This is a genomic window from Collinsella aerofaciens, from assembly GCF_015557435.1.
GTDB lineage: Bacteria > Actinomycetota > Coriobacteriia > Coriobacteriales > Coriobacteriaceae > Collinsella > Collinsella aerofaciens_Z.
The window spans coordinates 53,946-95,973 of the sequence record NZ_JADNOH010000037.1; the positions used below are offsets into that span (position 1 = coordinate 53,946).

The window sequence follows — 42,028 nt, forward strand, 5'->3', positions numbered from 1 at the left end:
CATCGTCGGCGATTTTCTGAACGGTCTTGCCGCCAACCTCGGTGCTTGCGGAAAGCGAGAACTCGCCGCTTGTCAAATCCCAGCGGTTTTTGCCCTTCTCGTCGGTCAGAAGACCGGCACGCACGCGCTCGGCTCTCATGGTTCCCGTGTTGATCGCGTCGGCGCTCACCATAGCGCCTGTCAGGAAGGTTCGCCAGTCCCATTGACCGTCAGAAGTGAGGTTCGCGGCAAGTCGCATGCCCATACCGTTAATGTTGACAGCCCACATGCCCGAAGTCGCTTTGACCGGCAAACCTGTTTCAGCGTCGATGGGTACATTGCTCCACATCGTGCCAAGCTCGAATGTCTCGACCTTATAGGTTCCAACGGCGTTGAACTGAGCGTTTAGCGCGGCCTGAAGCTGCTGAAGCCACGAAACCGACGTGCCCGCCGCAGCGTCATAGATTGCGTTTTGCTGGCTGTTGCTCTTTAACGCGTTGCTCACGCTCTGCCACATGTCGGCCATGTTGTCAGTAAGAGTGCCGAACGTAACGGTCGCGTCTCCGGTGAGCAAGTCGCGCTCAATCTGAGACACGCGGCCATGAAGGCGCACGCCCTCGGCAGAAAAGCCCTTGTCGATGATCGCAACGTCATCGCCAACGCCCACGCCCTCCCACGAGCGCCCGAAGGCGTATAGGTCGATAACCGAAGCGGTGTAGGTTACTTTCGGCTCCTTCACTTGCTCCAAGTAGTCTTTCGTTTCCTGCAAGAGCTGCGCCGCATCCTCGCACTGCTCGTTGACGTATGACGCGACGGCGGGAAGAATGCCGCCCTCGCCGTCAGGGTGCCCCCAGACGGCTGTTGCTTCGGCATCCTCCACGTAGTCTTTGCCGCCGTTGATATCGCCGAAGGTGAGACGGCGACCGTAGCCACCGCTCTCAGTCTCAACGCCCTTGCCGTAGCCGTAGACGCGCGTCTTCGGGTTGTCGCTCGCAACCGAGCGCTTGACGGAAACGAGGTCTTTAGTCCACGTGAACCGCTTTGCACTGCTCTGGTTTCCGCGCTTCGCGCGCACGCCCACGCGGCGGCTAACTATGCCCGCGCCGTCGTGGACGATGAGCGTTTCAAGCTCGCCGCCCCACGTCTCGATGATTCCGGCCAATCCCTCGCGCACGCTCTCATGGTAGAAGGTGCGCGAAGCGCTGCCGCCCTGATCGCACGTGCCGACCTCCCAGCGCGTGTCTGCGATAATGGACGTGAGGGCTACCGACACGCTGCCAGAAGGCCGCTTATCGTCCAGCCAGTCATCCCACGTCTCGTTAACCGAGTTGATGCAGACGGCTTGCGTCTCTGGCGCGCCGTCATCGTCGTGTACGCGGTCGATGGTGTCAACGATGTGCTCGTGGCACACGCCCTGAAGGTCAATCCAGACTACGCGGTCGCCCTTCACGAGGTCTTCGGCGCACGTGATGTTCAGTTCGTCGGTTCCGTCCAGCGCGTCGGTGTGCGTCGCAGCGCTCACCGTGAGCCGCCCCAGATTGTCGCCCCAGCGGTTGAAGCGGGTGAAGCCGATACGTCTTATTAAAGCCATCGTTCCACCCACTCAAGAATCGCGGTGCCGTTGGTGATGTTCAGGTGGCATCGTCCGTTGATCTCGAAGTAATCCGAATCAATCGTCACCGGCGCTGTCTGGTTGTTGACCGTCGCGTGCTCGGTCGCCATGTCAAGCCGTATGGTGCTCGAAGACGTGAGCGCCGTATTGATAGCCACGAACTCGCCGGTATCGACGTTCGTAATCCGCCACGTGCTGCCAGCAGATGGCTTCGCCGTGACCTTCAGGTAAGCGGGTCGGTTGCCGCCAGCGTTTACGTAGATGTTGCCAGCCGAAACCTCCATGCGGCGCTTCTGTCCGTAATAGTCCGGGTCGCCGATGTGAAAAGTCACGGTTGTTGTCGGGCATTCGTCCGTGATCTCGTCTAAGTCGGTGCTGCCGCTCACGATTGCGAGCAAGTAGCGCGTCGGGTCATCGGGTAGGTAGAGCGGCGCGGGTTCGTCAGTCCAGAGAGCCGCCGCGAGCTTGTGCCGCATCTCCGCGACCTCGCGGCGGTCTTCAGTCCTAAGCCAAATCTCAACGGGCAGGTCGTAGCCGCCACGGTAGGCGCTCTTGAAGACCTCGCCATGCCGCCCCGGCACGCTCTCGAACGTCGCGTTGACGGTCGCCATGATGGGGCGGCGCACCTTGCAGTAAACCAGCTTCGATAGGTCGGTGCCGTTGAAGATGATTCGGTCGTGCTGGTTCCTAGTCCGTCTAAGTTGCAACTGGCACCCCCCTTTGCTTCAGCTTGCTTGCGATGCCAGCGCCGATCTGCTGGCCTGTCTCGTATGCGTCCACGCCGTCAGCGACCGTGGCGTAAACCGTCACGGCGACGTTAACGGGCTGGCTCGGCGCGTCGGCGAACCGAGAGAACGCGCGGTTTACCGACGTTTCGATGAAGCCTTGCAACTGCTTCTCAGGCGCGATGAACTCGCCGCCAGCTTCGCCAACGCCGACGATTGACGGCTCATCGAAGTAGCCGCCGCGCGCATACCAACTAATGCTCACGCTCGGTAGCGAAATCGGGCCAAACTCGTTCCAACTGACGTTGAAGTGCGGAAGCTTCGGCTTCGGAATGCTGATCTTGATTCCGCCAAAGGCGTTCATGATCTTCTGCGGAATGCTAGAAATCGCGTTCCACGCGCTTTCAATCGGGTTCTCGATGAAGCCCCTGATGCTGTCGAAAACGCCCCGCACCTTCGAGCCAAGGCCGGGGAATCCCAGCTTGTCGCCGATTCGGTCTGCGATGCTAACCGCCGTGCTCTCGGCAGCGTCAAGCTTCGAGCCGATGTTGTCTTTAATCGCGTTGAAGGCGTTTGCCGCTTGGCTCTTCGCCGTCTCCCAGTCGCCGTTCATCGCGGCTTGCAGAGCGCCAGCCGCAGAGCTGCCAACCGTCTTCGCGGTGTTCATGTCGTTCTGCACCGTGGAAGCGATTTGCCCGAAGGCCGAATCGGTGTTGCCGGTTAGGTTGTTCCACCAGTTAGACACGGTATCGACCGCGCCTTGTGCGAGGTTCCCGACGTTGGTTTTAAGGTCGTTCCAAGCGTTCGAAGCGCCGGTTTTGATGTTCTCCCAAGTGTCGGAAGCGCCTTGCTTCAGCTGCTCCCACTTCTCGCCAACGCCGGTGCAGAAATCAGAAACGCCGGTGCTGACCTGCTCCCAGATTCCGCCCCAGAACTCAGGCACGCCAGCGAAGAAATCCTGCACGGCTTGCCACTTCTCCGAAATCCAGCCGGTGAAGTCAGACCACATCTGCTTACCCGTCTCGGTCTGCGTGAAGAACCACGTAAGGCCAGCGACGGCGGCTGACACGGCGGCTACGCCAAGGCCGATAGGATGCGCGGCGATAAGACCGGTAAAGCCCGTCCAACCGCTAGAGAGCGTGCCGGTGAGCATGGTTCCCAGACCGCCCGCCTTGGTGACGATGTTAGAGAAGCCGGTTCCTATCTTGCTCAGAAAGCCCGTGTCGCCCATGAGCTTCTTAGCGCCGCCCCAAAGCTCGCCAGCGGTCTTGAAGGCGCTTCCCACGCCCTCTGCGGCTTCCATCGTCTTACCAATGGCGGTTGTCACGCCGCCGAAGGCGACCGCGCCGAGCGCGAGGTTATTAACAAGCGTCTGCTGCTCTGGCGTTAGGTTCTTGTACCAGCCCGTTACGGATTCGAGCGCGGGCGCGAGAGTGTTAAGAAGGCTCGTCCCGATCTCGGTTACGGCGGTCTTGACTGGCATTGCCGCTTCGCCGAGTTCCTGCATGCTCTGGTTCATCTCGTTCTGCGCGTCGCGCGAAGCGAGAAGGTCTTTGTTCGTCTCTTGGTACTGCCGTCCCGCGTCCGCGTAAAGCCCGGTAAGCGTCTCGGTGATGAGCTGCGACCGCTCCTGCTCGCTTCCGCACGCGGCAAGAGCAGCGTTAAAAGCGTCTTCTTTTGTCTGACCCTCGGCGACCGCCTGATTGAAAGCGGCCTGAGCCGAAGAGTGACCGGACAGCGCGGCGCTCCACTGCTCGGCTGATGCCGTAGACCAGTTGAGAGCGTCGGCAAGACCGCCAGTGACGGTGCCCGTGTGCGCCGTCTCCTGCGCTGCTTCCGCCAAGTTCTGAAGCGGCAGAGCGTCGCCGAATGTCGCGTAAGCGCCAGCGGCAATGTCCGTCCACTGCTGCAATTCCTGCTCGTTGGTTGTCAGGCGCGCTAGGTTCTGGCTCGCTTCCGTGGCAGATGAAGAATCGCCAAGGATGCGGTAGAAGCTCGCATAGGTCGAAGATGCTTGCTCGGCGGTGCCGCCAGCGCTCACCCATGCCGTTTCGAGCTGCCCGCTCTGCTGTATCGCTTCCTCTTGGCTCGATGCAAGGCCGGTAAGCGCGCCAGCCGCACCGATGATGCCGCCAGACAATGCCGTTCCCGCGCTTGAAATCTTAGACCCGGCGTTTGAAAGCTTGTCGGCGTTGTCCTCGATGGTCTGACCAACCTTGTAAAGCGCCGTGCGCGATGCGTCCGCTTCGCGCGCCGTGTCCGCAAGCTCGCTGCCGTAGCTGTCAAGCTGGCGCTCGCACTGCATGATCGCGCGCTTCAGGCTGTCGTACTGCCGCTCCTCCTGAGCCGTGAGCTGCGCGCCGCTCTGCTTCTTGCTCTCCAACTGCGCGAGCGCTTGCTTGTAAGCATCAAGCTTCTGCTTCGTCTCGCCGTAGGCAGAGTTGAGCGCCTTTACCTTCTGCTCTAGCAGCTCGGTGTTTCCGGGGTCGAACTTCAGCGCCTTGTTGATATCGCGCAAATCGCTTTGGGTGTCGCGCGATGCCTGCTGAACCTTCTTCAGGGCGCTTTGAAGCTCGGTCGTGTCGCCGCCGAACTTGATAACAAGCCCCTTGTAAGTGACCGCCACGTAATCACCCCTCTTCGGTTGTCAAAGTCCCATGAGTGCTTGAAGCAACGCGCCCTCGCGGGTGCGCTGCCGTCAAGAACTCACTTCATGTCATGACCAGAACGCGGCTTCGGCCTTGCGCGCCTTCTCGTCCTCGTCGTAGTGCGCCGCAGCGTCTGCGTAGAACGCGTTGATTTCCAAAAGGTCTTGCACCTGCCGGTAGCTCATCATCTGAAGGTCTGAGAGCGTCAGGCCGCATTGCTGGCAGTTGTAGATGTATCGCGCGTCGCACGCGTCTTGCAGGTTACTTGGAAGCGGCGGCGCTGGCCTTTTCGGCTTCCTCGGCTTCCACTGCATCTTGCGCGGCGCTTGGAAAAAAGTTGTCCATCACAATACGCATCACGTCGGTAGCCCAACCGTCCTTGCGCTCCAAGTCGTAGCCATCGGCGGGGAAGGACGAAACCCACTCATCGAACTTCTCATCGAACTGAGGGTTTGCCGTCTTGATGCACGCGTAGAAGATTTCGAGAAGCGGCACGAGCGGTGGGAATCCGAACTTGTCCAAGTTCTCCAAGATCGCGCCGGTATCCTCGTTAATGTCCTTCGGTCTCATGGTGCCGTTGGGCTTCACGACATTGAAGCAGCGGGAAAAGGCAATCGGAGTGAATGCGTTGAAGGTCGCTTCGAACTCCTTTTCGCCAACCTTGATAAGCATTCGAAACCTCCTAGACCGTCGGTTCGGTCTTGTGCTCAAGCTCGATATTGACCGCATCAAAGAAGGTGTCGTAGTCGGCAAGCCCGGTGAAGCTGTCATAGCCGCTCGTGCGAATGTCGGTGCTCGGGATAGTGACCGGTCGCCACGTGAACGGATAATCAAGCTGCGTGATCTCGGGCGTGTCCTGAACGGTGTTAAGCTCCTGTGTCGGCTTCGAGAGCTGGCACATGAGAAGGCAGCGGCGGCGACCGAGCACGTGCCCCGGCTGCTCGCACATAAAGGCGAACTTCTTGGGCGTGCGGTCGGCGCTCAGGATGGTTCGCCCGTCCTGCGCGATTTCGTAGCCCACGAGGTCTGCGATGAGCTGCCGCAGCTCGGCGGTGCTCTCGGTGTCGTAGAAGCTCATGGTTCCAGAGCCGCCGTTGTCCTGCTGCTTGTCAAGCCACGGCTCGTTGTCGGCGTAGCTCGTTGCCGTCTCAACGGTCGGCTCCATGCTGATAGCTACGGTTCCCGCGACATGCACGGGGTCTTCGTAGGTAAGTGCGTCTTCGTCGGTGCAGATCGCGAAATGCGAGTTCTTCACGCCGAAGAATCCGTTTCGTGCCATTTGGTCTCTCCTAACTCTCTGCGACGTTCACGGTGAACGCCGCTTCGGTAAGCTCTTCTGAATCAATCTCTGTGATGCCAAGCGTGTAAGGGCACTCGGCGGCTTCGAGTGCGGCGCGTATGCGCTTCTCGGTCGCGTAGTCCCGGTGCCGCGTGTAGAGCGCGATATCGTAGGGCATCCACGAAAGATAGGTGCCGTTGTCCGCGTAGGCCGCTTCGTTGTAGCCCGCAACAAGGCAGATGAAGGGCGGTGCCGGTTCCTCGCCGTCAGCGAAGCGCTGGTTAGCCCACGGGATGCCGAGCGAATCGAGAACGCCGCAGAGCGCCTTTAGCTCAATCATCGTCCGTCGCCCCCCATCTCCGCGAACTCTCGCGCCACTTGGTCTGCAACCTTCCTGATAACGCCGTCGCCGGGAACGGTGCCGTAATCCTCGCCGGTCTGGTTCGTGATCTGGTGGCCGTTCTCCAACAGGTGCGTTAGCTGGTATCGCCGGTTGTGCACGGTGCATTCGGTGCCCGTCTCATCGGTCTTAACGTCGGCCTTCCAGCCCTTCTTGTAAGCGCCGGTGCGCACCTTGCTTTCTTGCTTCAACAGCTTCACGGCGCGCCTTCCGGCTTCGCCCGCGTTCTCAGCGAGCGCGGAAACGTTATCGTCCACGCACTCTTTCATGCAGCTTCGTATGAACCGCTCGATGCTCTGCTCAGCCACGGTCGCCCACCACCTCAGCGAGCGTCAGGCGCACGAAGTCGGGGCTTGACCTGTCAACGCGCGCGACCGTGAGCCGCGCGCCGTCGAACTCGACTAGCCGCTCTCCGTTGTAGGCGCTCTTTCGAATCTGCAACACTGCTTCGGGGTGAATGCCAGCGGCAGCGGCGGCGTAGTAGGCGGCATCGCCCATAGAGAAGACGTTGCAGAACACCTTTCGCTTTGTTTCCTCCGTCTGCTGCACGCCGTATTCGTCCTTCTTGACGGTCTTAGCGATGAGCTGGCACGTGCCAGCCCACATGCTCATGACGCGCCCCCGAACTCCGAGCTGCCGCGCATCATGGTTAGCAGATCGTCGAAGCTCTGAGTAAGGCGGTCGGCATCGGGGTTGTCCATGCCGAAGTTCGCCTTGCAGTAGACCTTCACCGCGAGCCGAACCGTGCTGTTCGAATCGTCGGCGGCTACGGAATCGGCAACGCCGCCCGCGCGCATCGCGGCGCGGGCGGCTTCGATGAGGTCTTCGATCTCAGCGTCAAAGTCGGTGCATTCGGCGGGAATCCTCAGCGCTTCGCGGCACGCGTCAAGCAGCGTCGGCTTCTCTGCCATGCGGCACCTCCTAAGCCTTAACGGCGGTGCCGATGGTGAGCTGGCCGAAAGACTTAGGCACGACAAGCCCGCCGTCGAAGAGCAGGTATCCGTCAAAGCAGCGCTTCTGCGTACCCGGCTCGACGTAGGGCGTAATGTCCACGCCGTCGAAGATGTTTCCACGGAACAGGTCGGGATAGCCCGCCTTGATGATACCGTCCGCCATCGAATCGTCGCGCTTTACGAGCTTGCCGAAGATATGCCCCTCAACGGCGGGGTCTTCGGTCTTCTCGTCCACGAAGTAAGAGCGCCCGTTGGCATCCTCGACCATAGCAATGTGGTTCCAAATGGTGTTGCCGTTGGCGTAAATAATGCAGCCCTTCGGCGCAGGGTTGCCGTAGGTGTAGAGCATTCCCAGAAGCTTGGTGATATCAGCCTTCTTCAGGGTGCCAGCGGTGGCGCAGTTAATCTTGTTGCCGGAATCCATGCCGAGCGTGCCGTCAACCGTCTTGGCGTGGACACGCGCGTTGGCGGCGACGGCAAGGCGCGCGCCAGTCTCGTTAACGATGTACTGCTCAAAGCCGCTGATAGACTGAACCGCCATCTTGCGGCTCATCTTGACGGTCTTCTTGATCTCCTCGCCCGTAAGGGTGATGATGTCGAACTCGTTCTGCTCCTCATCGGTGGGCGCTGCGCCCTCATCGGTCTTCGCCGCGTCGCCAGCCTTGATGCTCTTATGGCGGATAAGCTCGAACTGATGCGGGAAGTTGTCCTTGTGGATGTCGCCGTAGAGAACAGCCGTGTTGTCAATCAGCGTGAAAATCTGCGTCTGAAGCTCGACGGGGATAACCGCATCGGTGTTGCTGGTCAGATGCGTGAACGCCGTGCGCTGCTCGATAAGGTGGTTGTACGCGTCGCGCTCAACCTGCGTAAGCTCGGTGCCACCGATGAGCTGCACGCCGGAACGGCTGGCAATGTCCTTCACCCACGCGCGGCGGGCGGCGGCGTTGTAGTCGGTGGTGTCGCGCACCTGCGGAAGAGCACCGCGAGCGCTCGCGGAAGTCCCCAGCGGCACGGAATCGACACGTCGGGCGGTGCCGTTCTCGATAGCGGCGCGCGCGGCTGCAACGGTCGCGGTGTGGCTGTCGCGGCGCTGAGCGGCGGCGGCGTTGCGCTTCTCGATCTCGGCGGTAAGCGCGCTCATGCGCTCTGCGTCCTGCTCGGTCGGCTCGGTGTCGGTGCCGTCATCGGCCTTGTACTTATCGACAAGACCCTGAAGCTCGTTAAGCAGGTCATCCATAGTCATTTCGTCCATTGTTCTAAACCTTTCTGCTCTTGGCGATTGCCAGTGTCGCCCTCGCAACGGCAAGGGCACTCTTACGGCGCGCAAGCTCCTTGCGCGACTGCTCAATCGCTCCGTTGAGCAGGTTTCTTGCTGATATCTCAGTGTTCGGGTCAGCCGGAAGACTGACGGCGGACACGTCGAAAACCTTTTTGACGCGCGTAATGGTCGTGGTATGCGTCTCGCGGTCGTATTCGTCTGCCGCTACCGTGAAAGCCCATGACATGCGCGTGATAAGACCGGCCTTTATCTCTTCGAAGAGATCGCGCGCGCCCTGAGAGCGCGACAGGTCGGCGGCGATGAAAAGCCCGTGCTCGTCCGGCTCCACAATGAGCGTCCCGTTGCTCATGCGGGCGTACACTCTGCCCGCATGGTCGAACTGAAGGATAACGTCGCTCATGTCCGCTTCGCGGAAGGCATCGGGGCTGATAACCTCGATGTATTTTGTGCCGTCGAAATCCTCGAACAGAACGTATGGGTCGTTGAAAGTAGAAGCGTAGCCCTCAACGTAGTATTCCGTGTCAAAGCGCTTCTTGGTTGCGCCGTCAGCCGCCCGCACGTTGAGCGGAACGGCAAGGGAACGGTATTGCCGCTCACTCGGTTTCGCTGGCATCGTCTACCTCCTTCTTGTCGCCGTAGCCGCTGCTCGCGTCGATTGCGGCTATATTCGCGTTCGTCTCTGCGGCTTGCGCCGCCTGTTCCGCCGTATGCTCGCTGATAAGTTCTAGGTCGATGTACTCGCCGCGTATCACGTGGCGCTCTCCGCCCTCGTAGTGCGGGGATTGGAAAACATCGGCTACCTGATTGCCGTTCCAGATACCACGGTCGAAAAGCGCGACGGAAACGTTAAGCTTCGTCGTGTTGCTGGCGAACTCTAGGCGGTTCGCGCTGAACATGATTGAGTTTCCGTGCGCTATCTCGTTCGCCGTGTACGTCATGGAGGTGATAACGAAGCCGAGCTGAACAGCGAACGGCTCGATGCGTCCTTCGTAGTAGCTGTTGAAGGTGTCTTCGTCCGCGCAGTTCGTGACGATATCCTCATTGGAGCCGAAGAAGCGGTAAGCGCTCTTCTCGATTCGCTCCATCTGCGCCGCATCGACCGTGTAGCTTGTCGGCGTGATCTGCTCAACGTCAGAAAACAGCTTGTCATAGACCGCGATTCCGCCCGCGTTGTCAGCGGAAAGCTGAGCGTTGAACGCCTTTCGCGCCCGCTCTTGGTCGCCTTCGTTTCGGTTCTGGCTCAGCTTGCCGATGAAGCGAATTGCTGCGCCCTGATTGATAGCCGACTGCTCGGCTTCGTTCTGAGCGTGCATAAGCTCTAGCGTCGGCTGAAGAACGTTCGTGCCGTCGCCGAACAAATCGCTTTGGTACTGGTGGCGCGTCATCACGCCGACGCGCGACCACTCGACAAGCACGCTGTCGCCTGTCGGGAACGTGAGCTTCAGCCAAAGCTCGCCGTCAACGTCGTATGCTTCGCACTGGCTCGGCAGCACGGGATAGTACCCGGTGATCGTAATACCGTCGCCAGCGTCGATAGGCACGATAAGCGCCGTGTCGTTGACCTGAAGAATCGTCCAAATGCGCTTGATGAACTGCGGCGTGGTCATCCACGGGTTAGGCTGCTGCCTGAGAGCACGCGCGGCGACAGGCTGAGCAGAGCCGGAAACCTCCGGTTTCAGCTTGCTTGCGTGGTCTGCGCCGCTCTCGATGATGCTTCGCGTAAGCTCTGCTTCGTAAAGCCCGCCCTGCCACGTCGTGAACGACGGGGCATAGGCCGTGAACGTGGAGAAATAGCCGTTTACCGCTTGCATCTGCGGACGGTGGAACACCGCATCGAAGAGCGAGCGCAGAAACGGTTGTGATCTGCTCAACTCTAACCTCCTATCATCGCGCGGTAATCGTCCGCAATGTTCTTCATCGCAATGAACGCGTCGCACTCAGCCGCCCACGCGTCTATGCGGTTGCGCGGGTCTTGGTTCTTCTTGTCCGGCTGAATGTTTCCGTTCACGTCGGTTCGAATGGCGACGTTCGAGCGGCACCATTCGGCAATCGGGTTGGCGTTGTCCACGATGCGCCCTTCCTTATAGAGCGCTCGAAGCTCCTTCATCGGCATTGACAGCGTTTGCGCGCCCTGAATGACCTTTTGCAGGTTGTCGGCACCGAAATAGTCTTCGTATGCTTCCACGGTCGGCACGTCGCGCATGTGCCACGGGTCGTAGCCGCAAGAGACGGCATAGATGCCGTACTTGTCCTGAACCTCGGCCACCCAATCCAGAACGTCGCGCTTGTCCATGATGGGCGTTTCGCACGTCCGCATAAGCCCGCGCGCAATCCACGCGTCATAGGGCACGCCGTCGCGCCCCCCGCGCCGCCCCTCCTTCTCCGCTTGCTCCAACGCGCGAAGCGGAATCCACGCCATGTGCAGCGCGTAGAAGTTCGGATCGTTAGGCCGCTGCATGAGAAGGCAAGCGGCGGTAAGGTCGGTCGTATCCGCAGCGTCAACGCCGAGCACGGCATACGTAAACGTTCCGTCGCCGGGGTCGAAAGTGGCTTCGTTGTGAATCTCAGACCACGTAAGCCAAGCCTGAGACTGGTTTTCAATGAGGTTGAAGTCCTTAACTAGCAGAGTGGGAAGGTATGTCGCATCGTCCTTCGCCTTAGAAACGTTCTGGCGAAGCGCCGACAGCGATTTGATGGTGCCAAGGCCGGGGTTAGCCTTGACCCAAGCGCCTTCGTCCTGCCATTCTTCGCGCTCGTCAAGTTCGAAGATGAACGCTATGAAGCGCTCTGCCTTCTCGCCTGTCGCCTTGCCGTCAAGCCATTTGGTCGCGTACTCGTATTGAGCATCGAAGATGCCGTTTCGCACGAAACCGTTAGTCGTGATCTCCAAAACGAGCGGTTGGCGGCGGGCGGACGTTCCCTGCATCGTAAGGTCGTAAAGGTCGCGGTTCTTCATCGCGGCCAGCTCGTCAACGATAGCGCCGGAAATGTCCAGACCGTCAAGGTGGTTCGTGTTGGCGCTCAGCGCCTTGATGGTGCCCATGTTCAGGTCGCAGTAAAGGTCTGACACGCGCTTTCTGATGTGTTTAGCAAGCGCAGGGCTTGTGAGCACCATACGCCACGCGTTGTTGAAGCCCTTTGCCGCCTGATCGTGTGCGGTGGCGACGTTGTAGACCTCCGGCGCGCCCTCATCGTCGTTCACGAGCAAGTCAAGCTCTATCGCAGACGCAAGCGCGGTCTTTCCGTTCTTGCGCCCCATAATCCAGAGCACTTCGCGGTATTGCCGCACGCCCTCGGCATCAACAAAGCCGAAGACAACCGACAGAATGGCGCGTTGGAAAAGCTCTAGCTTGAAATCGTGCCCCAAGCGCCCGGACGGTAGGCGGCAGAAGCTTTCGATGAACCGAACGTGCTTCTGCGCGAACTCTTCGCGGTAGTGGTACGGATAGAGCGGGTCGGTGTTGTCCATGTCGCGCAGGACATGAGCGGCAACCTGCTTCATCTTCTCGCACGCTATGATCTCGCCGCTCAGTATGCCGCCGAAGTATTCGCGTATCGCGCGCTCGCACGAGCCGCCCTTAGACTTCGCCCTAGCCGTACCGCGTTTCATTGATGAAGTCAATGAGCGCGTCGGCAGCGGCGGTGCCGTTCGGCATCATGTCGGTTAGCTGCTTCACGCCGCGTGAGAACGTGGTGAACAGCTTGTTGTAAGCGCTGAAGCCGGGATGCTCGCGCAGCCCGGTTTGCCCTCCGCCGTTGTCGTACTCGGTGAAAATGTCTTCGTAGAGCAGATCGGCGCGGGCATCGTCAAGCTTGACCTTCAGAAAAGCGAGGTTCGCCAGAAGCGGCATGACGGTTTTTCGCTTCTCATCGGGGATAGCGCCCTTGGTGATCTCGCGCAGCTTTCGAAGCTCGCTCTCTACGCGCTTCTCCTTGGCAACTCGCCGCTTCGGCGGGCTATTCCCCGCGACTGCGGGCGAAACTTTCGAAGTATTGCCTACTTTTGCCGTCATCGCAAGACCACCCCCTTTCGAAAATCCGTCACGCGCAAGAAATTATCTCCCGGCGTTGGTGCCCTAGGCACCGCCTGTGTTTTGCAGACCGGGGGGATTGTCTCGCGGGTTTACCTGCGGTTTTGCGTCCGCTTTCTCGCGGTCGCTCTGTGTTGTGTTGCGTTTTTGAATCAATCGCCAAGCGATATCAAATTGCCGTCGCTGTCGAAGGCCAGCCCTTGTCGTGTCGAACCTTGCCTTATCCAACCATGCACCTTCTTATGGCACCTGTCGCAAAGGCTAACGAGGTTGCTTGGGTCAGTCGCAATGCTTGGGTCGCTGATGTTCGCTGGCGTTAGCTCGATGATGTGATGCACCATGACAGCGGGCGTGATCTCTCCTTGCTGCAAGCAGTGCTGGCATAGGTGAGCGTCGCGCGTCAATGCCGCGTCTCTGGCGTGTTCCCAGTCAGCGGAAGCGTAGAAGGCGCGCGAGAAGTCCTTAGCCATGCGCACCCCCAAACAAAAAGGCCACGAGCGCTGTCGCCCGTGGCCTTACCTAATCCACCGTACCGAACTTTAGCAGAAGGCGGAAAGTGAACGCAAGTGCCAATCTTAGGCGTTCTTCAATTTCGCCCATCCTACGCGGTCGATGTAGGCGAAGCCAGCCTTGCAGAGTTCGCGGCACCATTGCTGCGAGCATTGCATAATGTCTGCTATCTCCGCCCATTCCTGCGCCTGAAGATAGCCCATGCAGATTGCGTCGGCGTATCTGGTGCCTTTGAGCTTGGCAAGACCTCCGCGCCCGTCTTGCCCGTAAAGCAGTTCGCACGCTTCGTCAATCATGCCTTGCGCGTCATTGATTCGCTGCTGCAACCTGTCTTCGAAGTCGATACGCTGCAATATCGAGAGCGACCCATCGGAAACCTCACCGCCCCCGCGCCCCTCCGTGTAGCTCTGCGCTTTGGCACCTTCTTTGGCCTTCATGCGTTCGAGCATATCCCGCGCCTTATCGGTCTTCACCACCTCGGCGCGGATACCCTCGAAATACTCCTTTGCTTTCAAGATCGCGTCACCTACTCAACGCCCGTACTGCCGAAGCCGCCCGCGCCGCGCTCGGTGTCGCTAAGCTCATCAACCGGCACAAGCTCGCAAGGAACATACGGCATAACGACAAGCTGGCAGACGCGCGTTCCAGCTTCGAGCGTCACCGTCTCATAGCTCTGGTTGATGAGAGCCGCGCAGACCTCGCCGCGATAGCCGCTGTCGATAACGCCAACGCTATTCGAAAGCGTGATGCCCTGCTTTGCCGCAAGGCCGCTGCGCGGGAACACCAGCCCCACGCAGCCGCTAGGAATCTCGACGGCAAGACCGCAGCCGACAACGCACTTCTGCATCGGTTCGAGCGTGACAGTCTCGGTGATTCGAAGGTCAAGCCCAGCGTCGCCATCATGGGCATATGTCGGCATGTCGATACCCTCGGCGACCTTCTTAGCCCGCATCTTGCGACCGATCATGTTAGTTCTCCTTCCGCGCGTGGCGCTTAACGAGCGTGCAGTTACAAGCGGCAACCCAGAAACCGCCCTTTTTCTTTCCGGGCGTGCGCAACACAACTTTCTGCTTGTGGCTCATCGCCACGACCTGAAGCAGCGTGCCGCGATAGGAAACGAGGTCATCGAGAGCGATAAGCGAACCTGCGGAATCGACGGGCTGAGTGTCGAACAGCTCCACCCATAGCGGCTTGCTCTTATCGGTAGCCGCCGCACTCGGCTTCGCCTTCCTCTTCAAGAAATCGAACATCGGTAAACCTCCTAAAACGGTATGTCATCGTCGTAAATGTCGGGCGCTGCCGGTTGCGCTGGTGCAACGGGCGACGGGTCGCCGGTAGCCATCGCAAGACCGGGCGCGGCTGCGTTCGCTGATGCCGTCGATTGCGCATCGCGCTTGTACTGCATCAGCTCCACATCATCAACGCGAACTTCCCAACGCTTGATGCTCTGGCCGTCCTTCTGGTAGCTTCGCGTGTGGATGCGTCCGAGAAGCGAAATCTTGGTGCCCTTGCGAAGCCACGGCGCGAGCGCTTCGGCGCGCTTGCCGAACATGACGCAATCAGGCCAGTTGGTGTATTCGCCCCATGTGCCATCGCCGTTCGGCGTGCGCTCGTTGACAGCAAGCGAGAACGAAACGACAGGGTTTCCGCTTTTCGTATAGCGCAGCTCGGCATCTGCGCCAAGATTGCCCGAAAGCGTGATCTTGTTTAGGCTCATACCTCAACACCACCCATCTTGCGCATTTGCTGAACGATATGAAGGCTGAGCGCCATAACGCCCTTGATGCAGTCTTCTTTGCTGCGCATCTGCTCACCTTGCAGAGTGTCGCAACAGCAGCAAGAGACATACGAAACGCGGACGTACCAGTATTCGCTAGGCTGATAGCCAGCTTCAGGAATGACGTAAACAAGCGTCCCCTGATAGTCTCCATCGTTGATTTCGTGGATGTTCTCGAAGTCCGGCTTAGGGTCGCAATAGTCGCCCGTCGCTTCAAGCGCAATTGCCTTGACGGTCGCCTTGACGATATCGGAGTAATCGCAGCCAAGGCATATCGGTTCAAGCCAGCTTTGGATGAGATCGCGGTTCTTCATCCACGCATCAACAAACTTCTGAATCATCGAGAACCACCACCGAACAGCTCGACAAGCGCGGCGCGTTGGTTTGCGCCAAGACCGCGAAGGCGGCGCGATTCGGAAATGTGCAGCTTGCGCATGGTCTGTTGCGTTCGGGCGAAGCCGTAGCCCGGTGCGGCCTTGATGAGCGTAAAGACCTTCATTCTCGCCACCGTGTCATCGTTGCCAGCCATGTTGAGCACGTCGGGCACGCTGTAAGAGCCATCGGCAACGCCCTTCAAGATCGCGGCGCGGCGCTGGCGTGCGGCCTTCGCCTTTTCGAGGTTTTCTCGGCGCTGCTCAGTTGTCAGATTCGGAATCATCTTCGTAACCTTCCTTCTCGTATGTGATGTATTCGGTGCCGTGCGTCAGTTTGACGGGCGGCGTGTAGTCCTTCAGGGCATCGTCAACGCTGCCGTTCATCAGCTTGCGTTTGAGCCGCGCCCAGTCATCGTCGTTAAGCTCAATGGTTTTCATCGCACCTCATTTCTTCGTGATGCGGTAGGTGCCAGTGAGCTTCAAGCCCTTCAACGTCCGCAAGATGTGCTCTGCGTGCTCCTTGCCGAAGATGGTTAGCGTTTGCGTCGGAATCGTGATCTCGTAGACCGTTTGCGCTTCCCGCTTCTCGCGTTCCCACATCTGCTTTAGGGCGGCTTCGGTCTTCGCCAACGTCGCTTGCATTTCCTTGCTCAGCTTCGGCGTGTCGGGCTTGAAATCGAACGTTTGCGGCTCCACTGGCACCCTCCTTTCTCACGATTGCCTGATAATTACTTCTTATCTGGCACGGGCGGTTTTAACCCGTACCGAAAGCGGCGGTTTATCTCGCGTTTCGTCCTCGGTCGCCGCGATGCCCGAAAACGGCGTTTTGGTTCACCTTTGGCACACCTCATGACGCTTGGATGCTTCGGTTGCGGCGCAAATAAGAGTTGACCAAGGGAAGACAACAAAGCTGCCATTTGGAAGCCCAACAATCGGTGCGCCAGTTGCTGCGTGATGGGAAACCTCAAATCGACCTTCTACGCCATCCATAGTCGCGGTGCCGCATGCTTCACGGAATACAAGCGTTTGAGCCGAAGAATCAATGACATTCGCATTAACCGATACGTTTACAACACTTTCAGAAGCGTTCATGTGTAACCCCTTCCTCTTATCCATTCGAAGCTCTGCGCTTCGCTTCGCTGAAGAGCTGAGCCGCCGCCGCGTCGCGTCCGGGCATCAGGTGGCCGTAGATTCGAAGCGTCGTTGCTTCGTCCGCGTGCCCCATGCGCTCAGATAGCGTCTTCAGGTCGCAGCCGTTGGCGATGAGCCACGAAGCGTGCGTGTGACGCAAGCTGTGAAACGTGATCTCTCGCGGCAGTCCGCATGCGTCGCGTATGCGGCTGAAAGCCCGTGAAATCGTCGTTGGGCGCATATAAGAGCCGTCTAGCGTAACCAGTGGGCAATCTGCGCCCAAACGCCCCAGAACGGCGCTCTGAAGCTTCGTGAAGGCATCAATAACCGCGATATCGTCTTGTGTAAGCGCGATGTTGCGGCACTTGCGGCCTTTGGTGACGTTTCGCCGATAGGGCTTCTTGCCCTTGCCCTCAATGACGTTGCCGCCGACGTGGACGTAAGACAGGGCGCGCTTAACGTCGATGCGCTGCACCGCGCAGACCTCGCCAACGCGCATACCGGTTACGAGCGACAGCCACGAAGCGAAGGCGTAGACGGCGGCGCGGTAATCGGCCTTCGTCTTGATCTCCTTGCTAAGAGCGCCCTCTAGCTTCTCGTTGAAGCCCTCAAAGTCCCATTCGGTGAGCGCCGAAGCTTCGTGCCGTTCCGGCGATGGTTTGGCGACGTACACCAGCGGGTTAGCGTCGCAAATGCCAGCGTCTACGAAGTGGTTATAAGCGCCGCGCAAGAAGTTGTGGACGTTGATAACGCTATTGCGGCAAAGACCTTGCCCGCCTTCGTCCTTGACCATGAGCAAGCGTTGCTCAAAGCGGTTGAAGTCCATAACGCCAAGATCGCGTGCGTTTGCGGTCTTCAGGTAACGTGCGACGTAGCGGCAGAACAGCCGATAGCTCTTAATGCTGTTCGGGCTTGCGCCGTTGCGCTCGCGCAGTTGCACGTAGTCTTCGAGCAAATCGGTCAAGCGGGCGCTTCTAACCGTTCCGTCAGCCGTCACGTAAGCAGCCCACGTCTCAGCGAGGGCTTGCGCTTCCTCTTCGGTAGCCGCGTTTGGAAACCGCTTATAGGGGCGAATCGCCTTGCCGTCGATGCTGCGCCCAAGGTACAAACGACACTCGAAAACGCCATCTGCACCGCGCTTGACCTTAACGCCCATCATGACCACTCGCAGTTTCCACGAATCCGCGAAGGGCAGTCATCGTCGGGGCAATCCGCGCAATCCAACGGCTCTTTCCTGATGTTGAACTCAACGATTCGGTACTTCAGAGAAAAGCGGATGAGCAGCAGCAGGGCATGAGCAAGCGAGTTGGTAAATTGTCCGCACCAGAACGGGCAAAACCCGCTCATCGCGCCGCGAACCTCGTACTTGCCGCCCATGCTACTTGCCAACCTTCATGAACGCGCGCATAACGCAGATAAGCGAAAACACGACGAACACCGCAAGGGCGATAAGCCCGAAGCCAGCGCCGAAGAACACGCCAACCGCGATGCTCACAACGAGCGCCAGAACGGCAAAAAGGACGATTGCGGCGCATCCGTAAGCGCCCTGCTCGATCTCTCTATCTTCTTTCAGCATGTGAAACCTCCTAAAACGTGAGCGCTATAAGCGCGAGAAACACTAGGAACAGCGCGATTGCCAGAAGCGCTTGATAAGCCCAGTAGCAGACGCACCAGAACGCGGCTACGGTCGCGGCGGTGGCAATGGCGCAAAGTACGATCTGGTAGTGCTTCACTTCTTGCCTTCCGTCTCGGCAATCAGGTAGTCGATGCACTGCTTGCACTTCTGCAAGTCCTGAACGCCGTTCTTGCGCCGCCAGCGCCAAAGGTATTTGAAAGCACATCCCCACCAGTAGGCAGATTGGGCGGGCAAGGCGTACTGGTCGCCGCTCATCATCGAACGCATAGCGTCCATGCACTCAATCTGTCCGTCGCCCGCGTAGTGGTCGGGATGCTCCACTGCATCACCGCGCGAAAGCTCGCCAAGGCTCTTCGCGTGCTTCGTCTCAATCATCGGTAGGTAACTCCAATCATCCACTCGCAAACCCACTTGTGAAACGCTCTGAGAAATGGCTGAACGTTCGTGTCATCAGCCCAGCCCGCAATGCCTATGAATCCGTCTTCGTTGAACGAGATAGCTTCACGGCCTGAGAAGTAGAAGCCGCTAACGCGCAGAAACGCGCTTTTGATTCCTCTACCGCCATCGGCAAGGTTGATTTGCGGCTGGTACTTCTTGCGATAGCACGGGTGCATTTCCATGTGCTCGCCGTTGCGCTCGTGTTGCGCGTACTCGATTGCAAGGAAACCTTCAAGAGCTCGAATGTCGTTCGCTGTGATCTGCTCATAGGAAAGCTTGCTTGCGAACAGCTCGCGTGCTCCGTCGCGTGTCGTTGGCGCAATCATTCCGCAACCTCCGCGCCACAAGAAGGGCAATAGGCCGCGTTGTCCATGATGTAGCACCCACAACGCGAGCATTGGAAGTAACCGAAGTCGTGTTCATAGGTGCCGTTATCCATGACCTTATGCACCGTCACGTATGAGCCTGAATAGTCGGGAATCCTTTTGCATTCGTTGCGCTTGCTGTAAGAGCTGCCGTTGAAAATAATGCGGTCAGGCTCTTCAGTTCCCGATTCGGTTTTGATTTCGACAACAGACGCATTGCGACGAAGACTATCAAATAGCTGTTCCAACTTTTCCGGGTTGTCAGGCGTAAAGGAGAAGCTATAAGTCTTCTCGGTATCCATAGCAAATCACCCCATTTCGTGCCATTGTTGAAAACTCTGTTGAAAACCTGTGGAAAGCCGTTTTGCTGGCGCTCGAATGAGTCGCACAAAACAAGACCGCAAAGAGAAGAAGCAAGAGAAAGAACCTTGCTTGTAAGGTTGACTAACAAGCAAGTACGGTGGGTTTTGGTTTTGGTTCGAGGAACCAAAACCCACCTCATCTTGTTTTGTTTTGTTTTGTTTTGTTTTATGGTTAGGCGACCATTTGCGAGTGGGTTTAGCACACCTAAAACCACTGGTTTTGCCTTGGGTTTGGCAATCATGCTTTTACACCTCCTGACCTGCTGAATTGTTGTTCTGTGAGTTCTTGCGCGGTCTTCCGCCCTTGCGCCCGTTGGCGCGTTGGCGACCGAAATAAAGCGCGTTTTTGAGCATGCGAAAGTTCGTCAAGAAGCCGTCTTCGTCGCGTTCGAGAAGCCCTATATCCAACAGCTCTTCGACAAAGGATTTGCAATCCTCAATCGCCATGTACTCATCGAACGCGCCTGACTGTCCGAAGCCCAGAACGCCCGCGAGAATAAGCGCGTCTTCCTCCGTCTCGAACGCTATACGGTGCCCCTTGGTAGCCGCCAGATATTCGCAGAGCCGCCACCAGCGCCCGTAGCCGTCATATCCCCGACGATGAATGAGACGTTGGCACTTCGCGTCTTGCGAAGCGTTGGAATCGTGCGAGAAGAAGGCCATAGGCTCTTGCGCAGCGGTCGTTTCCTCCCTTGTAGGCATGTAGTCACCTCCTAACCGTCTTCCTCGTCGCAGATCACGTCTGGCGCGCCCTGCTGGTGCCATCCGTCCCATACGCAGTGCCCGACTTCGCGGCAGTTCGTCCAAACGTCGCGCCCAACGAACGTGCAGCACGTCTTGCCGCGATGCCGCATGCTTTCGAACTCGCATGATTCGGGGTCTGGCATGGGCGGTTCGCCGAAATCGAGCGGCAAGGTTTCCTGCGCGCTATTCCTCTTCATCGCTTGAAATGTCGTAGGCAATCGAGCTGCCAACGTAGGTGAGCAGCTTTTGCATGTGCTTAACGGTGCTCGGCTCGGGCTTCGCGCCATCTTCAAGCAGAGTGTCAACCCATGCGAGGGTGCCGCGAACGATTGCGAGCGTGGCGCTCATATCAACGTCGAAGCCCTCGCCGGTCTTGGGATTGATGAGCGACATGCTGCCGTTGAGGGCGAAGGTGCCAGCGCCGACCTTGGCGATAGTCTCGGTGATCTCTTTACGCTTCATCTTTCTTCTCCTTGTCAAACATGGATGTTCTAAGCTCGATGCGAAGCTTCGGGTTGCGTTCGAGCAGCCAGCGAGCGAGCAAAGAGCTATCGCTGTTGTTGATTCCGTAGGTGTGTTCGTTGCCCTGATCGTCAACGAAGGGCACGCCAACGAGCTTCGTAATGCCCTCGTAGCGCTGCTTCTCGATGAGGTACTTAGTGGAGACGCGAAGCCCGCGCGCGTCGATTGCGAGCGCTGTAAGCTCGATTTCGCGCAGCGCCTTTGGGTTCTTCTCGCACCACTCCTTGAACAGGTAACGTCTGTCCGCGACCTTTAGCGGCATCGGGTAGACGCGCTGGCGCTCTTCGCGCATGACGGCTTCGAGCGGTTGCGTGTAGTTATCGGTGTCCATGCGGGCACCTCGCTTCACGGCTCATGACGCGGCGCAAGGCCGCTTCTGCTTCCGCCTTGCTCGCCGATGGTGCGACGGGTAGCATCTGGCGGCGGTAGACCCTGCCGATGCCCCGGTTTTCCGGCGTGCTCGCGTCTTCCTCTATGCGCGCCATCCAGAAGCCCGCGTTGTCGCGGTAGACTTCGGCCTTCATGACCAAATCACGCGCCACAAGACGCGACCAACCACGATGTAAAGCGGAATGAGAAGCCACCAGCCCACAAGATCGCACAACCACCCAAGCAGGGCGGCAGCAGCCATAGGGAGGATGCCGGTTAGCGTCAGAGCGGCGATTGCATACAATCCCCAGCGCTGGTAGCGCGGCATGCGCGCTATACTGTCTTCTGTCAATTGCGCCCTGCAATTTGACACGCCCGTTCGAAGTTGCCGCTTCGGGCGGGCATCTTTCTTCGCAGCCATTCGCGCGTTTTCGCAACGGCGCATCTGCACCACTGGCGCTGCGCAGCGCTTAGGCCGCACGGTTCGGGCATTCGTAATACCACCTCCAAAACCAACGGTTTTCTTATCGGTTTTCACGTTTCGAAACCTCCGCTTTAGTTGCTCGAAAGAGCGACGATGCCCAAAAGCTCATCGGCGGTACACTCATAGAGCTTGCAAAGCTCTATGAGCATGGGCGCTGTCGGCGAAGTCTTGCCCGTCTCCCAATTGCTAAGCGTCGTGATGGAAACGCCAAGAAGGGTTGCGGCCTTCTGAGCCGTAAGACCTTTCCGCTCGCGCGCTGCCTTATAGTTCTCGCTCATTGTTCACCTCCAATCATCCGAAAGAGAGATGAAATAAACCATACGGCTTATTTCGGGGCAAGCAAAAGAGTAAGCCGTTTGGTCTAGCGTGTCAACAATAATTTGTATACAATTAGCCGAGACGGTTACGTTTGATAGGGGTTGCTATGGATAGCACCGAGACAAAGAAGCTCATTGGCGCTCGAATTGCCATCGCGCGCAAGGCTAATGGCTTCAACCAAGATCAACTTGCAGAAGCGGTCGGCGTTCATAAGCAGACGATTTCTAGGTGGGAAAGCGGGAAGCGCGCGCCCAACGGCGAAGAAGTCAGGCTAATTGTTGAGACCCTAAATTGCTCTGCTGACTTCATCCTTGGCTTGACGGATACGCTGAAGATTGGTGGCGGAAATGACTAGAAAAGAGAAGTTACAAGCGATTGACCCAAAGAAGGTAATCGTTTTTGATACCGAGACAACCGGCTTGAACATCGGCGGTTCTCGCCGCGATGAAATACTGTCGCTCGCTGTCATGAATCTTGACGGTGACGTTCTGTTTTGCGACCTATTGAAGCCATCGGAGCGCAAAAAGTGGCCTAAAGCGGAAAGCATAAACGGAATATCTCCGTCTATGGTGAAGGACAAGCAGACGATTGTAGAAAGGCGTTCGGAAATTGAACCGATTTTCAAGAACGCTAAGCTATACGTCGCATACAATGCCGATTTCGACCTAGGATTTCTTCGAGCTTCAGGCTTGGATATACCAGATCATCAGACGTTTGACGTGATGAAGGAGTTTGCGAAGATACACGGCGCATGGGACGGCACGCATGCTGAATGGTCATGGTGCAAGTTGGAAGATTGCGCAGCGTTCTACGGATATCGTGACTTTGGGGCGCATGACGCCTTGAACGACGTAAGAGCAACAGCGCATTGCTTCAATTCGATTCTCGATGATTTTCTTTTTGGTGAGCCGCGCCGCCGCCCGAAGCGCGTAAAGGATGAGTTCGGCGATTCGTATTTCGAGTATGGCGACGAAGAGTTTAGAAGCATCGTTTGCAGCGGCTATGCTGCCGCATTGGCCGACACTGAAGAACATACTAACAACGCGCCATCGGCTAACGAGGTTCAGCAGCAAGCCAAGGATGAAAAAGACAGCGTGGATAATCAACCGGACAGAAATCATGCCGTGCCAGATCGGCGGAACACGAATAAAGCATTGGTGTTAATCGGTTCCGTTTGCGTATTGATTGGGCTTGCAATCACTGTTTTAGGCGCAGCAATCGTTGGTGTCCCGATTGCTATATTGGGCGCTTTGCTTGCCATAGGTTCAAAGGGAAGGAAATAGAAAACCCTGCGCGGCTTCTTGGCGGTCGGCGCGCAGGGCAAGTGCAAAGAACGAAGCGCAATTGCGCGCTCGCTCTAAGGGGTGATTTTAGCATGGTGAAGAACCGAGCTGCCATATACGCGCGGTTCAGCTCGCACAACCAACGCTCAGAAAGCATTGAGATACAAGTTGAGAACTCACGCGAATACTGCGAGCGTGAAGGCTTGCATGTCGTGCGCGAATACTGCGACTATGCGCAGACAGGGCGCAACGTAGATCGAGCAGAGTTCCAACGGATGATGAGCGATGCGAAGCTTGGTCTATTTGATTTTGTGGTGATTTACAAGGTAACTCGCATAATGCGCAACCGCGATGAAATGGCATTGGCGCGAATCATGTTGCGCAAGGCTGGTGTAGAAATACTTTATGCGGGCGAAGAGATAGCGAGCGGTTCGAGCGGTGTTCTTCAGCTTGGAATGCTCGAAGTTCTCGCAGAATGGGAAAGCGCAATCGACAGTGAACGCATTAGAGACGGAATCCAGAAGAACGCCGAACGGTGCATGGCTAATGGTCGCACTCTCTATGGATGGGATATCGTAGAAGGACGCTACGCCATCAACGAGCGAGAAGCCGCAGTGCTTAGGCGCATGAAGAACCTTTTGTTTAGCGGTAACTCAGTAGCGGAGATCGTGCGCGCCGTTGACGCTGAGCGCAGCAAGCGCGGCGCAAAGTTCAATCAGGATACCGTCACCAAGCTTCTAAAGCGAGTGCAGAACGCAGGTGTCTACAAGTACGCAGGACACGAGGTAGAAGGCGGTATGCCAGCCCTATGGTCACAAGCAGAACAGGATATGATAAACAGCATCCTTAGCGACCGTCACCGCCCACGAAGGAAGGTTGACAGCGCGCTAGAGTTCCCGCTTAGCGGAAAGCTCTATTGCGCTCGATGCGGAATGCCAATGGCCGGAACAAGCGGAACCTCTAAGAATGGTTCTGCCTATCACTATTACAAGTGCCGAAAATGCCGCAGGACAGTTCGCCGAGACTTGATAGAAGATGCAGTGGTCGATATGACCTATGAAGCAGTAAAGCAAGCTGATGTGAGAAAACGCATTGCCAAGACGCTTGCTGGCTACGAAGCTGAGCGGGCGACCGAAGAAAAGCCCGAAAGCTACTTCATCAAGAAAGAGATTCGGCGTATCGACACCGCGTTTGAACGCATCTGGCAAGCGATAGAAGACGGCATAGCGCCGCCCGGTGGCAGAGAGCGCACAACCGAGCTGAAGCGACAGAGAGCGGAGTTAGAAGCCCGCTTGCGCGTTGCAGAGCAAGCGGAATCGCTCGAACCATCGGTTGACGATGTGCTTTTGTGGCTCGATGATCTCGCGAACGACACAACGCCTTTGGAAATCCTCAACGAGTTTGTCAGATTCGTTGAGATTGACGGCAAAGATGTAACCGTCTACTTCATGTTTGACGAACTGCCGGACGATTTCACGCCAAAACAGAAAAAGGCCGAACACCATTGCTACCAAAGGTGTTCGACCAATTCTCTTGTGGTGGAGGCGCGGAGAATCGAACTCCGGTCCACGAAAGCCCCCTGATTGGCATCTCCAAGCTCAGTCGCTGGTTTTGTCTCGGACGCTTTGCGCGCAGCGACACGCTCGCGGCATCCTAACCGGTTCGGTCTTAGCCTGCGCCATACCGATTACGTGCGCAGGAGCATTCCCCTAAAATGACGTCGCGCCGGTGTCGGGGAAATCACCGGGTTGACGCGCCGCTATAAATTAAGCAGCGAGAGCCATAGGCTCAAAAGAAGAGTTGTTGTCAATTCAATTTGACGGTACCCCTGTTTAACGAGGCGAGGAGACCTCGGCTTGCTTCCTCTCTCAGAGCTATCGTGTCGAAACCAGTCGCCCCCGAATGTCGGGAAAGTCTGGATGGCATTGGGCACGAGCACCCAACACCCGTCGACTTTTCAAGGAACACGCGGGGCGAGCCCCGCTTATGGAGTGTTATCTTACCACGTTCTGAAAGCGGACAGCTGTTCTATGCACGAGCTGTGAAGACCCCAATGTGCGCTGCACTTCGCACTTTTGCTACTGGTCGCGTCACGTATATTTTCGCCAAGCAAAACAGCCAGTCGAAAGGACCGTTATGGATACCAAGCAGCAACTCGTCAATGCCCTCGCAGGCCTGGGCTCAACCATCACCGAAGCCATGGATGTCATCGAGGGCTTTGTCCCCTGCGGACATCCCGCCCTCACGGTGTCGAACGCCCTCGTCTCACTGGATACCGACGACGATGCAGCCCTCGCCCAACAGCTTGAGACCGTCAAGGGCTTCATCGACCACGTGAGCGAGAACCGCGGCGTCACCGCACATCACGATGCCTCGGTTGAGCTCACGGGTTCCAAGGCCAATCTGTTCGCAGCAATCCGCGAGGTAGGAACCCTTATGCAAACCGCAGGCGTCAAGAACACCCAGGTCAACGAGTGGGTCTACCGCAGCCTGGCCGCGCTAAACGATTCCGACGAAAAGGCCGCCGAGAAGCTCGCCGAAGCCCCCGCCATCAAGACTGCGCTTTTGTAATTTAAGAATGCGTGCCCTTCGGAGCGTCAACGTTCCGAAGGGCACGCAAACAGCCAGGCACTATCGGAATACCTGCCCGCCACGTTCGGCCAAAGCCAGAATCGGCATCATTTGACGTGGCGTTTTTGCTGCAATATCGGCATGTTCGAGCAGTTTGCGATCGTTGGTCACCAAGTAATCGACCTGCGCGCGCTTGCACGCGGCGAGCACCAAGTTGTCCTCGTAATCGCGATGGAGCGCCAAGTATTTGTCGGCCAGCCAAAGGTCCGACGCATCTGCGCCCACGGCCGTGGCGTTTTCGGTCATGTTCCGAACAAACGCCAACGCCGCATCGCCAATTGCACGGGCTGACGCCTCGTCGAGCGCTCCCCCATTGGCAAGAACACTGCGCTTTAATTCGTGCTGGACAACGTACAGCACGTCCTTAGCGATGTGCACGGGGAAGAACAGCGACGCGCCTGCCTCCGCGGCCCGTCCGATAAAAGCCCGCGCGGCAAGCGACTCGGCATGGTCAGCGCAAAATGAATCGACCCATACGTTGGCATCCACCATGATCTTAAGAGGGGCCCCACTCACAGGATCATCCCCTTTTGGCGATAATGCTCATCCATGGCCTCCGCATAGACCGTATCCCAATCGCGGCCCTCGGACCCAGGCGACGCAACGTTACCCAAGTCCGCATAGAGTCGGTCCGCGGCCGCCCACGACGCGGCAAACGGGGACTCAGGCGCGACGGCCTGCTGCCGGTCGTCAACGGCCGCAAGCACTTCCTCGCACTGGCCGCCGCCCTGCGCGACCTTGGCCACAACCTTTTTGATGAGCTCGGGCAGCGACCCGCCCGAGAGCCGCAACGCCTCCTCGGCACGGTCCTTGACCTGGCGATCCACGCGAACATTCACCTGTGCCATGCTGCTAACAGCACCCACGTCGATCACGCCCCCTTCACTTGCTAGCATTGCTAGCATAACTATATAGAGAAGCTAGCAAACGGTCAAACGCAAAAGGCCTGTACCCGGACGGCACCGATGCCATCCGGGTGCAGGCCAGATAACGTGGGCGAACACGCCTGCTAACGCAGGTAAGCCTTCGCGTTGTTGAGACTGTACGCAATCGTTGAGCCGTTGTGCAGCAGCGACGACGTCTGCGGCGTAATCATGCCGGTAATGCCGAGCGCCAAAAGCGCCGAGTTGGTGAGCATCACCTTGGAATACGAGCTCGTCAGACGGTCAATGAGCCCCTGGCTCATGCGGCGCAGGCGGACAATCGCCGCGAGGTCCGTGTCGGTCAGGATGATGTCGGCGACCTCCTTGGCGATGTCGCTTCCGCCGCCCATGGCCAGGCCCACGTCAGCCAGACCCAGCGCCGGCGAGTCGTTGACGCCGTCGCCCACCATGGCAACGCGGCGTCCCTCGCGCTTGATCCGCTCCACATAGGCGTACTTGTCCTCGGGCAGCAGCTCGGCCTTAAACTCGTCGACGCCCGCCTCGCGCGCGATGCGCTCGGCCGTGCGCTCGGAGTCTCCCGTAAGCATGACGACGTGTTTGACGCCCAGCGCATGCAGGTCGGCGATGGCCTCGCGCACACCAGGTTTGAGCGGGTCCTCGATACCGAGCACGCCCACGACCGTACCGTCGACCGCCAGGTACAACGGCGACAGGCCCTGCATCTGGGACTCGATGCGCTCCTTGATGTCGGACTCCAGCTGCGCGCCCTCATCCTCAAATACAAAGTGTGCCGAACCGATAATTGCGCGGCGCCCCTCGATGGACGAGGCAATGCCGTGCGCCACGATGTACTCGACGGCGGCATGGCGCTCGCGATGCTCGAACCCGCGCTCGCCCGCGGCGTTGACGACGGCGCGCGCCACCGGATGGGGGAAATGTTCCTCCAAGCAGGCGGAAAGGCGCAGGACCTCGTCCTCGCTCCAGCCATCGGTCGTGAGCACGCAAGCCAGGCGCGGCTGGGCCTCGGTCAGCGTGCCGGTCTTATCAAAGACAATGGTGTCGGCCTTGGCAAACGACTCAAAGTACTTAGCGCCCTTGACCATGACGCCCATCTTGGCGGCGTCGCTCATGGCGGTCATGACGGCGACGGAGCCCGTGAGCTTGAGTGCGCACGAATAGTCGACCATCAGCGCCGCAGAGGTCTTGATGAGGCTTCGCGTGGTGAGCGCGACCAGGCCCGCGAGCAGGAAGTTCCACGGGACGATCTTGTTGGCGAGGTCCTCCATGTGCGACTGGCCCTCGGATTTGAGCGAGTCGGCCGTCTGCACGAGCGAGACGATCGAGCGCAGTTTGGTCTGGGCCGTGTTGGCGCGCACGCGCACCAGGATGCTGCCGTCCTCGACGACGGTACCGGCAAACACGTCGTCGCCCACGCTGCGCTCGACGGCCAGCGGCTCGCCGGTCAGGGTCGCCTGGTTGACCATGGCGCTCCCCTGCTCGACCACGCCGTCGATGCAGATAGACATGCCGGTGCGCACGGCGACCAGGTCGCCGGGCTCAAGCTCGGTGGCGGCGACGCTAACCTCGGTGTCGCCGACCACCTTTTGCGCCTTGTCGGGCACGTCGAGCAGCGAGTTGATGAGCTCGTTTTCGCTCATAGCGCGCGTGTAGTCCTCGAGCAGCTCGCCCACGTTGAGTAAAAACATCGTCTGGCCCGCGGTGTCGACGTCGCGCTTGACAAAGGAGATACCAATGGCCGACGCATCGAGCACGGGAACGGTCAGGCGCGGCTGCGCGAGCTCGCGGAGGGCTGCACGCAAAAAGGCCATGTAGCCGGCAACGACAAAGACGGCACGCAACGGCGTAGGCAAAAACCAACGGCGCGCGTAGTGGGCGCCGACAAGCGTCGCTAGGTCCATAACGAGCTTGTGCTTGCGCGGCTCGAGCTGCATCACGTAGCCCGACTTGGCGTCGGCGATGGCCTGGGCATCGAGCGCGCCGACGGCGGCCAACACGGCGTCACGGCGCGGCCCGTCGAATTCGAGCGCCATCTGGCCGATGCGGCCGTAGACGCGCACCTTGCGCACGCCGTCGATTTCGCCGCTGAGCTTTAGAAGCGCATCGAGATCGCTCTCTGGCACAGGACCCGCCAACTGGAGACGGGTCCTGCCGGGGATCTCGCTGATAATCGAGAATCTCATAGTTTGTGCCTGGGAGCGCTACTCGACTGCGTTGCTCGCAGCGTCAGCCTCGCTCTGGGTGATGTAGGCAGCCTCGGCAACCATGTCGTCAACGTTGGCCTTTGCCTGCTCGACCATATCCTGGTAGCCGTTCTTGATGCGCATGCCGCACGCGATGCCCTGCACGCAGGCGTTCTTTACCGGAGCGCTGGTGAGCAGCTTGATGCCGGCCGTACCAAGCAGAAAACCGCCACCGACAAGCAGGGTGTTAAACGTCGACTTCTTCATGTTGCTTCTCCCTTTTGCCGCACAAGCGCGGCATGGTGCCTTAGCACCCGAGTTCATTAGTTTGCTCGAGCACGCTTTTGAAAACAGTTTAGTATAACAATTTGGTCAACAATGGCTAACTTTTTGGAAACTATGGGGATGAACTCAATATGGCAAAGGGACAGTCCCTTTGCCACGGTCCTACAGCTGCCAGGCAGCCGCTTCCTTTTGCAGCGCAACCATGCGGGCGAATTCTCCGCCTGCCGCCTTAAGCTGCGCCGGAGTGCCCTGCTCGGCAACCACGCCATCCTTGAGCACGACGATCTTGTCGGCATTTTCCACCGTACGCATACGGTGGGCAATAACGATAACCGTCTTACCTGCAAGCAGACGGGAGAGTGCCTGCTGTACCACGGTCTCATTCTCCACATCCAAGCTTGCCGTCGCCTCGTCCAACAGCACGATGGGCGCGTCTTTGAGCAGCGCACGGGCGATAGAGATGCGCTGGCGCTCGCCACCAGAAAGCTTGGAACCATTCTCGCCGATCATGGTGTCGTAACCCTGCGGCATGCGATTCACGAACTCGTCGCAGTTGGCGGCACGCGCGGCCGCAAGCACTTCCTCATCGGTGGCGTCACGACGCCCGAGGCGGATGTTTCCCATCACCGTGTCGTCAAAGAGCAGCACGTCCTGGAACACAATGGCGTAGTCGCGCAGCAGCACCTCGGGATCCACGCTCGCGACATCCACGCCACCCACGGTAACCGTGCCTTCGGTGGCATCCCAAAAGCGCGCGGCCAGGCGGCTCACCGTAGACTTACCGGAGCCCGAAGGACCGACCAGTGCCGTGACCTCGCCTTCCTTGGCGGTAAAGCTCACATCGGTAAGAACTTTCTCGCCAGCGCGGCCGTCCTCGCCCGCACCATAGCCAAACGCCACGTGATCGAACACCACATCGTGGCCCACGGGCTCAAATTTCTCGCTGCCCCGCGCCACAGGCTCTTCCATGATGGAACGCATGCGCCTGGCAGACGACTCGGCGGCAAACAGCTCGGACATTAACATTAACGCCTGGTCAAAGGGCGCATAGATACGGCTCACCATAAGCAGGAAGGCAAACATCACCAAAAAGTCGACCTGCCCGGAGGCGACCACCGCGGCGCCCGTGACCAGCGTGGTGGCAATGCCCAGACGCAGGATGACAAAGGCGGAGTTGACCAAAAGCCCGTTAGCGAGCTCGCCCTTGGTGGTCTCGCGCTCCTCGGCATCGATCACGGCGTTGAGCCCCTCAAGATAATGGGCCTCCTGGTTGGTGGCACGGATCTCGCGAACGCAGTCGAGCGTCTCTTGAATCGCCTCGGTAACCTTGACCTTCTCGGCACGCACGCGATCGAACACTGGAGTCATGGGGCCGCGTGTTAGATACAGCACGGCAAAGGCCACGGGAACGCTCCAAAACGCCGCAATCGCCAGCTGCCAGCAAAAGAACAGCGACGCCACGAACACAATGGCGCTTGCGATGATGGCACCCCAAAGCTCTCCCAGCACGTGGCTGTAGGCGTGCTCCATGGCCTGGACGTCACCCATGATGGTCTCGGTTAAATCGGCCAGATCACGACGACCAAAAAACGACAGCGGCAGTTTGCGCAAGCGCTCGGCGATCTCCATACGCTGCTTGCCGCACTCCTCGTAAAAGATGCAGTAGGTGTAGTAATACTGCTGCCAGTTAGAGGCAAAGAGCAGCACGAAAAAGACCAGGAGGCCGCCCACGATCGGCAGGGCATCCGGCAGGTCAGCCCCGCTGGCGAGATGCTCGACAAAGCCGGCCATAACCAGGAATAAAAAGCCCATGCCGGCCATGGTAATGAGATTGGTGAGCGTGGTCCAGAAGACGCCGCGTTTTACGCCGGCGACGCCTTTATCGGATAGGAAATACTTCTTTTGGAATGAGGCGAACATTTAGGCCTCGCCTCCCTTCGTGACGGCGGCATCCGCGGTCGCAGTAGTAATCTTCCAGCTCGCGGCCTGTTCGTATTCGGCCCACATCTTGGCATATAGACCCTTTTGGGACAGCAACTCGGCATGGGTACCCGACTCCTGCACGCTGCCCTGGTTGAGCACCACGATTTGGTCTGCGCCCACTACAGTCGAGAGTCGGTGCGCAATCATAATGACCGTGCGACCCGCCGCCAGCTTGCTAAAGGCACGTTGGATGAGCGCCTCGTTCTCGGGATCGGCAAACGCCGTGGCCTCATCGAGCACCACGATAGGCGCGTCTTTAAGGATCGCGCGGGCGAGTGCCACGCGCTGGACCTCGCCGCCCGAAAGATATGCTCCGCCGGCACCGAGCATGGTATTGATGCCCTGTGGGAGCTTGGCCACAATGTCGTCGCACTGAGCTGCGGAGAGGGCCGCACGCACTTCGTCGCCAGTGGCCGTAGGCTTGGAGGCGCGCACGTTATCGGCAAGTGTTTGCCGGAACAGCTGGTTGGTCTGGAACACGAAGGCGACCTGGTCCATAAGCTCGTGCGGATCCATATCGCGAACGTCCACACCGCCTACGAGCACTCGACCCGAGGAGACGTCCCAAAAACGCGGGATCAGGCTTGCGCAGGTTGACTTACCGCCACCCGAGGGACCCACCAGGGCGAGGGTGCTACCGGCGGGAACGCTAAAGCTCACATGGCTAACGGCAGGTGCTTTGGCACCCTCGTACGTAAAGCTCACATCCTCAAATCGCACGTCGCCGCCGGCAGGGTGCTTGGGTTGGGCGGGCACGGAGAGCTGCTTGGAATCCATGACGCTTCGGATGCGAGCCAGCGAATCGGCACTCATCTGAGAGGCCTCGCCCACAAACATGAGCTTGGTCATGGCCGTCGGTACCACGGCCGAAAATATCGCGTAAAACGTGAAGTTGGCCATAAAATGCGCGAAGTCCGTCTCGCCCGGCGCCAACAGCAACGCCACGGGCAACAGGAATGCCACAAGACCATTGAGCGCGGTAAGGTTGAGTACCTGCGGACCTCGACAGAACGTGCCCGCATAGTTTTGTGCCATGTCGGCGTATTCGGCGATCGCATCGTGGAAGGCCTTAAAGGAGTAGACCGTCTGCTGAAACACCTTGACCACGGGGATGCCGCGTACGTATTCGGTGCCGGTCTTGTTCATCTTGACCAGCGCTCCCATGTAGGCCTTCATAAACTCGCCACCCTTGCCGCCCATCATGGCGGCCATGGCGCCAAACGAAACGACAACCGAGATAAGGCATGCCGCGCCCAAGCGCCAATCGAGGGCGAAAAGCAACACGAGCAGACCTGCGACCATGGCGGCGGCGCCGGCGATGTCGGGCAGCATGTGTGCGAGCAAAGTCTCGGTGGAGGCGGCGCATCCGTCTACAACACGACGCAGCTCACCGGTGGCGTGCATGTCAAAGTAGCCAAGCGGCAGCTTAAGCAGGTGCTCGCTCGTAGTCTTGCGGATATTGGACGCGCAGCGAAACGCAGACAGGTGCGTGCACATGAGCCCCACGAAATAAGCTACGATGCTTGCCAGGGCAAAACCCACGGCCCACCAGCCATACATCGCGATATCGGTGGCTTCGCTCCAGTTAGGCGCCACGGCGATCAAATCGCGTGCGACAAGCCAAATGCACACGTACGGGCCAAAGCTCAGCAACTGCGAGAGCGCCGAGAGCGCCATGCCCAAATACGTTAGGAATTTGCGGTCACCGGCATACGCGAGCAGCTCGCCGATACCGCCACCTTCCTTTTTTGATCCCTTTGCCATGAGATTCCTTTCTAACGGCTTGAGAGTTAACCGCAATCAACTTATCATTGATGTGTTAGCCATGGCTCACAATCAAGCCAGGCGTGGACGTTTCTGCAAAGGAAAGGGACGCTTTTGCAAATACGGCGGGCAGCGACCGACATAACCGAGCTCTACGCACCACAGTTTGAGCAGTTTGGCTTGGAGCTTTCCGGCAAAGGCGCCGTCTTTACCGGCGAGGTGGCAAACGACCGGGCGCATGGACGCGCATGGATCATGCCCCTCTCCCCTGTCTGCATCGTCATGGAGCATTTCATTACCCCGACGCACGATATGTACCTGGCCGAATACACACCCGAGCCATACGCCTGCGTGAGCGAGGTCAGCGCGCCCACACTTGCATGCATGCCCGAGGCTGGCATAACGCCTGTGAACCTTAAACCCTTGCATGGACCGTGGCCAAACAGTGCCGTTTGCAGCTTTATCCAAGATAGCTGTGGCGAGGAATTAAGCCCGCTGTTTGCGGGGCGGCTCTATCACTCGCGCTCGGTGCTCTTTTTGCCTGGATATTTTGACGAACTGGAGCACCGCTATCCCACCGAGTTCACGGGAATCTTTGAGGCGTTTGCCGAGCCATGGCACGAAGAGGCGACATCTGCCATCTGCCACACGCTGCGCCGGATTAACGAAGACCGCGTCCGCACCGTAGGCGGACACGTCTATACGCAAGGCATCGTGGAGACCATGGTCGCGGAGCTCGCCTGTTCGCGCGCGGCCCACAAGCAGGCGCGGCAGGCGGCAGGCACACGCGTCAGCATAACCATTGCCGAAGAAGCAACGGCAATGATTGAGCGCGCGCTCGACAAAGGTAGACGTGTGAGTATCAACGAGGTGGCCGAGGGGCTCTACACAAGCCGCTCCAAACTATGCGCTACCTTTAAGGCCCAAACCGGCGAGGCCCTGGGCGCTTACATTCGCAGACGCCGCATGGAGCGAGCACAGGACCTTTTGGCCGATAGCGCGCTCACGATAGCGCAGGTGGCAGAGCGTCTAGGCTACCCTCAGCAGGCCGCCTTCGCCCAAGCCTTCAAGCAACACACCGGCATGACACCCACGGCTTGGCGAAGCAAGCATCGCTAAGGCCCAAGCTCCCTGGCCGTAACGGAGCGATTAATTTGCCGCCGCCCGTCAGCTCACCCAGGATCTAAACGTCAAGATGCGCACAATCAAGCGCCTTTTTGATAAGAGGGACAGATCGATCAGCCAAATACAACGGAATGTTGAGCACCCCGTCGTCGAGCTTCAGGTTCTTAAGTGAGTAGCGGACCCTCAATGGAGTCGTCTCCGCATGCTTGTCGGCATAGTACTTAAGGCTCTTGGAATGAACGACCTCTCCCGATTTGACCTCGACGGGAACGATTTCGTTTCCGACTTGAATCAAAAAATCGACTTCGTGCTTCGGCTTCTCGTTTGTCCAATAACGCGGAGCAGCATCTAACTGTGAAAGTAATGCCTGAAGCACATAGTTCTCGGCGAACGAACCTTTGAACTCCGAAAATAGCGCATCCGAGATGGCAAAAGCGGACGCATCCAGCCTTGCCATGCGGCGCAGCAAGCCGACATCAAGACAGTAGACTTTAAATGCCTTGAGGTCATCGTACGCAGCGAGCGGCACACCACCGGCAGCATTAAGGCGAACCGCCGTGATGAGCCCAGCATCGGCAAGCCATTCCAGAGCATCCTCGTATTCTCGAGCACGAGCCCCCTCGCGCACCGCACCCCAAACGAACTTTTTGTTCTCGCGCGCCAACTGAGCTGGAATCGAGTTCCATATTTGCGAAAGCTTGGCGAACTGCGCACGGCCACCATGCTTGGCAAAATCGCGCTCGTAGGAATCCAAGAGATCAGACAACACCTTATCGACCTGAACGATATCGCCCGTCTCCGCCCACCGGCCAAGAGCCTCTGGCATGCCGCCGCATGCAAAATAACGACGAAGATGCTCGACGAGACGGACATGGAAGAAATCGGGCACTGTCTCGATCTGATCCAGGCCGCCAAGGTATTCGTCGTAGTTTGCAGCGCCCTCGGCTTTCAGAAACTCGGAAAAGCTCATAGGGTGCATCTCCATGAACTCGACCTTTCCCACCGGAAAAGCGCTGGTCTCACGGGACAAGCGAACGCCCAACAAAGACCCTGCGCATGCGACGTGATACTCGGGGGCCTCGTCACAGAAGTATTTAAGGGCGCCGACTGCAGAAGGACAATCCTGGATCTCATCAATAATAAGCAGCGTCTCGCCGGGATCGATAGGTTGTCCAAGTGCCAGGGAAAGGTTTGAGATGATCCGCCGAGGATCGCGCGTACCTTCGAAAAACTGAGCGTACTCGCTCTGTACCCCAGGTGACGGTTCCTCGAGCGTCAGATACACAAAATTGCGGTACGAGGTTCGACCGAACTCCTTAAGCGCCCACGTCTTTCCAACCTGGCGCGCCCCCTTAAGGATAAGCGGCTTACGATATTCCGACGCTTTCCAAGCGTTAAGCTTGGCAATGATATCTCGCTGCATGACCGAACCTCCCGCAAAGAAACTTCCGAAAACGTGATATTTCCCACATTTTACCCTAGGTAAAACGTGACATTTATCACATTTACGGAAGTTTTAAGCTCATTTCGCCACACTTTCATCACATTGAAAAGGCGGAGGCGCATTTTGCGCCTCCGCCACCATCTTTCCTATCAGCCCGCCTGACCCGAACGGCCGAGTCGTCTGGCCGGGGAAGCCCCGAGTCGCCGGGGTGTTTGCTCCAAATGAGTTCCGCATGCAAAGAAGGCCACTAAATGTGGCCTTCGTCTTGCATAGGACTGTTTGAAATTTGGAGGAAATACCCCGGCGACTCGGGGCTTCCCCGGCCTCGCAGCTACGAGAGCGACGTTCTCAGCAACTCGTTGAAGAGCTTCGGGTTGCCCTTGCCGCGGCTCGCCTTCATGCACTGGCCCACCAAAAAGCCGATGACCTTCTGGTTACCGTCACGATGCTGCTGCGCCTGATCGGCACAGTTTGCCAGCACCTCGTCCACGATCGGCTGCAGCGCGCCGGCATCGCTCACCTGACGCATACCACGCTCGTCGACGATCTTGTTGGGGTCGTCGCCGGTCTGGGCCATGGCCTCAAAGACCTCGTGCGCCTGGTTGGAGCTGATGGCATCGGTCGCCAGCAGCTTAGCCAGCGCTGCCACCTGAGCCGGCGCGATGCCGGACTCGGCCAGCGACACGCCTGCGCCCTTAAGGTAGGCGATCATCTCGTTCACCAGCAGGTTTGCGACCGTCTGGGCCTCCTTGCCAGCCATACCGGCAGCGGCGGCCTCAAAAAACTCGGCGAACTCGGGATCGCCGGCGATCTGCTCGGCATCGGCGGCCTTAATGCCAAAGTCCGCCTCAAAGCGAGCGCGCTTGGCATCGGGCAGCTCGGGGATCTCGCCGCGGCAGCGGTCGATGAACTCGTCGTCCAGGTCGAACGGCGCCAGGTCGGGATCGGGGAACAGACGATAGTCGTCAGCCGTCTCCTTCACACGCATGACCACGGTGCGCTTGCGGCTGGGCTCCCAGTGGCGGGTCTCCTGATAGATGATGCCGCCCTCCTCGAGCACCTCGGCCTGGCGGCAGATCTCGTAGGCGAGGCCATCGTGCAGGCTCTTGAACGAGTTAAGGTTCTTGAGCTCGGTCTTGGTGCCCAGCTTGGTCTCGCCGCGGCGACGCAGCGACACATTGCCGTCGCAGCGCATGGAACCCTTCTCCATGGAGCAGTCGGAAATGCCCAGCGTCACAAAGATGCGGCGGAGCTTCTCCATAAACAGGCGGGCCTCCTCGGGCGTGCGCAGATCGGGCTCGGTGACGAGCTCGATGAGCGGCGTGCCGCAGCGGTTGTAGTCGACGAGCGACTCGGCCGCGGCAGTAATGCGGCCCTCGGCACCGCCCACGTGCACCATCTTGGCAGCGTCCTCCTCCATATGGATGCGCAGGATGCGGATGGGCACCGTGTAGGAACCGTCCTCGCGGCGCTCGGGCATCTGCAGGTTGGACGCGTCGTAGCTGGCCAGGTGACCGGCGCGCTGGTTACCCTCGCGCATGGTCGACGTCATGGACGTGGACAGGCCCTCGGCGTTGGCCGAAGCGCTCGCCAGGCTCTGGGCCTCGGCCTCGCCAAACGCGCAGTCGGGGCGCTCGGCGGCACCGCGACCGGTCACGTCCAGGTCCAGATGGCCGTACATGGCAAAGGCGACCGGACCTTGCGTGGTCTGGAAGTTCTTGGCCATATCGGGATAGAAGTAGTGCTTGCGGTAGAACATCGAGTGGCGCTGGATCTCACAGTTGGTGGCGAGACCGGCCTTGACGATGCTCTCGATTGCCTTCTTGTTGGGCACCGGCAGGGCGCCGGGCAGGCCCAGGCACACCGGGCACACGTTGGCGTTGGGCTCGTCATCGTGGCTGAGTTTGCAGTTGCAGAACATCTTGGTGTCGAGTGCGGTGAGCTCGGTGTGGATCTCCAGGCCGATCACGGCCTCCCAATCCTGCAGGACCTCGGAAAGCTCCTTCATTACAGCTCGCCTCCCTTCCCGGCAAAATCGGGCGCGACGGAAAGCGCGGGCGCACCCGTGGCGGCATCGGCAAAGCCGCGCTCCAGGGCGCGGGCAAACGTGAGCAGCTGACGGTCCTTAAAGGCAGGCCCCACCAGCTGGGCAGAAACGGGCAGCTTGCTGTCCTCGCCCAGGCCCAGCGGCACCGAGATGCCGCCGTTGCCGCAGATGTTAAGCGAAATGGTGTACAAGTCGGACAGGTACATCTGCGTGGGGTCGCTGATCTCGCCAAACTTAAAGGCCGTGCGCGGCGAGGCGGGCATCAGGATCGTGTCCACCTTGGCATACGCGGCGTCGTAGTCCTGCGTGATGAGCGTGCGGGCCTTCTGCGCGGCGTAGTAGTATTTGTCGTACACGCCCGAGCTCAGCAGGTAGGCGCCGAGCATCTGACGGCGCTTGGCCTCGGCGCCAAAGCCGTGGGCGCGCGAAAGCGAGCTCTGGTCGGACAGGTTGGCGCAGCCCTCCTCCTGGTAGCCGTAGCGGATGCCGTCGAAGCGGGCCAGGTTGGAGAACGCCTCGGCCGGGCCGATGACGTAGTAGGCGGCGATGGCGGCGTCCAGGTGCGGCAGGTCGACCTCGACCAGCTCGGCACCCTGATTCTGCAGCTCCTGGGCGGCGCGCTGAACAGCGGCCTTGACCTCGGGCGTCAGGCCCTCGGCCTCCATAAACGCGGGGATAATGCCCACGCGCTTGCCCTCGATGCTGTCGTTGAGGTGCTCGGTAAAGTCGACGGCGCAATCCTGGCTGGTGCAGTCATACGGATCGTGGCCCGCGCCGGTAAGCGCGTTCATGGCCAGCGCGACATCCTCGACCGTGCGGCCAAAGGGACCCACCTGGTCGAGCGACGAGCCAAAGGCAACCACGCCGTAACGGCTCACGGCGCCATACGTGGGCTTAAAGCCCACCACGCCGCACAGCGACGCCGGCTGGCGAATGGAGCCGCCGGTGTCCGAGCCCAGCGAGAGCGCGACCTCGCCCGCGGCGACAGCGGCAGCGGAGCCGCCCGAGGAGCCGCCGGGCACGCGCTCGGTATCCCAAGGGTTGTTGGTGCGATGGAACGCCGAGCTCTCGGTAGAGCTACCAAAGGCGAACTCGTCCATGTTGGCCTTGCCCATGGGCAGGCAGCCGGCGTCGAGCATGCGCTGGACGCAAGTGGCGGTGTAGACGCTCTGGTAATCCCCGAGCATGTGGGAGGCGCAGGTGGTGCGCGTACCCACGAGGTTCATGTTGTCCTTGATGGCCAGCGGCACGCCCGCGAGCGGGGGTAGCGGCTTTCCGGCGGCACGGTCGGCATCCACATGCGCGGCGGCCTCGAGCGCGAGCTCGGGCGACACCTGCAGGAATGCCTGGACCCCACCCTCGCGCGCCTCGATGGCGGCAAGAGAGGCATGGGCCACCTCGGTAGCGGTAAAGTCGCCGGCGGCAACGCCCGCGGCGATCTGGGCGGCGGTAAGGGAATCGAAGCTCTGAGCCATTACTCGCTCTCCCCCTCTCCCAAAATGGACGGCACGCGGAAGTAACGGTCGCGCGCGCTGCCGGCGTTCTCGAGCGCAACGTCGAGCGGCAAATCGCGCTCGGGCTCGCGCAGGTCGTCACCCATCACGTTGGACAGGCTTCCGATGGGATGGAACGTGGGCTCCACGTCGGGCAAGTCATATTGCAAGACGGGCTCGAGCATCTGGACGGCGTCGTTCATGTAGGACGTCATCTGGGTGAGCTCGTCATCGGTCAGTGCGATCTTTGCGTACTCGGCGATGCCGCGCACGTCTTTCTCGCTGAGTGCCATAGGCGCTCCCTTCCGCATAACAGTTAAACCGCTCTAGTATACAGGGCAACGCCGACTTGGAGCAGGCGCTTTACCCAAATGCAGCGAAAACGTAACGAGGACGGCGGGTTGGCAGGGCACGATCTGGCGGACCTGCAGCGAAAACCGCCCCGCCCACAACAAAAACCGTCCCGCCCGCAACGAAAACCATCACAACATTCGACGCTTTTCGTCAAAATCGCGATTTTCATCGAATGTTGTGATGGTTTGGAAGCCCCGACCACCACAAAGGTGGCTGTCCCCATTGTGGTGGTTCTGAAGAATGTCTTATGCCGAGGCCTTGGCCTTGCGGCGCTTGCGGACCGTGTGGATCACGATGTCCAGCAGCAACAGCACAATGGCCACGACCACGATGAGCACGGCAAACTCACGCTTGCCCCAGTGGCGACCGGCCAGCGACTTTTGCTTGTCGACGTCCTTCTTGCTGTACTTGGTGCGCACGCAATGCACCAGCAGGCGATGGTCGTTCACGCCGTAGGGCGTGCAGGTGACGAGCGTCACCTTGTCGGCGCCGGGCTCGATAGTCAGCGACTCCATCTCCTCGGGCAGCACCACCTCGGAGTCCACCATCTTGTAGGCGAGCGTCTTGTTCATGGTGTGCAGCAGCACCAGGTCGCCGGGTTCCAGCGAATGGATGTCATCGAACATGCTCAGGTTGCGCATGCCCGAGTGCGCGGTGAGCACGCAATGCGTCGAGGTGCCGCCCACCGGCAAGCTCGTGCCCTCCAGGTGGCCGACGCCCGCCATGAGGACTTCTTCGCTCGTGCCGTGGTAGATGGGCATGCTCACGTCGATGGAGGGGATCTCGACCCAGCTCATCATGGGGTCGCGGTCAAAGATGAGCTGCTGGGCGTAGGGCTCGATCTGGTCGGCGGGAAGCTCGGTGGCCTCGCCCGCCAGCTGCTCGTTAAAGGAGCGCGCCTGGAGCAGGATGCGCTCGCGCTCCTCGGCAGACAGCGCGTCCACGGTGCTGGACACGGTGCTGATCTGGTTGAACACGCCCGAGGCCTCGAGCCGGTCCAAAATCCACGGCCAGGTCATAAGGCCCACGCCAATAAGGATAATGACGATGGTGATGAGCCGGTCGGCCCAGCGCGGCAGTCGCTTGCGACGGCGCTTGGGTTTTGGTTGAGATTTGGGCTGAGGGCTTGAGCCGCCGTTGTCCGCGGCGTTATTGCTCTTCATATGTTTGGCGCCCTGCACCATCGCCGGTCACTCCTCTACAACTCAAGTTGTCTAAACAAATAATAGCCGATTCGCGAACTTCCGCGCCGGACAACGCAGCCAGGACCGAAGCACCGCCTACGGTCGGAATTCTTAGAGACCTTCTACAGCGCTTCCTGCCATGGATATTCCTTTCCAAACATGCGATCGACTTCGAGCTGAATTCGTTCATCGTCGATTGCCGCCAAAGATAGCGCAAGTGAAATGTCGTCGATACGGGAGGAGTCGGCAAACACGGGCGCATAGCGCCACACTTGGATCATCGCCGTTTCGTTATCCGACAATTCCCCATCTGCGACTTCAAGGCCACGCAGTTCACGCCATACGCTTCTTAAGACCGCCTTTTGATCCATGCCCGGAGCCGCGAGCATCGAACGCGCAGCGAGCGCTGTCTCCCCAGCGTCAGCGAGACAGTCGATCTGTGGTGCCCTCCTTGCAAAAAAGACCTTCGAGACAGGCGAGAAGAGCTCTGCCATGTGCTCACTGAGCAGAAGATCCACGGCCACGGGAAACACAATGACACGTCGTTCGCGCCGTTCGCGCTTTGCGAGCCCCCTGTCTACAAGCTCGGTTATGGCCTCACTCGCGCGGCTTGCCGAAATCCCAAGCGCACGACAAAGGTCATCGGAATGATATGACTCCTGCCCTGCCCCCCAGATTGCGGCAGCCTGCGCGTTGGGTGACATCTTGGTCGCGCGATTATGAAATCTAGTGCCGCCCCTCTCCGTGCAGGCCGCGCCCATAAATGGAAGAAAGGCCTGTCTACCAGAGCAAACAAAGGGGATTCCTTGTGCGACCAATGCCTTGCGTTGGCGCGCATCGGCATCAGGAAACGAAACGACGACAGGAGCCTCCGCACGCAAGGCTAACTGGCTATAGACTCTCTTAGCCTCGGGAAGTCCTACGCCAGCAGGCAAACTTGCAAGCAAAAAAGAAAAACCATTTGCGTCAACGGCGCGGACCTCAATCGACCGTAGATGCAGTGGCAAGTGTGCGGATCCAGGCCAAGTTTTAGCCTTGGCGGAGAGGCCCAGTGCTTCTTGTAAGTAGGCAAGCGCTTCGTTCATTTCCATCTTTTTCGCTTGATTCCAGTATTTATTGGAATTATACATAATTTTTGGAAATGACAAGATTTCTTTCGGGCATAGGCCCGGGTTAGGCCGTATTTGAGTTTTCAAAATATCTCGAATCAACTGAGCGATTCGGGATACAATGTTTATAGAAAACGACGCATCCCGCGTAAGTGTTAAGGAGCGCGGGCAGCCTAGTTTTCTAACGTGTTAAACGGCCGGGCTGCAACCCCGGCCGTTTTTATTTGCGCTTGCGGCGCAAACGCCGAGAACCGTCCGCACCGCGCGTGCGCCTACGGACCTTAAACCGAACCTCATACGAGTCA

54 protein-coding genes and 1 other RNA gene (1 of these 55 running past the window's edge) are annotated in these 42,028 nt (G+C 58.9%); 5 read left to right on the forward strand and 50 right to left on the reverse strand.

Translation table 11 applies throughout. From position 1 onward, the window contains the following. From I2G43_RS03030 to I2G43_RS03210, 37 genes are all read right to left on the reverse strand, one after another. Positions 1 to 1,570, reverse strand: partial view of a phage tail spike protein gene (locus I2G43_RS03030; RefSeq protein WP_195535020.1) — the 5' portion only. Its footprint begins 593 nt before the window's first position; only the first 1,570 of its 2,163 coding nucleotides appear in the window; the start codon lies at positions 1,568 to 1,570; its stop codon lies off the left edge, out of view. Continuing rightward, the gene (locus tag I2G43_RS03035) at positions 1,561 to 2,298 is read right to left on the reverse strand and encodes a distal tail protein Dit (RefSeq protein WP_195535021.1); all 738 of its coding nucleotides are present in this window, start codon (positions 2,296 to 2,298) and stop codon (positions 1,561 to 1,563) included. Before I2G43_RS03035 ends, I2G43_RS03030 begins: the two co-directional genes overlap by 10 nt. After that, positions 2,288 to 4,942, reverse strand: coding sequence for a hypothetical protein (locus I2G43_RS03040; protein ID WP_195535022.1), 2,655 nt, complete (start codon positions 4,940 to 4,942; stop codon positions 2,288 to 2,290). Before I2G43_RS03040 ends, I2G43_RS03035 begins: the two co-directional genes overlap by 11 nt. A gap of 283 nt (positions 4,943 to 5,225) precedes the next feature. Further along, entirely contained in the window at positions 5,226 to 5,636 is a 411-nt protein-coding gene (locus I2G43_RS03045; protein WP_195535023.1) for a hypothetical protein, read from the reverse strand. Positions 5,637 to 5,646: 10 nt separating this feature from the next. After that, positions 5,647 to 6,243: a major tail protein gene (locus tag I2G43_RS03050; protein ID WP_195535024.1), complete on the reverse strand. Its 597-nt coding sequence runs from the start codon at positions 6,241 to 6,243 to the stop codon at positions 5,647 to 5,649. 10 nt (positions 6,244 to 6,253) lie between these two features. Beyond that, on the reverse strand, positions 6,254 to 6,583 hold the full coding sequence (locus tag I2G43_RS03055; protein WP_195535025.1) for a hypothetical protein: 330 nt from the start codon (positions 6,581 to 6,583) through the stop codon (positions 6,254 to 6,256). Beyond that, the gene (locus tag I2G43_RS03060; RefSeq protein ID WP_195535026.1) at positions 6,580 to 6,951 is read right to left on the reverse strand and encodes a hypothetical protein; all 372 of its coding nucleotides are present in this window, start codon (positions 6,949 to 6,951) and stop codon (positions 6,580 to 6,582) included. Before I2G43_RS03060 ends, I2G43_RS03055 begins: the two co-directional genes overlap by 4 nt. After that, entirely contained in the window at positions 6,944 to 7,255 is a 312-nt protein-coding gene (locus I2G43_RS03065) for a phage head-tail adapter protein (protein ID WP_195535027.1), read from the reverse strand. Before I2G43_RS03065 ends, I2G43_RS03060 begins: the two co-directional genes overlap by 8 nt. Continuing rightward, positions 7,252 to 7,554: a head-tail connector protein gene (locus tag I2G43_RS03070; protein WP_195535028.1), complete on the reverse strand. Its 303-nt coding sequence runs from the start codon at positions 7,552 to 7,554 to the stop codon at positions 7,252 to 7,254. The genes I2G43_RS03065 and I2G43_RS03070 overlap by 4 nt, the downstream gene beginning before the upstream one ends. Before the next feature lie 10 nt (positions 7,555 to 7,564). Further along, positions 7,565 to 8,848, reverse strand: a complete 1,284-nt coding sequence (locus I2G43_RS03075) for a phage major capsid protein (RefSeq protein ID WP_195535029.1) — start codon at positions 8,846 to 8,848, stop codon at positions 7,565 to 7,567. A 4-nt stretch (positions 8,849 to 8,852) separates the two neighbouring features. Then, a complete protein-coding gene (locus tag I2G43_RS03080; protein ID WP_195535030.1) occupies positions 8,853 to 9,488 on the reverse strand; it encodes an HK97 family phage prohead protease in 636 nt (211 codons plus the stop codon). Then, positions 9,469 to 10,746, reverse strand: a complete 1,278-nt coding sequence (locus tag I2G43_RS03085; RefSeq protein ID WP_195535031.1) for a phage portal protein — start codon at positions 10,744 to 10,746, stop codon at positions 9,469 to 9,471. The genes I2G43_RS03080 and I2G43_RS03085 overlap by 20 nt, the downstream gene beginning before the upstream one ends. A 2-nt stretch (positions 10,747 to 10,748) precedes the next feature. Next, on the reverse strand, positions 10,749 to 12,485 hold the full coding sequence (locus I2G43_RS03090; protein ID WP_195535032.1) for a terminase large subunit: 1,737 nt from the start codon (positions 12,483 to 12,485) through the stop codon (positions 10,749 to 10,751). Beyond that, entirely contained in the window at positions 12,466 to 12,888 is a 423-nt protein-coding gene (locus I2G43_RS03095; RefSeq protein WP_195535033.1) for a hypothetical protein, read from the reverse strand. The genes I2G43_RS03090 and I2G43_RS03095 overlap by 20 nt, the downstream gene beginning before the upstream one ends. A gap of 170 nt (positions 12,889 to 13,058) precedes the next feature. After that, positions 13,059 to 13,376 (reverse strand): HNH endonuclease, encoded by a 318-nt coding sequence (locus I2G43_RS03100; RefSeq protein ID WP_195535034.1) that lies wholly within the window; start codon positions 13,374 to 13,376, stop codon positions 13,059 to 13,061. Between the two features lie 105 nt (positions 13,377 to 13,481). Next, entirely contained in the window at positions 13,482 to 13,931 is a 450-nt protein-coding gene (locus I2G43_RS03105) for a hypothetical protein (protein WP_195535035.1), read from the reverse strand. 11 nt (positions 13,932 to 13,942) lie between these two features. Further along, complete coding sequence (gene dut, locus I2G43_RS03110) at positions 13,943 to 14,383, reverse strand: dUTP diphosphatase (RefSeq protein WP_195535036.1); 441 nt, start codon at positions 14,381 to 14,383, stop codon at positions 13,943 to 13,945. 1 nt (position 14,384) lies between these two features. Beyond that, a complete protein-coding gene (locus I2G43_RS03115; RefSeq protein WP_195535037.1) occupies positions 14,385 to 14,666 on the reverse strand; it encodes a hypothetical protein in 282 nt (93 codons plus the stop codon). Positions 14,667 to 14,677: 11 nt separating this feature from the next. Further along, on the reverse strand, positions 14,678 to 15,133 hold the full coding sequence (locus I2G43_RS03120; RefSeq protein WP_195535038.1) for a single-stranded DNA-binding protein: 456 nt from the start codon (positions 15,131 to 15,133) through the stop codon (positions 14,678 to 14,680). Then, positions 15,130 to 15,534: a hypothetical protein gene (locus I2G43_RS03125; RefSeq protein ID WP_195535039.1), complete on the reverse strand. Its 405-nt coding sequence runs from the start codon at positions 15,532 to 15,534 to the stop codon at positions 15,130 to 15,132. The genes I2G43_RS03120 and I2G43_RS03125 overlap by 4 nt, the downstream gene beginning before the upstream one ends. Then, positions 15,531 to 15,851 (reverse strand): integration host factor, actinobacterial type, encoded by a 321-nt coding sequence (mihF, locus tag I2G43_RS03130; RefSeq protein ID WP_195535040.1) that lies wholly within the window; start codon positions 15,849 to 15,851, stop codon positions 15,531 to 15,533. Before mihF ends, I2G43_RS03125 begins: the two co-directional genes overlap by 4 nt. Then, a complete protein-coding gene (locus I2G43_RS03135; RefSeq protein ID WP_195535041.1) occupies positions 15,829 to 16,005 on the reverse strand; it encodes a hypothetical protein in 177 nt (58 codons plus the stop codon). The genes mihF and I2G43_RS03135 overlap by 23 nt, the downstream gene beginning before the upstream one ends. A 6-nt stretch (positions 16,006 to 16,011) precedes the next feature. Next, positions 16,012 to 16,263, reverse strand: a complete 252-nt coding sequence (locus I2G43_RS03140; protein ID WP_195495896.1) for a hypothetical protein — start codon at positions 16,261 to 16,263, stop codon at positions 16,012 to 16,014. Positions 16,264 to 16,398: 135 nt separating this feature from the next. Further along, entirely contained in the window at positions 16,399 to 16,659 is a 261-nt protein-coding gene (locus tag I2G43_RS03145; RefSeq protein ID WP_195535042.1) for a hypothetical protein, read from the reverse strand. Between the two features lie 16 nt (positions 16,660 to 16,675). Next, positions 16,676 to 17,857 carry a tyrosine-type recombinase/integrase gene (locus I2G43_RS03150; RefSeq protein WP_229071516.1) on the reverse strand — a complete coding sequence of 394 codons (1,182 nt, stop codon included), beginning with the start codon at positions 17,855 to 17,857 and terminating at the stop codon, positions 16,676 to 16,678. Beyond that, entirely contained in the window at positions 17,854 to 18,075 is a 222-nt protein-coding gene (locus I2G43_RS03155) for a hypothetical protein (RefSeq protein WP_195535043.1), read from the reverse strand. Before I2G43_RS03155 ends, I2G43_RS03150 begins: the two co-directional genes overlap by 4 nt. A gap of 1 nt (position 18,076) precedes the next feature. Further along, positions 18,077 to 18,274, reverse strand: a complete 198-nt coding sequence (locus I2G43_RS03160; protein WP_195535044.1) for a hypothetical protein — start codon at positions 18,272 to 18,274, stop codon at positions 18,077 to 18,079. A 10-nt stretch (positions 18,275 to 18,284) separates the two neighbouring features. After that, positions 18,285 to 18,431 carry a hypothetical protein gene (locus I2G43_RS03165; RefSeq protein ID WP_195535045.1) on the reverse strand — a complete coding sequence of 49 codons (147 nt, stop codon included), beginning with the start codon at positions 18,429 to 18,431 and terminating at the stop codon, positions 18,285 to 18,287. Continuing rightward, positions 18,428 to 18,709, reverse strand: coding sequence for a DUF3310 domain-containing protein (locus I2G43_RS03170; protein WP_022386143.1), 282 nt, complete (start codon positions 18,707 to 18,709; stop codon positions 18,428 to 18,430). The genes I2G43_RS03165 and I2G43_RS03170 overlap by 4 nt, the downstream gene beginning before the upstream one ends. Next, complete coding sequence (locus tag I2G43_RS03175) at positions 18,706 to 19,098, reverse strand: hypothetical protein (protein WP_195535046.1); 393 nt, start codon at positions 19,096 to 19,098, stop codon at positions 18,706 to 18,708. Before I2G43_RS03175 ends, I2G43_RS03170 begins: the two co-directional genes overlap by 4 nt. Further along, positions 19,095 to 19,439 (reverse strand): zinc ribbon domain-containing protein, encoded by a 345-nt coding sequence (locus tag I2G43_RS03180; RefSeq protein WP_195535047.1) that lies wholly within the window; start codon positions 19,437 to 19,439, stop codon positions 19,095 to 19,097. The genes I2G43_RS03175 and I2G43_RS03180 overlap by 4 nt, the downstream gene beginning before the upstream one ends. A gap of 306 nt (positions 19,440 to 19,745) precedes the next feature. Then, a complete protein-coding gene (locus tag I2G43_RS03185) occupies positions 19,746 to 20,201 on the reverse strand; it encodes a Lin1244/Lin1753 domain-containing protein (RefSeq protein WP_195535048.1) in 456 nt (151 codons plus the stop codon). Between the two features lie 225 nt (positions 20,202 to 20,426). Beyond that, positions 20,427 to 20,705 (reverse strand): hypothetical protein, encoded by a 279-nt coding sequence (locus tag I2G43_RS03190; protein WP_195535049.1) that lies wholly within the window; start codon positions 20,703 to 20,705, stop codon positions 20,427 to 20,429. Then, positions 20,695 to 21,096, reverse strand: coding sequence for a hypothetical protein (locus tag I2G43_RS03195; protein ID WP_195535050.1), 402 nt, complete (start codon positions 21,094 to 21,096; stop codon positions 20,695 to 20,697). Before I2G43_RS03195 ends, I2G43_RS03190 begins: the two co-directional genes overlap by 11 nt. Continuing rightward, positions 21,083 to 21,289: a hypothetical protein gene (locus tag I2G43_RS03200; RefSeq protein ID WP_195495889.1), complete on the reverse strand. Its 207-nt coding sequence runs from the start codon at positions 21,287 to 21,289 to the stop codon at positions 21,083 to 21,085. Before I2G43_RS03200 ends, I2G43_RS03195 begins: the two co-directional genes overlap by 14 nt. After that, complete coding sequence (locus I2G43_RS03205; RefSeq protein WP_195535051.1) at positions 21,286 to 21,672, reverse strand: hypothetical protein; 387 nt, start codon at positions 21,670 to 21,672, stop codon at positions 21,286 to 21,288. The genes I2G43_RS03200 and I2G43_RS03205 overlap by 4 nt, the downstream gene beginning before the upstream one ends. A gap of 17 nt (positions 21,673 to 21,689) precedes the next feature. Continuing rightward, entirely contained in the window at positions 21,690 to 21,896 is a 207-nt protein-coding gene (locus I2G43_RS03210; protein WP_195535052.1) for a helix-turn-helix domain-containing protein, read from the reverse strand. A 146-nt stretch (positions 21,897 to 22,042) separates the two neighbouring features. Here I2G43_RS03210 and I2G43_RS03215 point away from each other — a divergent pair, with 146 nt between their 5' ends. The 3 genes from I2G43_RS03215 to I2G43_RS03225 all read left to right on the forward strand — a co-directional run bounded on the left by I2G43_RS03215 (position 22,043) and on the right by I2G43_RS03225 (position 24,802). Continuing rightward, complete coding sequence (locus tag I2G43_RS03215) at positions 22,043 to 22,291, forward strand: helix-turn-helix domain-containing protein (protein WP_022386135.1); 249 nt, start codon at positions 22,043 to 22,045, stop codon at positions 22,289 to 22,291. Then, complete coding sequence (locus tag I2G43_RS03220) at positions 22,284 to 23,219, forward strand: 3'-5' exonuclease (RefSeq protein WP_195535053.1); 936 nt, start codon at positions 22,284 to 22,286, stop codon at positions 23,217 to 23,219. Before I2G43_RS03215 ends, I2G43_RS03220 begins: the two co-directional genes overlap by 8 nt. Positions 23,220 to 23,311: 92 nt before the next feature. Beyond that, entirely contained in the window at positions 23,312 to 24,802 is a 1,491-nt protein-coding gene (locus I2G43_RS03225) for a recombinase family protein (RefSeq protein ID WP_195535054.1), read from the forward strand. Here the strand turns inward: I2G43_RS03225 and ssrA are convergent. Then, positions 24,756 to 25,119, reverse strand: a transfer-messenger RNA (tmRNA) gene (gene ssrA, locus I2G43_RS03230). The genes I2G43_RS03225 and ssrA overlap by 47 nt on opposite strands. A gap of 236 nt (positions 25,120 to 25,355) precedes the next feature. Between ssrA and I2G43_RS03235 the strand changes: the two genes are divergently transcribed. Further along, on the forward strand, positions 25,356 to 25,790 hold the full coding sequence (locus I2G43_RS03235; protein ID WP_195535055.1) for a hypothetical protein: 435 nt from the start codon (positions 25,356 to 25,358) through the stop codon (positions 25,788 to 25,790). A gap of 60 nt (positions 25,791 to 25,850) precedes the next feature. Here the strand turns inward: I2G43_RS03235 and I2G43_RS03240 are convergent, their stop codons facing one another. The 6 genes from I2G43_RS03240 to I2G43_RS03265 all read right to left on the reverse strand — a co-directional run bounded on the left by I2G43_RS03240 (position 25,851) and on the right by I2G43_RS03265 (position 32,967). After that, positions 25,851 to 26,366, reverse strand: a complete 516-nt coding sequence (locus tag I2G43_RS03240) for a type II toxin-antitoxin system VapC family toxin (RefSeq protein ID WP_195535056.1) — start codon at positions 26,364 to 26,366, stop codon at positions 25,851 to 25,853. Then, a complete protein-coding gene (locus I2G43_RS03245; RefSeq protein ID WP_195535057.1) occupies positions 26,363 to 26,698 on the reverse strand; it encodes a hypothetical protein in 336 nt (111 codons plus the stop codon). The genes I2G43_RS03240 and I2G43_RS03245 overlap by 4 nt, the downstream gene beginning before the upstream one ends. Positions 26,699 to 26,859: 161 nt before the next feature. Further along, the gene (locus tag I2G43_RS03250) at positions 26,860 to 28,875 is read right to left on the reverse strand and encodes a heavy metal translocating P-type ATPase (RefSeq protein ID WP_324249488.1); all 2,016 of its coding nucleotides are present in this window, start codon (positions 28,873 to 28,875) and stop codon (positions 26,860 to 26,862) included. Between the two features lie 78 nt (positions 28,876 to 28,953). After that, positions 28,954 to 29,202 carry a DUF6110 family protein gene (locus I2G43_RS03255; protein WP_195535059.1) on the reverse strand — a complete coding sequence of 83 codons (249 nt, stop codon included), beginning with the start codon at positions 29,200 to 29,202 and terminating at the stop codon, positions 28,954 to 28,956. Between the two features lie 180 nt (positions 29,203 to 29,382). Continuing rightward, on the reverse strand, positions 29,383 to 31,140 hold the full coding sequence (locus I2G43_RS03260) for an ABC transporter ATP-binding protein (RefSeq protein WP_195535060.1): 1,758 nt from the start codon (positions 31,138 to 31,140) through the stop codon (positions 29,383 to 29,385). Continuing rightward, complete coding sequence (locus I2G43_RS03265; protein WP_195535061.1) at positions 31,141 to 32,967, reverse strand: ABC transporter ATP-binding protein; 1,827 nt, start codon at positions 32,965 to 32,967, stop codon at positions 31,141 to 31,143. A gap of 114 nt (positions 32,968 to 33,081) precedes the next feature. Here I2G43_RS03265 and I2G43_RS03270 point away from each other — a divergent pair, with 114 nt between their 5' ends. Next, positions 33,082 to 34,086, forward strand: coding sequence for a helix-turn-helix domain-containing protein (locus I2G43_RS03270; RefSeq protein WP_195535062.1), 1,005 nt, complete (start codon positions 33,082 to 33,084; stop codon positions 34,084 to 34,086). A gap of 64 nt (positions 34,087 to 34,150) precedes the next feature. Here I2G43_RS03270 and I2G43_RS03275 read toward each other — a convergent pair whose 3' ends face one another. The 6 genes from I2G43_RS03275 to I2G43_RS03300 form a co-directional block, all read right to left on the reverse strand. After that, on the reverse strand, positions 34,151 to 35,515 hold the full coding sequence (locus I2G43_RS03275; protein ID WP_195535063.1) for an ATP-binding protein: 1,365 nt from the start codon (positions 35,513 to 35,515) through the stop codon (positions 34,151 to 34,153). A gap of 352 nt (positions 35,516 to 35,867) precedes the next feature. Then, the gene (gene gatB, locus I2G43_RS03280; RefSeq protein WP_195535064.1) at positions 35,868 to 37,544 is read right to left on the reverse strand and encodes an Asp-tRNA(Asn)/Glu-tRNA(Gln) amidotransferase subunit GatB; all 1,677 of its coding nucleotides are present in this window, start codon (positions 37,542 to 37,544) and stop codon (positions 35,868 to 35,870) included. Continuing rightward, the gene (gene gatA / locus I2G43_RS03285) at positions 37,544 to 39,058 is read right to left on the reverse strand and encodes an Asp-tRNA(Asn)/Glu-tRNA(Gln) amidotransferase subunit GatA (protein ID WP_195535065.1); all 1,515 of its coding nucleotides are present in this window, start codon (positions 39,056 to 39,058) and stop codon (positions 37,544 to 37,546) included. The genes gatB and gatA overlap by 1 nt, the downstream gene beginning before the upstream one ends. Beyond that, complete coding sequence (gatC, locus tag I2G43_RS03290) at positions 39,058 to 39,369, reverse strand: Asp-tRNA(Asn)/Glu-tRNA(Gln) amidotransferase subunit GatC (protein WP_055250987.1); 312 nt, start codon at positions 39,367 to 39,369, stop codon at positions 39,058 to 39,060. Before gatC ends, gatA begins: the two co-directional genes overlap by 1 nt. 306 nt (positions 39,370 to 39,675) lie before the next feature. Next, on the reverse strand, positions 39,676 to 40,593 hold the full coding sequence (locus I2G43_RS03295; protein ID WP_195535066.1) for a class C sortase: 918 nt from the start codon (positions 40,591 to 40,593) through the stop codon (positions 39,676 to 39,678). A gap of 143 nt (positions 40,594 to 40,736) precedes the next feature. Continuing rightward, positions 40,737 to 41,699, reverse strand: coding sequence for a hypothetical protein (locus I2G43_RS03300; protein WP_195535067.1), 963 nt, complete (start codon positions 41,697 to 41,699; stop codon positions 40,737 to 40,739). Positions 41,700 to 42,028: the final 329 nt, after the last annotated feature.

Bases quoted from the DNA above. Each gene is read 5' to 3' on its own strand.
- I2G43_RS03045 (WP_195535023.1), bottom strand. From the start codon at position 5,636: ATGCTTATCAAGGTTGGCGAAAAGGAGTTCGAAGCGACCTTCAACGCA.
- I2G43_RS03050 (WP_195535024.1), bottom strand. From the start codon at position 6,243: ATGGCACGAAACGGATTCTTCGGCGTGAAGAACTCGCATTTCGCGATC.
- I2G43_RS03055 (WP_195535025.1), bottom strand. From the start codon at position 6,583: ATGATTGAGCTAAAGGCGCTCTGCGGCGTTCTCGATTCGCTCGGCATC.
- I2G43_RS03065 (WP_195535027.1), bottom strand. From the start codon at position 7,255: ATGAGCATGTGGGCTGGCACGTGCCAGCTCATCGCTAAGACCGTCAAG.
- I2G43_RS03070 (WP_195535028.1), bottom strand. From the start codon at position 7,554: ATGGCAGAGAAGCCGACGCTGCTTGACGCGTGCCGCGAAGCGCTGAGG.
- I2G43_RS03075 (WP_195535029.1), bottom strand. From the start codon at position 8,848: ATGGACGAAATGACTATGGATGACCTGCTTAACGAGCTTCAGGGTCTT.
- I2G43_RS03080 (WP_195535030.1), bottom strand. From the start codon at position 9,488: ATGCCAGCGAAACCGAGTGAGCGGCAATACCGTTCCCTTGCCGTTCCG.
- I2G43_RS03090 (WP_195535032.1), bottom strand. From the start codon at position 12,485: ATGAAACGCGGTACGGCTAGGGCGAAGTCTAAGGGCGGCTCGTGCGAG.
- I2G43_RS03095 (WP_195535033.1), bottom strand. From the start codon at position 12,888: ATGACGGCAAAAGTAGGCAATACTTCGAAAGTTTCGCCCGCAGTCGCG.
- I2G43_RS03100 (WP_195535034.1), bottom strand. From the start codon at position 13,376: ATGGCTAAGGACTTCTCGCGCGCCTTCTACGCTTCCGCTGACTGGGAA.
- dut (WP_195535036.1), bottom strand. From the start codon at position 14,383: ATGATCGGTCGCAAGATGCGGGCTAAGAAGGTCGCCGAGGGTATCGAC.
- I2G43_RS03115 (WP_195535037.1), bottom strand. From the start codon at position 14,666: ATGTTCGATTTCTTGAAGAGGAAGGCGAAGCCGAGTGCGGCGGCTACC.
- I2G43_RS03120 (WP_195535038.1), bottom strand. From the start codon at position 15,133: ATGAGCCTAAACAAGATCACGCTTTCGGGCAATCTTGGCGCAGATGCC.
- I2G43_RS03125 (WP_195535039.1), bottom strand. From the start codon at position 15,534: ATGATTCAGAAGTTTGTTGATGCGTGGATGAAGAACCGCGATCTCATC.
- mihF (WP_195535040.1), bottom strand. From the start codon at position 15,851: ATGATTCCGAATCTGACAACTGAGCAGCGCCGAGAAAACCTCGAAAAG.
- I2G43_RS03135 (WP_195535041.1), bottom strand. From the start codon at position 16,005: ATGAAAACCATTGAGCTTAACGACGATGACTGGGCGCGGCTCAAACGC.
- I2G43_RS03145 (WP_195535042.1), bottom strand. From the start codon at position 16,659: ATGAACGCTTCTGAAAGTGTTGTAAACGTATCGGTTAATGCGAATGTC.
- I2G43_RS03150 (WP_229071516.1), bottom strand. From the start codon at position 17,857: ATGATGGGCGTTAAGGTCAAGCGCGGTGCAGATGGCGTTTTCGAGTGT.
- I2G43_RS03155 (WP_195535043.1), bottom strand. From the start codon at position 18,075: ATGGGCGGCAAGTACGAGGTTCGCGGCGCGATGAGCGGGTTTTGCCCG.
- I2G43_RS03160 (WP_195535044.1), bottom strand. From the start codon at position 18,274: ATGCTGAAAGAAGATAGAGAGATCGAGCAGGGCGCTTACGGATGCGCC.
- I2G43_RS03170 (WP_022386143.1), bottom strand. From the start codon at position 18,709: ATGATTGAGACGAAGCACGCGAAGAGCCTTGGCGAGCTTTCGCGCGGT.
- I2G43_RS03175 (WP_195535046.1), bottom strand. From the start codon at position 19,098: ATGATTGCGCCAACGACACGCGACGGAGCACGCGAGCTGTTCGCAAGC.
- I2G43_RS03180 (WP_195535047.1), bottom strand. From the start codon at position 19,439: ATGGATACCGAGAAGACTTATAGCTTCTCCTTTACGCCTGACAACCCG.
- I2G43_RS03185 (WP_195535048.1), bottom strand. From the start codon at position 20,201: ATGCCTACAAGGGAGGAAACGACCGCTGCGCAAGAGCCTATGGCCTTC.
- I2G43_RS03190 (WP_195535049.1), bottom strand. From the start codon at position 20,705: ATGAAGCGTAAAGAGATCACCGAGACTATCGCCAAGGTCGGCGCTGGC.
- I2G43_RS03195 (WP_195535050.1), bottom strand. From the start codon at position 21,096: ATGGACACCGATAACTACACGCAACCGCTCGAAGCCGTCATGCGCGAA.
- I2G43_RS03200 (WP_195495889.1), bottom strand. From the start codon at position 21,289: ATGAAGGCCGAAGTCTACCGCGACAACGCGGGCTTCTGGATGGCGCGC.
- I2G43_RS03210 (WP_195535052.1), bottom strand. From the start codon at position 21,896: ATGAGCGAGAACTATAAGGCAGCGCGCGAGCGGAAAGGTCTTACGGCT.
- I2G43_RS03215 (WP_022386135.1), top strand. From the start codon at position 22,043: ATGGATAGCACCGAGACAAAGAAGCTCATTGGCGCTCGAATTGCCATC.
- I2G43_RS03220 (WP_195535053.1), top strand. From the start codon at position 22,284: ATGACTAGAAAAGAGAAGTTACAAGCGATTGACCCAAAGAAGGTAATC.
- I2G43_RS03225 (WP_195535054.1), top strand. From the start codon at position 23,312: ATGGTGAAGAACCGAGCTGCCATATACGCGCGGTTCAGCTCGCACAAC.
- I2G43_RS03235 (WP_195535055.1), top strand. From the start codon at position 25,356: ATGGATACCAAGCAGCAACTCGTCAATGCCCTCGCAGGCCTGGGCTCA.
- I2G43_RS03245 (WP_195535057.1), bottom strand. From the start codon at position 26,698: ATGGCACAGGTGAATGTTCGCGTGGATCGCCAGGTCAAGGACCGTGCC.
- I2G43_RS03255 (WP_195535059.1), bottom strand. From the start codon at position 29,202: ATGAAGAAGTCGACGTTTAACACCCTGCTTGTCGGTGGCGGTTTTCTG.
- I2G43_RS03260 (WP_195535060.1), bottom strand. From the start codon at position 31,140: ATGTTCGCCTCATTCCAAAAGAAGTATTTCCTATCCGATAAAGGCGTC.
- I2G43_RS03265 (WP_195535061.1), bottom strand. From the start codon at position 32,967: ATGGCAAAGGGATCAAAAAAGGAAGGTGGCGGTATCGGCGAGCTGCTC.
- I2G43_RS03275 (WP_195535063.1), bottom strand. From the start codon at position 35,515: ATGCAGCGAGATATCATTGCCAAGCTTAACGCTTGGAAAGCGTCGGAA.
- gatB (WP_195535064.1), bottom strand. From the start codon at position 37,544: ATGAAGGAGCTTTCCGAGGTCCTGCAGGATTGGGAGGCCGTGATCGGC.
- gatA (WP_195535065.1), bottom strand. From the start codon at position 39,058: ATGGCTCAGAGCTTCGATTCCCTTACCGCCGCCCAGATCGCCGCGGGC.
- gatC (WP_055250987.1), bottom strand. From the start codon at position 39,369: ATGGCACTCAGCGAGAAAGACGTGCGCGGCATCGCCGAGTACGCAAAG.
- I2G43_RS03295 (WP_195535066.1), bottom strand. From the start codon at position 40,593: ATGAAGAGCAATAACGCCGCGGACAACGGCGGCTCAAGCCCTCAGCCC.
- I2G43_RS03300 (WP_195535067.1), bottom strand. From the start codon at position 41,699: ATGAACGAAGCGCTTGCCTACTTACAAGAAGCACTGGGCCTCTCCGCC.